Source organism: Nonomuraea sp. NPDC003707, from assembly GCF_053587055.1.
This window is the reverse complement of the sequence record NZ_JBSFNK010000023.1, coordinates 100,797-156,160: the sequence shown is the minus strand read 5'-3', so window position 1 is coordinate 156,160 and position 55,364 is coordinate 100,797. Positions and strand designations below refer to the sequence as shown.

General features: G+C 72.0%; 53 protein-coding genes (1 of these 53 only partly in view). 28 read left to right on the top strand and 25 right to left on the bottom strand.

What is annotated here, in order from left to right; translation table 11 throughout:
- Positions 1-677 carry the 5' portion of an alanine dehydrogenase gene (gene ald / locus ACWDRB_RS43295; protein WP_449904130.1) on the bottom strand. 439 nt of this gene lie to the left of the window's left edge, so 677 of the gene's 1,116 nt are visible here — the first part of the coding sequence; the start codon lies at positions 675-677; the stop codon falls past the left edge of the window.
- Positions 678-825: 148 nt separating this feature from the next.
- Here ald and ACWDRB_RS43290 point away from each other — a divergent pair, with 148 nt between their 5' ends.
- Positions 826-1,767 carry an excalibur calcium-binding domain-containing protein gene (locus ACWDRB_RS43290; RefSeq protein ID WP_449904127.1) on the top strand — a complete coding sequence of 314 codons (942 nt, stop codon included), beginning with the start codon at positions 826-828 and terminating at the stop codon, positions 1,765-1,767.
- Here ACWDRB_RS43290 and ACWDRB_RS43285 read toward each other — a convergent pair.
- From ACWDRB_RS43285 to ACWDRB_RS43275, 3 genes are all read right to left on the bottom strand, one after another.
- Positions 1,764-3,143, bottom strand: coding sequence for an NCS2 family permease (locus ACWDRB_RS43285; protein WP_449904124.1), 1,380 nt, complete (start codon positions 3,141-3,143; stop codon positions 1,764-1,766). The two genes, ACWDRB_RS43290 and ACWDRB_RS43285, sit on opposite strands and share 4 nt — an antisense overlap.
- A gap of 61 nt (positions 3,144-3,204) precedes the next feature.
- Positions 3,205-3,438: an EF-hand domain-containing protein gene (locus ACWDRB_RS43280; protein WP_357729518.1), complete on the bottom strand. Its 234-nt coding sequence runs from the start codon at positions 3,436-3,438 to the stop codon at positions 3,205-3,207.
- Positions 3,422-5,626: a molybdopterin cofactor-binding domain-containing protein gene (locus ACWDRB_RS43275; RefSeq protein ID WP_449904121.1), complete on the bottom strand. Its 2,205-nt coding sequence runs from the start codon at positions 5,624-5,626 to the stop codon at positions 3,422-3,424. The genes ACWDRB_RS43280 and ACWDRB_RS43275 overlap by 17 nt, the downstream gene beginning before the upstream one ends.
- A gap of 95 nt (positions 5,627-5,721) precedes the next feature.
- Between ACWDRB_RS43275 and ACWDRB_RS43270 the strand changes: the two genes are divergently transcribed.
- On the top strand, positions 5,722-7,215 hold the full coding sequence (locus ACWDRB_RS43270) for a PucR family transcriptional regulator (RefSeq protein WP_449904118.1): 1,494 nt from the start codon (positions 5,722-5,724) through the stop codon (positions 7,213-7,215).
- Here ACWDRB_RS43270 and ACWDRB_RS43265 read toward each other — a convergent pair.
- Positions 7,190-10,021: a BTAD domain-containing putative transcriptional regulator gene (locus ACWDRB_RS43265; protein ID WP_449904115.1), complete on the bottom strand. Its 2,832-nt coding sequence runs from the start codon at positions 10,019-10,021 to the stop codon at positions 7,190-7,192. The genes ACWDRB_RS43270 and ACWDRB_RS43265 overlap by 26 nt on opposite strands.
- Positions 10,022-10,516: 495 nt before the next feature.
- Between ACWDRB_RS43265 and ACWDRB_RS43260 the strand changes: the two genes are divergently transcribed.
- The 4 genes from ACWDRB_RS43260 to ACWDRB_RS43245 all read left to right on the top strand — a co-directional run bounded on the left by ACWDRB_RS43260 (position 10,517) and on the right by ACWDRB_RS43245 (position 15,036).
- Complete coding sequence (locus ACWDRB_RS43260; RefSeq protein ID WP_449904112.1) at positions 10,517-11,800, top strand: helix-turn-helix domain-containing protein; 1,284 nt, start codon at positions 10,517-10,519, stop codon at positions 11,798-11,800.
- A 44-nt stretch (positions 11,801-11,844) separates the two neighbouring features.
- Positions 11,845-12,444, top strand: a complete 600-nt coding sequence (locus ACWDRB_RS43255; protein ID WP_350728701.1) for a copper resistance CopC family protein — start codon at positions 11,845-11,847, stop codon at positions 12,442-12,444.
- On the top strand, positions 12,441-14,420 hold the full coding sequence (locus ACWDRB_RS43250; RefSeq protein WP_449904108.1) for a cytochrome c oxidase assembly protein: 1,980 nt from the start codon (positions 12,441-12,443) through the stop codon (positions 14,418-14,420). Before ACWDRB_RS43255 ends, ACWDRB_RS43250 begins: the two co-directional genes overlap by 4 nt.
- Before the next feature lie 226 nt (positions 14,421-14,646).
- Positions 14,647-15,036, top strand: coding sequence for a sensor histidine kinase (locus tag ACWDRB_RS43245; protein WP_449904105.1), 390 nt, complete (start codon positions 14,647-14,649; stop codon positions 15,034-15,036).
- A gap of 6 nt (positions 15,037-15,042) precedes the next feature.
- On the opposite strand, the gene map is transcribed toward ACWDRB_RS43245, so the two are convergent.
- The gene (gene map / locus ACWDRB_RS43240) at positions 15,043-15,891 is read right to left on the bottom strand and encodes a type I methionyl aminopeptidase (protein ID WP_350728707.1); all 849 of its coding nucleotides are present in this window, start codon (positions 15,889-15,891) and stop codon (positions 15,043-15,045) included.
- Positions 15,892-15,896: 5 nt separating this feature from the next.
- Here map and ACWDRB_RS43235 point away from each other — a divergent pair, with 5 nt between their 5' ends.
- Positions 15,897-16,100, top strand: a complete 204-nt coding sequence (locus ACWDRB_RS43235) for a hypothetical protein (protein ID WP_394498652.1) — start codon at positions 15,897-15,899, stop codon at positions 16,098-16,100.
- On the opposite strand, the gene ACWDRB_RS43230 is transcribed toward ACWDRB_RS43235, so the two are convergent.
- Together ACWDRB_RS43230 and ACWDRB_RS43225 are read right to left on the bottom strand one after the other, a co-directional pair.
- The gene (locus ACWDRB_RS43230) at positions 16,097-16,741 is read right to left on the bottom strand and encodes a cyclase family protein (RefSeq protein ID WP_449904100.1); all 645 of its coding nucleotides are present in this window, start codon (positions 16,739-16,741) and stop codon (positions 16,097-16,099) included. The genes ACWDRB_RS43235 and ACWDRB_RS43230 overlap by 4 nt on opposite strands.
- Positions 16,738-16,989 (bottom strand): CBU_0592 family membrane protein, encoded by a 252-nt coding sequence (locus ACWDRB_RS43225; protein WP_449904097.1) that lies wholly within the window; start codon positions 16,987-16,989, stop codon positions 16,738-16,740. Before ACWDRB_RS43225 ends, ACWDRB_RS43230 begins: the two co-directional genes overlap by 4 nt.
- 73 nt (positions 16,990-17,062) lie before the next feature.
- Here ACWDRB_RS43225 and ACWDRB_RS43220 point away from each other — a divergent pair, with 73 nt between their 5' ends.
- Positions 17,063-18,052, top strand: coding sequence for a LysR family transcriptional regulator (locus ACWDRB_RS43220; RefSeq protein WP_449904094.1), 990 nt, complete (start codon positions 17,063-17,065; stop codon positions 18,050-18,052).
- Here the strand turns inward: ACWDRB_RS43220 and ACWDRB_RS43215 are convergent.
- Positions 18,049-18,627 (bottom strand): hypothetical protein, encoded by a 579-nt coding sequence (locus ACWDRB_RS43215; protein WP_397371393.1) that lies wholly within the window; start codon positions 18,625-18,627, stop codon positions 18,049-18,051. The two genes, ACWDRB_RS43220 and ACWDRB_RS43215, sit on opposite strands and share 4 nt — an antisense overlap.
- Before the next feature lie 173 nt (positions 18,628-18,800).
- Here ACWDRB_RS43215 and ACWDRB_RS43210 point away from each other — a divergent pair, with 173 nt between their 5' ends.
- On the top strand, positions 18,801-19,943 hold the full coding sequence (locus ACWDRB_RS43210; RefSeq protein WP_397371392.1) for a lipase family protein: 1,143 nt from the start codon (positions 18,801-18,803) through the stop codon (positions 19,941-19,943).
- 84 nt (positions 19,944-20,027) lie between these two features.
- The gene (gene npdG, locus ACWDRB_RS43205; RefSeq protein WP_185072761.1) at positions 20,028-20,681 is read left to right on the top strand and encodes an NADPH-dependent F420 reductase; all 654 of its coding nucleotides are present in this window, start codon (positions 20,028-20,030) and stop codon (positions 20,679-20,681) included.
- 46 nt (positions 20,682-20,727) lie between these two features.
- Here npdG and ACWDRB_RS43200 read toward each other — a convergent pair whose 3' ends face one another.
- From ACWDRB_RS43200 to ACWDRB_RS43175, 6 genes are read right to left on the bottom strand one after another with little or no spacing between them, the layout of a single operon-like run.
- Positions 20,728-21,333 carry a response regulator transcription factor gene (locus tag ACWDRB_RS43200; protein ID WP_350728719.1) on the bottom strand — a complete coding sequence of 202 codons (606 nt, stop codon included), beginning with the start codon at positions 21,331-21,333 and terminating at the stop codon, positions 20,728-20,730.
- Entirely contained in the window at positions 21,330-22,412 is a 1,083-nt protein-coding gene (locus ACWDRB_RS43195) for a sensor histidine kinase (protein ID WP_449904089.1), read from the bottom strand. The genes ACWDRB_RS43200 and ACWDRB_RS43195 overlap by 4 nt, the downstream gene beginning before the upstream one ends.
- 13 nt (positions 22,413-22,425) lie before the next feature.
- Entirely contained in the window at positions 22,426-23,139 is a 714-nt protein-coding gene (locus ACWDRB_RS43190; protein ID WP_449904086.1) for an ABC transporter permease, read from the bottom strand.
- Positions 23,136-24,014, bottom strand: coding sequence for an ABC transporter ATP-binding protein (locus ACWDRB_RS43185; protein WP_449904083.1), 879 nt, complete (start codon positions 24,012-24,014; stop codon positions 23,136-23,138). The genes ACWDRB_RS43190 and ACWDRB_RS43185 overlap by 4 nt, the downstream gene beginning before the upstream one ends.
- Positions 24,015-24,059: 45 nt before the next feature.
- Positions 24,060-24,746, bottom strand: coding sequence for an alpha/beta hydrolase (locus tag ACWDRB_RS43180; RefSeq protein ID WP_449904080.1), 687 nt, complete (start codon positions 24,744-24,746; stop codon positions 24,060-24,062).
- A 12-nt stretch (positions 24,747-24,758) separates the two neighbouring features.
- Positions 24,759-26,183, bottom strand: a complete 1,425-nt coding sequence (locus ACWDRB_RS43175; protein WP_449904077.1) for an aminotransferase-like domain-containing protein — start codon at positions 26,181-26,183, stop codon at positions 24,759-24,761.
- 59 nt (positions 26,184-26,242) lie between these two features.
- Here ACWDRB_RS43175 and ACWDRB_RS43170 point away from each other — a divergent pair, with 59 nt between their 5' ends.
- Both ACWDRB_RS43170 and ACWDRB_RS43165 read left to right on the top strand, forming a co-directional pair.
- Positions 26,243-27,430, top strand: a complete 1,188-nt coding sequence (locus ACWDRB_RS43170) for a trans-sulfuration enzyme family protein (protein WP_449904074.1) — start codon at positions 26,243-26,245, stop codon at positions 27,428-27,430.
- 8 nt (positions 27,431-27,438) lie between these two features.
- Positions 27,439-28,494 carry a pyridoxal-phosphate dependent enzyme gene (locus tag ACWDRB_RS43165; protein ID WP_449904071.1) on the top strand — a complete coding sequence of 352 codons (1,056 nt, stop codon included), beginning with the start codon at positions 27,439-27,441 and terminating at the stop codon, positions 28,492-28,494.
- 268 nt (positions 28,495-28,762) lie between these two features.
- Here ACWDRB_RS43165 and panB read toward each other — a convergent pair whose 3' ends face one another.
- A complete protein-coding gene (gene panB / locus ACWDRB_RS43160; RefSeq protein WP_449904068.1) occupies positions 28,763-29,593 on the bottom strand; it encodes a 3-methyl-2-oxobutanoate hydroxymethyltransferase in 831 nt (276 codons plus the stop codon).
- 144 nt (positions 29,594-29,737) lie between these two features.
- On the opposite strand from panB, the gene ACWDRB_RS43155 reads away from it, so the two are divergent.
- Both ACWDRB_RS43155 and ACWDRB_RS43150 read left to right on the top strand, forming a co-directional pair.
- Positions 29,738-30,988, top strand: coding sequence for an MFS transporter (locus tag ACWDRB_RS43155; RefSeq protein ID WP_449904065.1), 1,251 nt, complete (start codon positions 29,738-29,740; stop codon positions 30,986-30,988).
- Between the two features lie 558 nt (positions 30,989-31,546).
- Complete coding sequence (locus tag ACWDRB_RS43150) at positions 31,547-33,112, top strand: MFS transporter (RefSeq protein ID WP_449904062.1); 1,566 nt, start codon at positions 31,547-31,549, stop codon at positions 33,110-33,112.
- A gap of 45 nt (positions 33,113-33,157) precedes the next feature.
- On the opposite strand, the gene ACWDRB_RS43145 is transcribed toward ACWDRB_RS43150, so the two are convergent.
- Positions 33,158-34,348: an RNA-guided endonuclease InsQ/TnpB family protein gene (locus tag ACWDRB_RS43145; RefSeq protein ID WP_449904059.1), complete on the bottom strand. Its 1,191-nt coding sequence runs from the start codon at positions 34,346-34,348 to the stop codon at positions 33,158-33,160.
- Between the two features lie 115 nt (positions 34,349-34,463).
- Between ACWDRB_RS43145 and ACWDRB_RS43140 the strand changes: the two genes are divergently transcribed.
- The 11 genes from ACWDRB_RS43140 to ACWDRB_RS43090 all read left to right on the top strand — a co-directional run bounded on the left by ACWDRB_RS43140 (position 34,464) and on the right by ACWDRB_RS43090 (position 45,137).
- Positions 34,464-35,066 (top strand): TetR/AcrR family transcriptional regulator, encoded by a 603-nt coding sequence (locus tag ACWDRB_RS43140; RefSeq protein ID WP_355206266.1) that lies wholly within the window; start codon positions 34,464-34,466, stop codon positions 35,064-35,066.
- 537 nt (positions 35,067-35,603) lie between these two features.
- Positions 35,604-37,403, top strand: coding sequence for a right-handed parallel beta-helix repeat-containing protein (locus ACWDRB_RS43135; protein ID WP_449904056.1), 1,800 nt, complete (start codon positions 35,604-35,606; stop codon positions 37,401-37,403).
- Positions 37,400-37,789, top strand: a complete 390-nt coding sequence (locus ACWDRB_RS43130; RefSeq protein WP_449904053.1) for a hypothetical protein — start codon at positions 37,400-37,402, stop codon at positions 37,787-37,789. Before ACWDRB_RS43135 ends, ACWDRB_RS43130 begins: the two co-directional genes overlap by 4 nt.
- Positions 37,786-39,003: a hypothetical protein gene (locus ACWDRB_RS43125; RefSeq protein WP_449904050.1), complete on the top strand. Its 1,218-nt coding sequence runs from the start codon at positions 37,786-37,788 to the stop codon at positions 39,001-39,003. Before ACWDRB_RS43130 ends, ACWDRB_RS43125 begins: the two co-directional genes overlap by 4 nt.
- Before the next feature lie 95 nt (positions 39,004-39,098).
- On the top strand, positions 39,099-39,998 hold the full coding sequence (locus tag ACWDRB_RS43120; protein WP_449904048.1) for an ABC transporter ATP-binding protein: 900 nt from the start codon (positions 39,099-39,101) through the stop codon (positions 39,996-39,998).
- Positions 39,995-40,753, top strand: coding sequence for an ABC transporter permease subunit (locus ACWDRB_RS43115; protein WP_449904045.1), 759 nt, complete (start codon positions 39,995-39,997; stop codon positions 40,751-40,753). The genes ACWDRB_RS43120 and ACWDRB_RS43115 overlap by 4 nt, the downstream gene beginning before the upstream one ends.
- An 88-nt stretch (positions 40,754-40,841) precedes the next feature.
- Positions 40,842-42,020 carry a sensor histidine kinase gene (locus ACWDRB_RS43110; RefSeq protein ID WP_449904043.1) on the top strand — a complete coding sequence of 393 codons (1,179 nt, stop codon included), beginning with the start codon at positions 40,842-40,844 and terminating at the stop codon, positions 42,018-42,020.
- Positions 42,017-42,700, top strand: coding sequence for a response regulator (locus ACWDRB_RS43105; protein ID WP_449904040.1), 684 nt, complete (start codon positions 42,017-42,019; stop codon positions 42,698-42,700). Before ACWDRB_RS43110 ends, ACWDRB_RS43105 begins: the two co-directional genes overlap by 4 nt.
- A 41-nt stretch (positions 42,701-42,741) precedes the next feature.
- On the top strand, positions 42,742-43,059 hold the full coding sequence (locus tag ACWDRB_RS43100) for a hypothetical protein (RefSeq protein WP_449904037.1): 318 nt from the start codon (positions 42,742-42,744) through the stop codon (positions 43,057-43,059).
- A 161-nt stretch (positions 43,060-43,220) separates the two neighbouring features.
- Positions 43,221-44,273 (top strand): sigma-70 family RNA polymerase sigma factor, encoded by a 1,053-nt coding sequence (locus ACWDRB_RS43095; RefSeq protein ID WP_449904034.1) that lies wholly within the window; start codon positions 43,221-43,223, stop codon positions 44,271-44,273.
- A 63-nt stretch (positions 44,274-44,336) separates the two neighbouring features.
- Positions 44,337-45,137, top strand: a complete 801-nt coding sequence (locus ACWDRB_RS43090) for a YybH family protein (RefSeq protein ID WP_449904031.1) — start codon at positions 44,337-44,339, stop codon at positions 45,135-45,137.
- Here ACWDRB_RS43090 and ACWDRB_RS43085 read toward each other — a convergent pair.
- Positions 45,134-45,496, bottom strand: a complete 363-nt coding sequence (locus ACWDRB_RS43085; protein WP_449904028.1) for a MerR family transcriptional regulator — start codon at positions 45,494-45,496, stop codon at positions 45,134-45,136. The genes ACWDRB_RS43090 and ACWDRB_RS43085 overlap by 4 nt on opposite strands.
- 65 nt (positions 45,497-45,561) lie before the next feature.
- Here ACWDRB_RS43085 and ACWDRB_RS43080 point away from each other — a divergent pair, with 65 nt between their 5' ends.
- A complete protein-coding gene (locus ACWDRB_RS43080) occupies positions 45,562-46,203 on the top strand; it encodes an SDR family NAD(P)-dependent oxidoreductase (protein WP_449904025.1) in 642 nt (213 codons plus the stop codon).
- Between the two features lie 81 nt (positions 46,204-46,284).
- Here the strand turns inward: ACWDRB_RS43080 and ACWDRB_RS43075 are convergent, their stop codons facing one another.
- The 7 genes from ACWDRB_RS43075 to ACWDRB_RS43045 all read right to left on the bottom strand — a co-directional run bounded on the left by ACWDRB_RS43075 (position 46,285) and on the right by ACWDRB_RS43045 (position 51,476).
- Positions 46,285-46,995 carry a GNAT family N-acetyltransferase gene (locus tag ACWDRB_RS43075; RefSeq protein ID WP_449904022.1) on the bottom strand — a complete coding sequence of 237 codons (711 nt, stop codon included), beginning with the start codon at positions 46,993-46,995 and terminating at the stop codon, positions 46,285-46,287.
- A gap of 67 nt (positions 46,996-47,062) precedes the next feature.
- Positions 47,063-48,133, bottom strand: coding sequence for a hypothetical protein (locus ACWDRB_RS43070; protein ID WP_449904019.1), 1,071 nt, complete (start codon positions 48,131-48,133; stop codon positions 47,063-47,065).
- Positions 48,134-48,211: 78 nt separating this feature from the next.
- Positions 48,212-48,712, bottom strand: coding sequence for an SRPBCC family protein (locus tag ACWDRB_RS43065; RefSeq protein WP_449904017.1), 501 nt, complete (start codon positions 48,710-48,712; stop codon positions 48,212-48,214).
- A complete protein-coding gene (locus ACWDRB_RS43060) occupies positions 48,709-49,074 on the bottom strand; it encodes a metalloregulator ArsR/SmtB family transcription factor (RefSeq protein WP_449904014.1) in 366 nt (121 codons plus the stop codon). Before ACWDRB_RS43060 ends, ACWDRB_RS43065 begins: the two co-directional genes overlap by 4 nt.
- Positions 49,075-49,095: 21 nt before the next feature.
- Positions 49,096-50,376 carry an acyltransferase family protein gene (locus ACWDRB_RS43055; protein ID WP_449904011.1) on the bottom strand — a complete coding sequence of 427 codons (1,281 nt, stop codon included), beginning with the start codon at positions 50,374-50,376 and terminating at the stop codon, positions 49,096-49,098.
- Entirely contained in the window at positions 50,369-51,076 is a 708-nt protein-coding gene (locus ACWDRB_RS43050) for an alpha/beta hydrolase (RefSeq protein ID WP_449904009.1), read from the bottom strand. Before ACWDRB_RS43050 ends, ACWDRB_RS43055 begins: the two co-directional genes overlap by 8 nt.
- Before the next feature lie 262 nt (positions 51,077-51,338).
- Positions 51,339-51,476, bottom strand: a complete 138-nt coding sequence (locus tag ACWDRB_RS43045; protein WP_449904006.1) for a hypothetical protein — start codon at positions 51,474-51,476, stop codon at positions 51,339-51,341.
- Positions 51,477-51,686: 210 nt separating this feature from the next.
- Here ACWDRB_RS43045 and ACWDRB_RS43040 point away from each other — a divergent pair, with 210 nt between their 5' ends.
- Positions 51,687-54,230, top strand: coding sequence for a histidine kinase (locus tag ACWDRB_RS43040; RefSeq protein WP_449904003.1), 2,544 nt, complete (start codon positions 51,687-51,689; stop codon positions 54,228-54,230).
- Complete coding sequence (locus ACWDRB_RS43035; protein ID WP_350728770.1) at positions 54,227-54,889, top strand: response regulator transcription factor; 663 nt, start codon at positions 54,227-54,229, stop codon at positions 54,887-54,889. The genes ACWDRB_RS43040 and ACWDRB_RS43035 overlap by 4 nt, the downstream gene beginning before the upstream one ends.
- The last annotated feature ends 475 nt before the right edge of the window (positions 54,890-55,364 follow it).

Genomic DNA, 55,364 nt, shown 5'->3' with positions numbered 1-55,364 from the left:
TCGATCTCCAGGGTGTTGGAGGCGACGGTCTGGCAGTGGCCCTGGTAGATCAGGTCGGCCTGGCGCAGCTTGTCGATGTTGTTGTCGAGCAGCAGCACCTCGGCCTGCATGCCGAGGGCGATGGCGGCGGCGTTCATGCCGGACACGCCGGCTCCGATGACCACGACCTGCGCCGCGCGCACGCCGGAGACGCCCCCTATCAGCACGCCCCTGCCGCCTCCCGAGCGCATCAGGTGGTACGCGCCCACCTGCGGCGCCAGCCTGCCCGCCACCTCGGACATGGGCGCGAGCAGCGGCAGCGCCCGGTCGGCCGTCTGGACGGTCTCGTAGGCGACGGCGGTGCTGGCGGAGTCGAGCAGGGCCTGCGTGCAGGGCCTGGACGCGGCCAGGTGCAGGTACGTGAACAGCACCTGCCCCTTGCGCAGCCGGTGGTACTCCTCCGGCACCGGCTCCTTCACCTTCATGACCATGTCGGCGGCCGCCCAGACCTCGTCGGCGTCCGGGACCATGACGGCCCCCGCCGCGGCGAAGTCGTCGTCGGGGATCGCGGAGCCGACGCCTGCCCCCTGTTCCACGAAGACCCGATGCCCGTGGCGCACGAACTCGTGCACTCCGGCCGGGGTAAGGGCCACCCGATATTCGCTGTTCTTGAGCTCTTGCGGAACACCGACTTTCATGGCCGAACTCTTCTCGCTCTTGTGCGCTTACGCCTCCATTCTTCCTCTCTCCCCCGAATAGGTGAGGATTATCGGGCTGATTACCCCGGTGCCGCCGTACCTCGATAGGCTCACCGGCAGTCCGAACGTCAGGATGGGATCGCCATAGATGGACAAGCCGGAAGAGCCGCCACCCGCGGACCCCGGGGAGCCGAAGGCCAGCAAGGCCACCACCATCTTGCTGATCGTCTCGCTCGTGCTCGTCGTGCTGGTCGCGGGAGTGGTTGGCTCGATCGCCGTCCTGATGACCAAAAATCCCGACACGCCGCTCCTGGGTGCCGCGCCGGCGCAGCAACTGGCCGTGCCCATCCACTTCGCCCCCGTACGGGAGGCCAAGGCCGCGCCGTGCCCCGGCGCGGAGGCCGTGCTCGACCAGGAGCAGAAGAACTGCTACTTCCTGGAGGACGGCGTCACCGTCGACGCCGTGCAGCGGATCGAGCCGGTGCGCGAGAAGGACGGCCAATACTCCGTGCGCATCGCGATCGCCCCGCGGTTCAGGGAGCGCCTGGTGCAGCTCATCGACGAGCTGGTGCCCGACCAGCGGCAGGTGGCCATCGTGCTGGCCCCCGCGCAGCCTGACGCGCCCAAGGTCGTGCTGGCGGCGCCCGTCGTCACCCAGTACATGGACGGCGACAGCATGAGCATCTCGGGCTTCGAGAAGGAGGAGGCCGACGCGCTGGTGACCCGCCTGCTGGGCACCACGCCGGGCGCCTCCACGCAGCCCACGGACCCCGCCTCGCAGCCGCAGCAGCCCGGCGGCACCCCGCCGCAGAACAACCAGACCCCTCCCGGCCAGCAGAACAACCCTCCGGGCCAGCAGAACACCACCCCCGGCACCGCCACCACCCCGGGCACCAACCCCGCCGCCACGGGCCCCGCCACGGGCCCCGCGTCGGGCCCGCGGCGCACCCCCGACAAGCGCTACGCCGGCTGCAAGGAGGCCGTGGCCGCCGGGGACGGCCCCTACTACAAGGGCACCCACGAGGAATACTCCTGGTACGTGGACGTCGACGGCAACGGCGTGGCCTGCAACAGCGGCGACATGCGCTAACCGAACAGCTCCTCCAGCCCGTCGATCGCGAAGTAGGCCACGAAGATCAGCGAGACGATCCAGAGCAGCCACGGGATCTCGGAGAAGCGCCCTCTGGCGGCCTTGACGAGGGTGTAGGCGATCACGCCGGCGCCCACCCCGTTCGTGATCGAATAGGTGAACGGCATGAACGCGATCGTCAGGAACGCCGGGATGGCCACGTCCAGCTCGTCCCAGGGCACGTTCCTGCTCTGCGTCATCATCAGCGCCCCGACCAGCACCAGCGCGGGCGCGGCAGCGGCGGCGGGCACCACCGAGGCCAGCGGCGTGAACAGCAGCGTCAGCCCCAGCAGCGCCCCGGTCGCCACGCTGGCCAGACCGGTCCGCGCGCCCTCGCCGACACCCGCGGCGGACTCGACGAAGACGGTGTTCGCCGAGGAGCTCACCGAGCCGCCGATCATGCCCGCCACGCCGTCCACGGTCAGGATGCGGCCCAGCCGGGGCACCTGGCCCCGCTCGTCCACCATCCCGGCCTCGTCGCTCACGCCGATGATCGTGCCCATCGCGTCGAAGAACCCCGACAGCACCAGCGTGAACAGCACCACGGCCGCCGTCAGCGCCCCCGCCCTGCCGAACCCGCCGAACAGGTCGAACGCGCCCACCAGCCCGAAGTCCGGCGCCGCGACCAGGCGCTCCGGCACGTGCGGCGTGACCACGCCCCACGACCGGGGCGAGACCTTGGCGACCGAGTTGACCAGGATGGCCAGGGCCGCCGTCACGACGATGCTGATCAGGATCGCGGCCGGGGTCCTGCGGACGAACAGGACGATCATCAGGAGCAGGCCGAAGCAGAACACGACGACCGGCCAGCCGACGAGGTGGCCCGTGGCGCCGAGCTGCACGGGCGTGCCGGTGCCCCGCGTCACGAACCCGGAGTCCACCAGCCCGATCAGGGCGATGAACAGCCCGATGCCCACGCTGATGGCGTGTTTGAGCGCGAGCGGGATGGCGTTCATGATCAGCGTGCGCAGGCCCGTCACGGCCAGCACGATGATGACGAAGCCCTCCAGCACCACCAGGCCCATGGCCTGGGCCCACGTCATGTGCGGCGCGGCCTGGTAGGCGACCACCGCGTTGAGGCCGAGCCCGGCGGCCAGGCCGAAGGGCGCGTTGCCGACGAAGGCCATCAGCAGCGTGGAGACGGCCGCGGCGAGCGCGGTGGAGGTGGTGAGCTGGGCGATGGAGAGCCGGGCGCCCGTGACGTCCGTGGCGCCGGCCAGGATGATCGGGTTGAGCAGGATGATGTAGGCCATGGCCACGAACGTGGTGACCCCGCCACGCACCTCGCGGCCGACGGTCGTCCCCCGCCCGGTGAGCTCGAAGAAACGGTCGAGCACCCGCCATCCCCCTTCGCATGATCAAGGGGGATGGCGCATAGCTACCCGGCGGGTGAGGAGATCACGCCTTCTCGTGGCGCCCGTGACCCACGAGCCCCATGAACTCCTCCAGCCCGATCGTCCCGTCGCCGTCGTTGTCGGCCGACTTGATGAACGCCTCGATCTCGCTCTCGGACGCGCCCTGCCCGCCCAGCGCCTCGTTGGCCCGGCGGATCTCGTCGGCCGTCAGCAGGCCGTCGCCGTCAGTGTCGAAGCGCCGGAACTCCGCCTCGGCCGCTTCACGAGCGCTTGCCATCGGATACCCCCATTGTCGATCCGTCATCAAACAACGCGATATCTTCTGGCCTAATCGGAACCCGAGTCAACCGCAGCCCGGTCGCGGCCCGCACGGCGGCGGCGACGGCGGGGGTGGAGGAGAGCGTCGGGGGCTCGCCCGCGCCGCGCAACCCGTACGGCGCCGCCGGATCCGCATTTTCCAGGATCTTCATCTGCATCGGCGGCATGTCGAGGATCGTGGGGATGAGGTAGTCCGTGAACGACGGGTTCAGCACCCGGCCGTCGCGGACCTGGATCTCCTCCATCAGCGCCAGCCCGAGCCCTTGCGCGGACCCGCCCTGGATCTGGCCCTCGAGGGCCTGCGGGTTCAGGATGCGGCCCACGTCCTGGACGGCGGCCAGCTCGACCACCTTGACCAGGCCCAGCTCCACGTCCACGTCCACGACGGCCCGGTGCACGCACAGGGCGAGCTGGGTGTGGGAGTCGCCCTGCCCGGTGATCGGGTCCATCGGGTACGTGGGGCGGTGCCGGTACTCGCGCGTCTCCTCGATCGGCCCGAACTTCTCCAGCGCCTCCTCCGGCGGCAGCCCGTTGAAGCGCTTGTGCACCGCCTCGCAGGCGGCCCGCACCGCTCCGCCCGTGACGTACGACTGGCGCGAGGCCGACGACGAGCCGGCCGAGCCGACGGAGGTGTCGGCGGTGGCCACGGTCACGTTCGCGATGCCCAGCTCGGTGCGGGCGATCTGGGCCTGGATCGTCACCAGTCCCTGGCCCACCTCGGCGGCGGCCGTGTGCACGGTGACGTGCGGCTCGCCGCCCACCAGTTCGGCGCGGACCCTGGCCGTGGAGTAGTCGTCGAAGCCCTCGGAGAAGCAGATGTTCTTGATGCCGACGCCGTAGCCGATGCCGCGGCGCACCGACTCGCCGTGCGTGGTCTGGGACACGCCCCCGGGCATCGACCGCAGGTCATCAAGGGGTTCCGACGGTAGCGGCATCGCCTCCAGGTCCCGCAGCATCTCCGCGAGCGGGGCCGGAGAGTCGATCACCTGGCCGGTGATGAGGTGGGAGCCCTGGGAGACGGCGTTGCGCACGCGGATCTCCACGGGTGACAGGCCGCACGCCTCGGCCAGCCGGTCCATCTGCGACTCGTACGCGTAGCACGCCTGGACCGCGCCGAAGCCGCGCATCGCGCCGCACGGCGGGTTGTTGGTGTAGACGCCGGTGGCGTCTATCTGCACGTTCTCCACCTCGTACGGCCCCACGCCCAGCGACGCGGCGTTGCCGACCACGGCGGGGGAGGAGGAGCAGTACGCGCCGCCGTCCAGCAGGATGTCGGCCTTGACGTAGACCAGCTTGCCGTCGCGGGTCGCGCCGTGCTCGTAGCGCATCCGGGCCGGGTGGCGGTGCACGTGGCCGAAGAACGACTCCTCCCGGCCGTACACGATCTTCACGGGCCGGTTCAGCCGCAGCGCCAGCATGCACGCGTGCACCTGCATCGACAGGTCCTCGCGGGCGCCGAACGCGCCGCCGACGCCGGACAGCGTCAGGCGCACCTTGTCCGGGGGCAGGCCGAGGCAGGGGGCGAGCTGGTCGCGGTCCACGTGCAGCCACTGGGTGGCGATGTAGAGGTCGACGCCGCCGTCCTCGGCCGGGACCGCCAGGCCGGACTCGGGGCCGAGGAAGGCCTGGTCCTGCATGCCGACCTCGTACTCGCCCGTGACCACGACCTCGGCCTCGAACGTGTCTCCCCGCCGCACCGGCTGGTGCCGCACGAAACGCCGGGACCGGCGGGGGTCGGTCACGGCCTCGCGCACCTCGTACTCGACCACGATGGCCGCCGCCGCCCTGCGCGCGGTCTCGGGGTGGTCGGCGGCGACCACCGCCACCGGCTCGCCCTGGAAGCGGACCTGGTCGATGGCCAGCACGGGCTGGTCCTTGTGGTCGAGCCCGTAGAACTTCTCGCCCGGCACGTCCTCGTGCGTCAGCACGGTCAGCACGCCCGGGATCTTCAGCGCGGGCCCCACGTCGATCGACCGGATCCAGGCCGACGGGTGCGGGCTGCGCAGCGTCGCGCCCCACACCATGCCGTCCAGCCACAGGTCGGAGGCGTAGGCGAACTCGCCGGTCACCTTCAGCGTCGCGTCGGGCCGCCGCGCGCTCTCACCGACCCCCGCGCCGTGCAGGGTCGTGTACGCGGTCTCCGTCATCTTCCGAGTAGAGCACCGCCGCCGCGCCGGATCCTATGCGCGTCGCGTGAAATCCCGGTCAGCGGTTGGCCTCGGCGCCTTGTATATTCCTCCAAGTGCGCATCTCTGACCTGCTGGCCATCGACGAACTGCGCCTGACCCTGCTCGCCGGCGACCCCTCGCGCGAGTTCGGCACCGTGCACATCACCGACCTGCCCGAGCCGGGGCGCTACCTGAGCGGCGGCGAGCTGGTGCTGTCGGGGCTGATGTGGTGGCACGAGCCGGGAAACTCGGCCAGGTTCGTGGCGGCGCTGGTGGAGGCGGGGGTCGCCGCGCTGGGCGCCGGGCAGGCGTGGCTGGGCCACGTCCCGGCCGACCTGGTGGCCGCGTGCGAGGCCGCCGGTCTGCCGCTGGTCGAGGTGCCGACGGAGGTGTCGTTCCGGACGCTGACGGAGCTGGTCGTGCCGCGGCTGGCCGGCGACGTGCGCGACGCGCTCGGCCGCCACCGCAGGCTGGTCGCGGCCATCGCCGAGGGTGCCGACCTGCGCGAGCTGTTCGCGCTGACCGCCGCCGAGCTGGGCGTCACCGGCGCCGTGCTGTCCGCGTCGGGCGAGGTGATCGTGGGCGCGGCCAGGGATCCCGTACGGCTGGCGAGGGCGTACCTGACGGCGCCGCGGCTGCCCGCGCGCGTCGGCGACCACACGATCTTCGCGGTCGGGCGCGGCCACCGGGCCGCGGGCTGGGCGCTGGCCTGCGACGGCGACCTGATGGGCCGCGCCGACCTGGGCTACGAGCTGGCGTCCTGCGTCGGCCTCGAACGCAACCGCATGGAGGAGGGCCGCCGGGTCGAGCGCCGTCTGACCGAGCAGCTCATCGTGGCCGCGCTGGCCGAGTCCGACGCGGCCGAGCTCAACGCCAGGCTGCGGACCTGCGGGATCGACGCGGCGGCGCCATACGCCGTGGTCAACGCCACCGCACCCAGGCAGGGCGCCACCCGCGGGCCCGACCCCGCCACGCTCGGCGGGCAGGTCGTGGAGGAGCTGCTCGGCCGCGAGGTCGTGGCGGCGGCGGGCGCGGACGGCGCGATCGCCGTGGTGCCGCTGCGCGAGCGCACCACGGCCGAGCTGGCCGACCGGCTGCGCGCCGGGGCGCAGGTGCTCGCCGCCCTGCCCGACACCCGCCTGTGCGTCGGCGTGAGCGGCGCGCTGACCGGCGCCGGCGCCGTCAAGGGCGGCGTGGAGGAGGCCGGGCACGCCAGGCGCTTGGCCGAGGCCCGCGCCGGGGGAGTGGTCACCAGCGACGAGATCTACACGCACGCCCTGCTGCTGGCCACGGTGCCGGGAGACGTGCGCCGCTCGTTCACGGCGCGGCTGCTGTCGCCGCTGCTCGACTACGACCGGCGGCACCAGTCCGAGCTGGTGCGCACGCTCGGCATCTTCCTCGACTGCGCCGGCTCGTGGAACGCCTGCGCGGAGCGGCTCCACGTGCACGTGAACACGGTCCGTTACCGGATCCGCAGGATCGAGGAGCTGACCGGGAGGAATCTGGCGACCATGGCCGACCGGGTCGACTTCTTCCTGGCGCTCAGGGACACGGGCCCGCCCCGCTAGCCCCCCGCGCCTCGTCCACGGCCGCCTTCTCCTCCCTCAGCCGCCGCTCCCAGCGGGCGTGGCCGAGCCCGCCCCCGCCGGCCAGGGCCTCGTCGACGTAGGACAGGGCCCGGCCGGGATCCTTGAGCATCCGGTACGCCCGCGACAGCCCGATCAGGCAACGCACCTTCCCGATCCGGTAACCGCTCGCCTCGAAGAGCTCGCGGGTCCTGAGAAGGTGCGGCAGGGCCTGCTCCGGGTCGTCCAGGCCGAGGTAGGTCTCGCCGAGCGCGAGCCGGCTGTTCGCCTCATGGGTGGCGTCGCCCGCCTCCTCGGACTCGGCCAGCGCCTCGTGCAGCGCCTCACGCGCCATTTCCGGACGTCCCATGCCGAGGTGGGAGTGCCCGATCATCAGCAGCGCGTACCGGATCCCCACCTTCGCGCCGATGCTCTTGGCCAGGGCGAGCTGGCGCTCCGCCCAGGGCAGCATCTCCTCGTAGCGTTCGCCCGAGTTGTAGGCGTTGGCCACGTTGCCCAGCGCGCGCATCTCGCCGAAGGCGTCGCCGATCCGCCGGGCGAGCTCCAGCGAGGACAGCTGGTGGGCGACGGCCTCGTCCGTGTGTCCCGTCATGCGCAGGGCGTTGGCGATGTGGCCGTGCGCGACCAGGGCGCCGGCCTCGTCACCGAGGCGCTCGCTCACCCGCAACGCCAGCGTGTTCAGCTCCTTCATCTCCGCCATGTGGTAGGCCCGCTCCTGGGGCCAGATGAGGCCGAACGTGAGATTGACGCCGAGCCGGGCGATCGCGTCGTCGGGGGAGTTCATGGCCTGCACGGCCGCGGCCGACAGGACGGCCTCCTCCTCGCGCAGCCACGCCTTCGCCTCCTGCGCGGTGCGGACCTCGTGCGGGACCGCGTCGAGCGGGGCCGCCGGCTGCGTCCGGTGCGGGTCGCTGACATGGCTGGCCAGGCGCGTGGAGGCGGCGTAGTACGACAGCGCGCGGATCAGCGGCCCGCGCCGGTCGGCGGGACGCAGCTCGCCGGCGAAGAGGCGGACGAGGTCGTGCAGCTGGTAGCGGCCGGGGGCGGCGCGATCGAGCAGGTGGGCGTCCACCAGCCGCTCCAGGGCCGCTTCCGCCTCGCCGGACGTGACGTCGGCCAGCGCCCCCGCGACCTCCGCGGTCATCTCGGGCACGTGCAGGAGCCCCAGCAGCGACAGCATGCGCGCGGCCAGCCGGTTCACGGGGCGCGAGCCGCGTTCGAGCGCGGTGTGGCTGGCGGCCAGGCTGGAGCGGACCGCCAGGTCGCCGGTCGCGAGCTCGTGCAGCCGGGTGCGCTCGTCGCTCAGCCGGGAGGCCAGCGCGGAGACGCTCCAGTCGGGGCGACCGGCCAGGCGCGCCCCGGCGATGCGCAAGGCCAGCGGGAGACCGTCACACAGGCGCACGAGCCTGGCCGTCTCGCCCGCGTCGGCCGAGATCCGGCTCGCGCCGGCCAGGTTGGCCAGCATCGTGGCCGACTCCGCCGGCGACATCCTGGCGAGCTCCAGCTGGACGGCGTCCTCGCCCCAGCTCATGGTCTCCCGGCTGGTCACGAGCAGCGTGTTGCCGAGCGAGGCCGACAGCAGCGGCCGGATCTGCGCGAGGTCGGCGGCGTCGTCCAGCACGACCAGCACCCGCCGGTCGTGCAGGCGGCTGCGCCACGCGGCCGCCGCCTCGTCCAGGTCGGCCGGCACGAAGGTGGGCGGCACGCCGAGCGCGCGCAGGAACCGCCCGAGCAGGTCGAGCGGGGTGAGCGCGGGCAGCTCGGGCGTGGCGCCCCGGCAGTTGACGTAGAGCTGGCCATCGGGGAATTGGTCCATGGCCAGGTGGGCGACGTGGGCGGCGAGCGCCGACTTGCCGACGCCCGGCGGCCCGGTGATGATCAGCAAAGGGCTCGGCGAGGTCGCGAGCCGCTCCTTCAGCCGCGCGATCTCCGCAAACCTGCCCACGAACTCCGCCAGCGGCCTGGGTAACTGGTGCGGCGTCTCGTGAGGTGCCGGCGCGCTCGGGGCGGGTGCCGCATCGGCCCGCAGCACCATCTCGTGGCACCGGCGCAACCCCTCGCCGGGCGACAGGCCGAGCTCCTCGGCGAGCAGGACCCGGCCTTCCTCATAGACCGTCAGGGCCTCGGCCGGGCTGCCCGAGCGGAACAGGGCCGTCATGAGCAGCTCGCGGACCCGCTCGCGCAGCGGGTTGCGGCGGGTGAGATGGCGCAGCTCCTCGACGATGTCCCGGTGGCGGCCCAGGCGCAGCAGGCTCTCCGCGCGCAGCTCCAGGGCGGCGAGCCGGAGCTGCTCCAGGCGGTCGCGCTCCGTCTCCGCGAACGGGCCGGACAGCCCGCTCAGCGCGGTGCCGCGCCACATCGCCAGGGCCTCGTCGAGCAGGCGCACGGCCTGGGGGTCGTCACCGGCGCGCCGGACCCGCCTGGCCTCCTCGACCCTCTCGGCGAACAGCAGCGCGTCCACCTGGGCGGGCTCCACCCGTAAGACGTAGCCGGCCGGGGTCCCCGCCAGCACCCGCGACGGCTCACGCCGCCCGCGACCGGGCTCGAAGGCCCGGCGCAGCCCGGCGATGTAGGTGTAGACGCTCTGCTCGGCATTGCGCGGGGCGTCCTCGCCCCAGATGCCGGCGATCATGTGGCTCATGGGAATGGGCCGGGCCACGGCGGCGGCCAGGATCGCGAGGGTGGTCTGCTGCCTGGCGGGCCCGAGATCGACATGCTCTGCGGCCGTTCCGCGATGGAGCTCCGCGGTCACCGCCCCCAGCAGGCGAATGAAGATCCCCTCGCCCACACGACCTCCTTGACTCGCCCTCGAACCGCGTCAACAGGGCAGCGTAATCAAGATCGTCGTTCCGTGAAGGCTTGCGGGACCGCTGTAGATCGAATGTAGACGTGGCCGATAAATTGCATAACAATCCGTGCCCGCCGGGCAGCAGGCCACATGACCTGACTGACCGGCGACTCAGGCAAGGTCGCCCGGACGGCAGATGGCGGGGCCAAGAGGCCCCTCACCGGCCGGGCCACGGTACGACGGGGCACGGAGTGCGGTGCGTGCCCGGTATGCCGCCTTGCCTCGCCTGACGATTGCTGCTCAGCAGCAGTACACGTCCGATTGTCCAGAGGACAGGGAAGACGTTGCGGCACTTGTGGCCGTAGCATTACCTCCAACGGTTACCGCGGCAGTGATCACGGCAACCAGGACGGACAGGACAATGCGCATGCGCACGGGGGTTCTCCCTAGCCTATGTGAGTTGCTTGGACTTCATCTTCTCAGGGAGCGGCTGCTGTGACCACATCTGACCTAGTCGGTCTCCGCATCAAGACGGTTCGGCGGCAACGCGGCTTGTCGCAGGCCCAGCTGGCGCACCCCGAACTGTCCGACAGCTACGTCTCGTTGATCGAGAGCGGAAAGCGTACCCCCACCCCTGCGGTCTTGGAGCTGCTGGCCCAGAAGCTGGACTGCTCGCTGTCCTACCTGATCAACGGCGTCACCGCCGAACAGATGGAGGACATCGAGCTCGCCCTCGGCTACGCGCGGCTGGCGCTCGAGAACGGCGAAGTCGCCGAGGCCCGGACGCGCTTCGAGGAACTGCTGGGCAACAGCAACCTGACAGGTCTTACCTCACTTCGTCAAGAAGCCGAATTCGGTCTGGCCCTCGCCACCGAGGCCGGGGGCGATCTCGACCGGGCGATCTCGATCATGCTCAAGCTCCGTGAGGAGGAGCTCCCCGCCGAGCAGAACATCGAGGTGGCCATCGCGCTGTGCCGCGCCTACCGGGAGCGCGAGCGGCTGAGCGAGGCCGTCGAGGTGGGCGAGCAGATCCTCAGCGGCAAGTCCCGGCAGGGCTGGACCGACCTGCTGGTCGAGCTGGGCGCCACGCTGCTGGCGGCCTATCTGGAGCGCGGCGACATGCTGCGCGCCAGGCAGTTCGCGGCCGAGCTGCTCAACGCGGCCGACGCGCTGGGCACGCCGCGCTCCATCGTCGCGGCCAACTGGAACGCCTCCATCGTCGCCCGCGCCACCGGGCACAACAGCGAGGCGGTGGCCTTCGCCGAGCGGGCCCTGGCCGTGCAGGTGGAGCACGGGCAGCCGCGCAACACCGCGAGGATGCGGCTGCAGTTCGCGCGGACGCGGCTCAGGACCGGCGCGCAGGACCCCGCGGCCGTCCGCGACGCGCTGCGCACGGTGGTCGCGGAGTTCGAGCAGACCTCGACCAGCACGATCGACCAGGCCATGCTCTACATGGAGCTGGCCAGCGCCGAATACATGACCGGAGACCTCGACCAGGCCGCCGAGCACGCCGTGATCAGCAGAAACCTGCTCCCCGAGTTCGGCCACGTGCTGGGCGCGGAGGCCAACCTGCTGCTCGGCCGGGTCTGCGGCGCGGTCGGCCGGGCCGACGAGGGGCGCCGGCACGCCGCCGCCGTCAAGGGCTGGCTCACGCCGCTGCCCGACTCCCGCCGCTCGGCCCGCACCTGGTACGCCGCCGCCGAGACCATGGAGTTGCTGGGCGAGACGGACGAGGCGGTGGAGGCGTACCAGCGGGCGCTGGCCTGCGCGGGGCTATAGCGAGGTCCGGGCCGGCCGGTGGCGTCGGTAGCCTTGGGGGTGCCATGAAGAGATCCCCGCTTGCGGCCCTCGCCGCGACTGCCGCCGCCCTGCTCGTGCTCGTGTTCGGCATGGCGGCTCCCGCGCTGGCGCACGACGCGCTCAAGAGCAGCTCCCCGGCCAAGGACGCCGAGGTCAAGAGCCTCGACGAGGTGCGGCTGGAGTTCACCGCGGGCGTGCGCCTGCCGTTCGTCATCGTACGCGGCCCCGGCGGCGCCGAGCTGCAGAGCGGCAAGCCCGAGGCCGACGGCAAGGTGGTGACCCAGGCGGTCAAGGAGCCGCTGCCCGACGGGAAATACACGATCGCCTACCGCGTCGTGTCGTCCGACGGGCATCCGATCGAGGGCGAGATCCCGTTCAAGGTGAAGGGGGCGCAGACACCGTCCCCCAGCGCCTCCAGTAGCGCGGCGCCCGCCACTTCGGCACCGGCCACCTCAGCGCCGGCCACCCAGAACGAGGCGCCGCCCGCGCAGACCTCGCCCGCCACTGATCAGGCCTCGGCCGGTCAGCCGGTGGGCTTCCCCGTCTGGCTCGTCATCGTGATCGGCGCGCTCGTCGGCATCGGCATCGGTTTCCTGCTCAGCGCGCGGAAGAAGAAGCCATGAGCAAGGCGGCGCGGCTCGCGCTCGGCGGGGCGGCCGCCGCGGTCGTCGCCCTGGTCATCGGCATGATCGCCGGCGGCAGGGCGTTCCCCAGGATCATTCCGGGCCTGCCCGACTCCGGCGCGGTCGTCCGATGGGGGCTGCCGCTGTCCAAGCTGCTCATGGACGTGGCGGGCGTGGCCACCGTGGGCCTGCTGCTCATGGCCGCCGCGCTGCTGCCCAACGACAAGGGCGTGCTCGGCAGGACCGCCGGCCAATACGTCAAGGCCGGCTCGTGGGCGGCCCTCGCCTGGGCCGGCTCGGCCTTCGTGGCCATCGTGTTCAGCACCGCCGAGTCCATCGGCAGGACCGTTCCCCAGATCCTCGACCGCACCTTCCTCACCAGCTACGCCACCCAGACCACGCAGGGCGTGGCGCTCACGCTCGTGGTGCTGTTCGGGGTGGCGATCGCGCTGTTCTCCCGCGGCGCCATCACCGCGGGGGCCGCGGCGGGCCTGCTGGTCTTCGCGCTGGTGACGCTGCTGCCCGCGCCGCTCACCGGCCACACCTCCTCCTCGCCCAACCACGACCTCGCCACGTCGGCGGTCTCGCTCCACCTGCTCGCCCTCGCCCTGTGGGTGGGCGGGCTCGCCGTGCTGGCCATTCACGCGGTCCGCAAGCAGCCGCAGCTCGAGGTGGCCGCGCGCCGGTTCTCCGACATGGCCGTGTGGTGCTACGCCGGGGTGGGGCTGTCCGGCGTGTTCAGCCTGATCGCGCGGCTGGGCGCGGTGTCCGACCTGTGGACCACCCAGTACGGCCTGCTCGCCGTGGTCAAGATCGTGGCGTTCGTGCTGCTCGGCTACGTCGGCTACTGGCACCGCCAGCGCACGCTGGCCGACCTCGACAAGGGCAGGCCGCGCGCGTTCACCCGGCTGGCCGGCGGCGAGATGCTGCTCATGCTGGCCACCATCGGGGTGGCCGTGGCGCTGTCGCGCACGCCGCCGCCCGACTTCAGCGTCCCCGCCGACCGGGCCTTCGAGCTGCTCGGCTTCCCCCTTCCGGCCGAGATCACGCTCGGCAACGTGTTCACCATGTGGTGGTTCGACCTGTTCTTCGCCACGGTCGCCGCCGTGCTGGCCGGGCTCTACGGGTTCGGCGTGTGGCGGCTGCGCAAGCGCGGCGACAAGTGGTCGTGGGGGCGCACGGCCTCCTGGTACGTCGGGGTCGCGCTGCTGGTGTTCGCCACGCAGAGCGGGCTGGCCCGCTACGCCAAGGTCATGTTCGACGTCCACATGATCGAGCACATGACGCTCTCCATGGTCGTGCCGATCTTCCTCGTCATGGGCGGGCCCGTCACGCTGGCCCTGCGCGCGCTCAAGCCCGCCACCCGGCGGGGCGACAGGGGGCCGCGGGAGTGGATCACGACGATCCTGCACAGCCGCTTCACCAAGGTCGTCACGCATCCCGCCATCGCCACGGCCATCTTCATCGCCTCGACGTACGCGCTGTACTTCACGCCGCTCTTCGAGTCGGCCATGGAGGAGCACCTCGGGCACATCTGGATGACCCTCCACTTTTTGCTCAGCGGGTGCCTGTTCTTCTGGGTGATCGTCGGGGTCGACCCCGCGCCCAACCGGCTCCCGCACGTCGGGCGGCTGCTCATGCTCTTCATCACCATGCCGTTCCACGCGTTCTTCGGGGTCGCGTTGATGATGATGGGCACGGTGATCGCCTCCGGCTGGTACGAGCAGCTGGGCCGCACCTGGGGCGCCACGCTGCTGCAGACGCAGCAGGACGGCGGGGCCATCGCCTGGGGCTTCGGCGAGATCCCGACGCTCATCGTGCTGCTGGCCATCGCCATCCAGTGGTATCAGGACGACGAACGGCAGGCGCGGCGCACCGACCGCAAGGCCGACCGCTCAGGCGGCTCAGGGGATTCGGAACTCGATTCCTACAATGCCTACCTCGCCCGTCTCAACCGCGCGGACAAAGGTGAGTGACAAGGTTTCCGGCGAGTAGCCGTTCGGCCATGGCCTTCTATCTTCCCACTACAAGTCTCTGTACCGCCAGGTAGCCTGTCTCCCAGGGGAGACGGGCATAACCCCATGACCAGCGTGCGTAGGCCTTGAGGGGGGACGCGCACCGCCAGGTGAGGGCGCCGGAGTGGGGACCGGCGTGAGCCCGGTGTGCCTAGGAAGGCGAAAGCCATTGTCGGAAGAGACACGGATGCGCGGGGGGCAGAGCCTGGCCGAGGCTCTTGAGAGCTGTCTGGCCGAATGGTCCGAGCGCACGGGGATCGCCGTCGAGACCTGGGCGCTGCCGGCCACCGACGTGTCTTCGCGGGTCTCCAGGGCCGTCATGGCCACGATCGACGAGGCCCTGTCCAACGTCGAGCTGCACAGCCGGGCCCGGACCGTGTCCATCGCCGTGACGGTCTCCAAGAGCGGGCTGCGCATGACGGTCAGCGACAACGGCCAGGGCTTTCACCCCGCGGGGGCGGGGAGCGGGATCGCCAGGATGCGGGCCGCCTTCACCGAGCTCGGCGGAAGCCTGTCGGTCAACAGCGTGCTCGGCGAGGGCACGACCGTGACCGGAGTGGTGCCCCGACGCGGCTGACGGGGGTCAGGAGAGCGTGAGGATCTCGCTGCCCGTGTCGGTGACCACGATCGTGTGCTCGAACTGGGCCGTGCGCTTGCGGTCCTTGGTCACGGCCGTCCACTTGTCCGGCCAGATGTCGTACTCGATGGTGCCCAGCGTCAGCATGGGCTCGATCGTGAACGTCATCCCCGGCACCAGCTCCACCCGCAGCGACGGGTCGTCGTAGTGGGGCACCATGAGCCCGGAGTGGAAGCTCGTGCCGATCCCGTGGCCGGTGAAGTCGCGGACGACACCGTAGCCGAAGCGCTTGGCGTACGCCTCGATGACCCGGCCCACCACGTTGAGCTGCCGCCCCGGCGCGACCGCCCTGATGGCGCGCATCATGGCCTCGCGCGTGCGCTCCACCAGCAGCCGCGACTCCTCGTCGACCTCGCCCACCAGGTAGGTGGCGTCGGTGTCGCCGTGGACGCCGCCGATGTAGGCGGTGATGTCGACGTTGACGATGTCGCCGTCCTGGAGCACGGTGTCGTCGGGGATGCCGTGGCAGATGACCTCGTTGATCGACGTGCACAGCGACTTGGGGTAGCCCTTGTAGCCGAGCGTGCTCGGGTAGGCGCCGTGGTCGACGAGGAACTCGTGGCCGACCCGGTCGAGCTCGTCGGTCGTGACACCCGGCCGGATGTGCTTGGCGACCTCGTCGAGCGCCTGGGCGGCGATCCGGCCGGCCACCCGCATGCGCTCGATGATCTCAGGGCTCTTCACGTCGGATTCGCCGGTCTTGGGGCGCTTCTTGCCGACGTACTCCGGCCGCTCGATGTGGGCGGGGACCTTTCGCATGGGCGAAACTCGCCCGGGCTGGAGCAGTGTCGTCATGAAACATGAGTCTACGGGGCAGAATTGACCCCGTGAGCGAAGGCCAATGGTGGTTCTGTCTCAAGCACATGCGGGTCGAGCCCGAGCAGGGCTGCCCCAACAAGGACCGGATGGGTCCCTACACCTCCGAGCAGGAGGCGGCCGGGGCGCTGCAGCGCGCCGCCGACCGCAACAAGGCCTGGGACGAGGCGGAGAATGACGACGACTAGGGCACGACCGCGTACGCCCTGACCGGGAAGGTTCCCATGCCCGCGACCATCGGGGGCGCGGCGTGGAAGCGGAAGCCGTTCTGAGGTAGCGCGGCCAGTCCCGTCAGATGCTCCACCAGCGGGATGCCCGCCTTCAGCAGGATCGTGTGGGCGGGGCGCTCGCCGTGCGGCGGGGTGTCGTCGATGTTGAGCGAGTCGATGCCCACCAGCGCCGCCCCCTGGTCGGCCAGCCACTGCGCCGATTCGGGCGCGAGGTAGGGGTGGCCGTGCAGGTAGGCGTCGGTGCCGAAGTGGCGGTCCCAGCCGGTGTGGATCAGCACGGCCCGTCCCCGTACGTCCAGGTCCTCGGCGATCACCACCTCGCGGCCCGCGCCGGCCCGCACCACGAGGCCGGGCAGGTCGGCCAGCTTGCTCACCGGCACCTGCGACAGGTCGGGCCCGTCGGGATAGCGGTGGTACGGGGTGTCGAGGTAGGTGCCGGTGTTGGCGGCGAGCGCGATCGTGGCGATGTGGAACTCCGTGCCCGGCGCGTAGACCTTGCGCGAGTCCTCCCGGCTCAGGTGCACCCCCAGCGTCGGGCCGGGAATGCCGGGATAAGTGACCATTCCGTCAACGATGCGGTGGCTGAGTTCGACGATCATGCGGACACTCCAACACGTGCGAGCTTGATCAGGGCGAGGACGCCGATGCCCGCCCAGATCAGGTTGAGGCCGGCCGACGGCCAGGCGGAGCTGTAGGCGCTGTTGGCCATGAGCCCGAGCGAGCCGGCGAGGTTCATGAGCTGGTACGCCGCGCCGTCGCCCGGCAACCGGGACTGCGTGACCAGGATGTACCCGGCCAGCAGCAGGGCGGCGCCGATCCAGCCGACGGCGGCGAAGAGGAGGTCCATGGCCGTCATTGTCGGGACTGACAGTCGTAAAGTACAAATAAAGAATGCTAAAGGTGCGCGTAAGCTGACCTGCATGGACATCGATCCACGGCGGCTGCGGATCCTGCACGAGGTCGCCCGCCGCGGCGGCGTCATGCGGGCCGCCGAAGCGCTCTTTCTGACCCCCTCCGCCGTCTCCCAGCAGCTCGCCCAGCTCGAACGCGAGGTCGGGCTGGCCCTCATCGACCGCTCCCAGCGCAGCGTCTCCCTCACCCCGGCCGGGCGCGTGCTCGCCGGTTACGCCGAGCGGGTGGAGGAGGAGCTGCTGGAGGCCAGGCGCGAGCTCACCCGGTTCACCGAGCGCCTGGCCGGGCCGGTGCGCATCGCCGCCTTCCCCACGGTCATCACGCACGTGCTGGTGCCCGCCATGCGGGACCTGGCCGCGCGCCACCCCAAGATCACCCCGGTCATCCACGAGGTCTTCGGCCCGCCCGCGCTGCAGGAGCTGCGCATGGGCGCGGTGGACGTGCTCATCACCGAGCAGGACATGGGCCTGCCCGGGCTGTCGCAGCCGTCGCTGAGCGCGCGGCTGCTCTACGTGGACGAATACCGCATCGTGCTGCCGCCCGACCAGCCGGACCCGGGGTCGGTCCCCGAGCTGCTGCGGCTGCCCTGGGTGGCCAGCGAGCCGAACCAGGCGTGCGGGCAGGCGCTGGAGCGGCTGGCGGGGCTGCACGGGTTCGAGCCGCGCAAGGTGCACGTCATCACGGAGTTCGGGCCCACGCTGTCGCTGGTGGCGGCCGGGCACGGGGTGGCGATCGTGCCCGCGCTGGCCCTGCTGGACGTGCCGGAGGGCGAGGTACGGGTGAGCGAGGTGCGTGACGTGGGCGCGCGCCGGCTGGACGCGGTCACGCGGGTGAGCCGTACCCGGTCGGGGGAGCCCGACCCCGTGCAGGCCGTGGTGATCGGCGCGATCGAGGAGGCCACGGCGGCGCTGGAGACGTCCCTGAGCGGACGCCTGCACAGTGCCCCCAGTGCCGCCAGCGCCCCCAGCGCCTCCGAGCCGGAGCGGTCGCGTCCCTAGTCGGCCTGTTGGGGGCCGCTGACCTTGTCCAGCAGGCGGGCCAGGCGCTCGCGCAGGCCGGGGCGGCGTTCGGGCTCTCCGGCCGCCGTGCTCACCAGGTGCTGCGCCCCGTCGAAGGTCACCAGCCCGTCCCGCGGCACCTCGATGCAGTCGTGCGCCAGCCCGGCCAGCTCCCGGTCGCCGCCCTCGATGGCAAGGATGGTCGCCCCCGTGCGCCGGGCGTCGTCCACGCGTTCGAGCAGCGGCACCGGCGCTTCCCGCTCGGCCAGCACGAACAGCGTCTCGCCCCGGGCCGCGCGCTCCAGGCGTTCGATGCCGACGCGCAAGTGGGCGGGCGCGTCGGCGGGTGGCGCCCAGCGCACCAGCGTGGGCGTGAGCTGCGCCATTCCGGAGAACCTGGCCTCGTCGGCGAGGTGCGCGGTCAGGTGCCAGGGCTCCTCATCGGGGGTGCCCACCAGCAGCAGGCCGCCGGGCGAGCGGGTGGCCCGCAGGGCGACGCCCAGCTCGCGGGCGCGTTCGAGCCAGCCGGTCTCGGCCAGGAGCTCACGCAGCAGTGCCACCGATCCTGAGTCCATTTCCCCATGGTGCCTGACGCCGCACGCGCGGGGTGGCTGATTCGGGAGTGATGTGTTGACACGAGGTGCGTTTCCCCGTCATTTCGGGCCTTGACAGGAGGTTACTCCCGGGTAACGATCGGCTCGCGGCGCCGCCGTCCCAAGTATGTGGTCCTCACGGAGAGGGGCGGTACATGTCCTTACGTGTCCGCGTCAGCATGTCCATGGTCCTGTTATTGATCATGTCCCTCATCACGACCCCGGCCCGCGCGGCGACGCCGGGAGACGTGGTCTCCGCCCAGCCCACCACCGTCTACCTCCTGCCGGGCAAGCTCCTGGAGGTTCCGGTCAACGCTTGGCACCTGCTCTACAACTCCACGTCCGCCACCGGCTCGATCAACACCGTGTCGGGGACGCTGCTCGTGCCCAAGAGCGGCTACCCGCTCGGCGCGCGCCCCATCGTCGGGTACGCCGTCGGCACCCACGGGCTCGGCGACCAGTGCGCCCCCTCGCTCAGCATGAGCCAGGGCCGGGAGGCGGAGCTCGCGCTGGTGAGCCTGTTCCTGCTCAAGGGGTACGCGGTGGCCATGACGGACTACGAGGGGCTCGGCACGCCCGGGCCGCACACGTACATGGCCGGGATCTCGCAGGGGCACGCCGTGCTCGACTCGATCAGGGCGGCCACCCGCGTGTCCGGGGCCGGGCTGTCGAACCGGGCGCCCGTCGCCGTCATGGGCTACTCCCAGGGCGGGGCGTCGGCCGGGTGGGCGGCGCAGCTGCAGCCCTCGTACGCGCCCGAGCTGCGGCTGAAGGGCGTCGCGGCCGGAGGCGTGCCCGCCGACCTGCACGCGGTCGCGGACCACTTGGACGGCGGGTCCGACTTCGGGCTGGCGGCGGCGGCCGGGGTCGGGCTGGACGCGGCCTACCCCGAGCTGAACCTTCAGGCGGACCTCAACGACCGCGGGCGTGCCCTGCTCGCCGACGCGGCCGACGACTGCGTGGGCGACCTCGGCAAGCTGTCCGGGCTGAGCTTCTCCGACCTGAGCCCGATCGACCTGCTCAACCAGCCGAAGTGGCTGGCCCGGCTCGGTGAGAACCGCCTGGGTGCCACGGCTCCGCGGGTGCCGATGTTCCTGTATCACGCGCGGGGGGACCAGATCATCCCGCTGTCCGTGGGCTCGACGCTGCGGTCCGAGTACTGCCGGGCCGGGGTGAACGTCCGGTGGACCGCGCTGCCCGCGCCGGACCACGTCACGGGAGCCGTCGAAGGAGGGCCGCTGGCCATCGAGTGGCTGGCCCTGCGGATCCTCGGGCTGCCCGCGATCGGCAACTGCTAGCCCGTACGCCGGCCGGGCCCGCACGACCGGGCCCGGCCCACCCGGTGGCGGGTACCGGGCGGCCGAGCTGGCATGATCGGGCGTATGACAGATGTGAGCGGGCTTTCCATCGGCATCCTCGGCGGTACCGGTGACCAGGGGAAAGGGCTGGCGCGGCGGTTCGCGCTGGCGGGGCACCGCGTGCTGATCGGGTCGCGTAGCGAGCAGCGCGCCCAGGACGCGGCCGGTGACATCGGGGCGGGTGCGAGCGGGGGCGCGAACGCCGCCGTCGCCGCCGAGGCCGACATCGTGATCGTGGCGGTGCCGTACGAGGGGCACAAGGCGCTGCTGGAGTCCCTGCGGGCCGAGCTGGCCGGGAAGATCGTCGTCGACTGCGTGAACCCGCTCGGGTTCGACAAGCAGGGCGCCTACGCGCTGCCGGTGGAGGAGGGCAGCGCGGCGCAGCAGGCGGCGGCGGTGCTGACCGAGAGCCGGGTGGTGGCCGCCTTCCACCACGTGTCGGCGGTCCTGCTGATGGACCCGGCCGTGGAGAAGGTGGACCTCGACGTGCTGGTGCTCGGCGACGACCGCGAGGCCACCGACACGGTGCAGGCGCTGGCCGAGGTCATCCCGGGCGTGCGCGGCGTGTACGGGGGGCGGCTGCGCAACTCCCACCAGATCGAGGCGCTCACCGCCAACATCATCTCCGTCAACCGCCGCTACAAGGCCCACGCTGGGCTGCGCATCACCGACATCTGACCCGCCCGTCGCAGGGACCTCAGCCCTGGTCGGTGGGACGGGTGTGTCACAGCCAGCCCGCGTCCTCCGCGATGCGGATGGCGTCGATCTTGTTGCGGGCTCCCGTCTTCGTGATCGCCCCCGTCAGGTAGTTGCGCACGGTGCCGGGGGAGAGGTGGAGGCGGGAGGCGATCTCCTCGGCCGAGGCGCCCCGGGCGGCCTCCCTGAGCACGGTGGACTCGCGCGGCGTGAGCGGGCTCTCGCCGTACTGCATGGCCGAGGACACCAGCTCGGAGTCCAGCACGCGCAGCCCGGCGGCGGTGCGCCTGATCGCGTCCGCCAGCCGGTCGCCCGGGGCGTCCTTGACCAGGAACGCCTCGATGCCCACCGCCAGAGCCCGGCGTACGTGGCCCGGCTGCCCCATGGCCGTGAGCACCAGGACGCGGCACGACGGGAGGCGCTCCAGCAGCGTGGCGGCGGCGGTGATGCCGTCCACCACCGGCAGGTCGATGTCCACGACCGCGACGTCGGGCCGCACCCGCAGGGCTTCGGGCACGATCTCGTCGCCCCGGGTCACCTCCGCGACCACCTCGATGTCCTGCTCCAGGCGGAGGAGGGCGGTGAGGGCGGCGCGGATCATGTGCATGTCCTCGGCCAGCAGCACCTTGATCACGCCGCGACCTCCATCGCCAGGAGGAAGCCACCGGCGCCGGTCCGGGCCGCGGTGCACGAGCCGCCCGCCTGGGCCGCGCGTTCCGCCAGCCCCGTGAGGCCCCCTCCGTCGGGGCCGGGCTCGGCGAGGACGCCGTCGTTGGCCACCTCCAGCCGGAGCGTGCCGCCGTTCAAGGACGTGGTGATCGTGCAGGTCGTGGCGCGGCTGTGGCGCAGGACGTTGGTGACGGCCTCGCGTACGGCCCACGCCAGCGCCTCCTCCGAGCGGCCCGGCAGCGTCACGTCCGCCAGGTGCGCCTGCACGCCGACCCCCGACGACTCCAGCAGCGCCACCGCCCGGTTCACCTCGCCGGCCAGCGACAGGGCCCGGTAACCCCTGGCGACGTGGCGTACGTCCTGGGCCGCCTCCCTGGCCACCTGCACCAGCTCGCCCACCTCCGTCCGGGCGGCGGCCGGGTCGCGCTCCATGAGCCGGGAGGCCAGGTCTCCCTTGAGCGCGATCGCGGTCAGGCTGCGCCCGAGGCCGTCGTGCAGGTCGCGGGAGATGCGCAGGCGCTCCTTGAGCACCGCCGCGTCCGCCAGCTCGGCCCTGGCCTCCTCCAGGTCGGCCGCCACGCGCGTGAACCGTACCAGCGCGTAGGTCATGGCGCCCGTGGTCGGCACGGTGACCACGTAGAAGAGGACGACGATGTAGGGGACCCCGCCCCACCACAGCGCCGTGCCCTCGTACAGCATCATCAGCACCACCAGCGCGCCGCCCCAGCCCAGCGGCAGGAACACCAGCAGCGTTCCGGCCAGCATCGGAGCCGTCACCCCCGACATGCCGCCGGGCAGCAGGTCGGGCAGGTACGTGACGACCGCCTGGAGCACGATCGTGAGCGGGTAGGCGGGCGGGCGCTCGCCGCGCAGGCCGGCCCGCATGTTCAGGTAGTGCGTGCAGATCACGGCGATCGTGGCGACCGCGGCCGCGGCGCCGTAGCCGGGGCCGTGCAGGAAGTAGGTGAGCGCGAGCAGCGAGTAGGCGGCCGAGACGGCGGTGATGAGGCCGGTCGCGAGCCGTCTGGCCGAGGAGGAGACCACGGGGTGATTATCCTTACGATCGGCGCGGTTCCCAGCGGAACCACAGCCGGAGCGCGACGAGCCCGACGACCGTCCAGGCGGCCAGGACCAGGGCGGGCACGGCCAGGTCGCCGGTCTTGACGGCGTTCACGACGGCGCTGGCGGGCAGCAGGTCCAGGGCCGGCCGCAGCCACGAGGGGAGCGGGATCGGGCCCATCGCGCCCGCGGAGACCCCCGCCACCAGGAAGACGGGCATGGTGAACGCGGCGGCCAGCTCGGCGCGGGGGATGGCGGCCGTGTACGCGGCGCCGAGCAGCGACAGCACCGCCGACCCCGCCACCGTGATCGCGGCGAACCCCAGCGGGTCCTCCGGGAACGGGACGCCGGCCACGACCCGCACGGCCACCGTGCTCAGCGCGATCATGGCAATGGTCTGCGTGGCCGTGCTGGCGATCTGGCCGAGCAGGATCTGCCCGTCCGTCAGCCGGCTCGCCCGCAGGCGCTTGAGCACGAGCTGGTCGCGGCGGGTGGCCAGGGCGACGGCGACGTTCATGAACGCGGTGATCGCCAGCAGCACCGAGATCGTGCTCTGGAAGATCGCGGCGGCGGCCGAGGGACCGACCACGTTCCTCATGAGCAGCGGCATCCCCACGGCCAGCCCGACAGGGGTCACCACGGAGGCGAACAGCATGGACCTGTCCCGCCAGAACAGGCGCGTGCCGAGGCGGTAGGTGGCGGTCAGGCTCATCGGGCGCTCTCCAGGAAGAGGTCTTCGAGGGTGGCGGCGCGGACCTCCAGGCCCGACAGGCGCAGGCCGCGCCCGGCCGCCCAGGTCAGCAGCGTCTGCGCGGCCAGGTCGGGGTCGTCGGCGCGGCAGACGGCCGTCTCGCCGTCCAGGGTGACGGGCAGCGGCAGCTCGGCCGGGTCGACGTCCGCGGGCAGCCGGAACGCCACCCGCCCCGACCGGGCGGCGAGGGTCTCGGCCATGTCCCCGGACGCGACGATCTCGCCCGCGTCCAGGATGGCCATGGCCGAGGCCAGGCGCTGCGCCTCCTCCAGGTAGTGCGTGGTCAGCAGGATCGTGGTGCCCTGCCTGGCCAGGTCGCGGACGACGGTCCAGGTGTTCCTGCGGGCCTCGGGGTCCATGCCGGTGGTCGGCTCGTCGAGGAACAGCACGTCGGGGCGGCCCAGCAGGGCCAGGGCCAGGTCGAGCCGGCGCTTCTCGCCGCCGGACAGCTGGCGCACCTTGGTGCCCCGCCTGTCCGCCAGCCCGGCCAGCTCCAGCGCCTCGTCGCGGGGACGGGGCGCGGCGGTGAAGTCGCGCCAGGTGTCGACGGTCTGGGCCACCGTCAGGTCAGGGAAGAACCCGGCCTCCTGCAGCATGATCCCGGTGCGCTGCCTGACGGCCGCGCGGTCGGTGTACGGGTCGAGGCCGAGCACGCGCACGGTCCCGCCGTCAGCCCGCTGGAAGCCCGCCAGCACCTCGACCGTGGTGGTCTTGCCCGCGCCGTTCCTGCCGAGGAGCGCGAAGATCTGCCCCTGCGCCACCTCGAACGAGATGCCCTTCACCGCCTCGAACCCCTGGTGGCTCTTCCTGAGCCCGGTCACTTCGATCGCTGTCATGCGTACGAGTGTTTCCGGGGCGATCGCGGGGCGACAGTGAAGAATTCACGACTTGCGCGAGAGCTTGAGCAGCGCGTCCGTGACGCCCTCGGGGTCGACGAGCTGGTGCAGGTGCTGGCCGGGCACGCGGACCACGGGCCAGCCCCGCCGCCCCGCCTCCTCGGCGACCTCCTCGTACGGCGGGCCGAACCACAGGCACGAGCACCTGACCTCGTCCCACCCGGCGGGCACGGGGATGGGCTGGGTGTAGTAGTCGAGCGGCAGCCGCGGCTGCTCCGCCGCCACCTTGATGCGCACGGCGGGGTCGGGCAGCATGGCCACCACGTCCTCCTCGTCCCACCAGTCGGTCCAGCGCGGCAGCACGCCGTCGGGCCCGGCCAGGTCGTGCAGGAACGGCAGGAAGCTCTCCTCCGCGACCTTGATCAGCCCTTCGCGCGGCGGGATGTGCGCGTCGGCGAAGACACACGCCACCACCCGCTCGCCAAGCCCCTCCTTGATCAGCGGCAGGAAGAAGCCGGCGTTGCTGTGCGCGGCCAGCACGACCGGCGTGTCAGGGGTGACCGCGCGCACCGCCTCGACCACCCGTGGCCAGTACGGCGCGCCGCCCGTCGCCACGCCGGTCAGGTCGGGCACCACGGCCGCGTGTCCGCGGCGTTCCAGCGACTCGGCCACGGCAGCCCAGGTCGAGGGCCCGACGGAAGGGCTGTGCACGAGTACGAAGGTCGTCTGCATAGGCCCACCCTGTCAGACCACGAGGGTGTGCCGGGACACCGGGCGATCGGTGCCGTCGAAGAACGCCCAGGCCACGGCCAGGTTGTTCACCGCTCGCGAAAGCTCGTCCTCGGGGAACAGGAAGTGCAGGCGCATGCGGTCGGCGTGCCCGCCCAGCGGGTCGAACGATCTCCCCGGCGGCACCGCGACCCCGTGCCTGAGCGCCACCTGGGCGAAGGAGTCCACGTCGCCTTGCGGGATCCGTACCCAGATGGTCTGGCCGCCGAGCGCGGGCTCGAACTCCCACGACGGCAGCCGTTCGCGCAGCTCCGCGCACAGGTGGTCGTGGCGCCGGCGCAACGTGCGCACGCGCGCCGCCCGTACCTCCTCCAGGCGGCGCAGCAGCGCGACGGCGGCCAGCTGGCTGAAGACCTCGCCCCCGAGGTCGAGCACGGCCCGCAGCCTGGCCAGCCGCGACACCAGCGGAGCCGCCGCGCGGATCCACCCGACCCGCAGCCCGCCCCAGACGAGCTTGCTCAGCGAGCCGACGGTGATGAGGTGCTCCCCCCGCTCGAACGACGCCAGCGGCGGCGGCGTCTCGCCCGTGAAGCAGAGCTCGGCGCACACCTCGTCGTCGATCAGCGGCACGTCGTGCTCGGCGGCCAGCGCGGCCAGCCGCCGGCGGGCCGGGGTGTCCATGACCGCGCCGTCCGGGTTGCGGCTGGTGGGGACGAAGTAGGCCAGCGCGGGGCGTTCGCGCAGGTCCTCCGCCGTCCCGGGCCGGACGACGGCGGCGGCGTGCCGGAACACCTCCAGCGCCCCCGGGTACGTCGGCGCCTCGGTCAGCACGGTGTCGCCGGGGGCCACCAGCAGCCCGGTGAGCAGGGTGAGCGCCTGTTGGGCGCCCGTCGTCACCATGATCTCCTCGGCCGTCGTCGGCACGCCGCGGCCGGTGTAGTAGGCGGCCAGCGCGGCACGCAGGGCCGGGTTGCCCGCGGGCTGGTAGCCCAGGTCGCGGGTGCCGGCCAGCCGCGCGCCCGCCTCCTCGTACGCTTCGAACATCGCGGCCGGCATGTCGTCCGGCGCGGCGCACGTCAGGAGCTGCACGCCGTCCGGCGGGTGCAGGATGTGGAGCAGGAGCGGATTGGTCGGCACGCCGTCGGCGGCGCGAGTCGCGGGCAGCTCGAGCGCGGCCACCCGGGTGCCGCTGCCCTGGCGGCGCACCACGCGTCCCTCCTGCTGCAGCAGGTCGTACGCGGCGACCACGGTGCCCCGGCCCACCGCGAGCCGCTTGGCCAGCACCCGGTCCGGCGGGAGCGCCCGGTCCGGCGGCAGCACGCCGTCGTCGATGAGCGCCCGCAGCCGGGCCGCGAGCAGCAGGTAGAGCGGGCCGCGGCCCGACGCCCAGCGGCCCAGGAGATCGACGAGGTCGCCGTCGGCGAGATTGGCCCCATTCATGGACCAATTCTGCCGGATTGGCTCTGATGCCGGACCGTTTCGCGGGCGATCCTTGACGCATGACCGATTCTCATCCCTCTGAGCTCCGCCCCGAGACGCGCACCGTTCACGTGCCGCAGCCCGTCATCGAGGGCAGCCGGCCGATCACCGTGCCGATCTACCAGACCTCCGGATTCGTCTTCGACGACCCCGCCGTGATGGCCGACGCGATGGGGCGGGCCGACGGGCCGTTCGTGTACGGGCGCTACACCAACCCCACCGTCCGCTCCCTGGAGGAGGCCGTCTCCGGGCTGGAGGGCGGGGTGGGGGCCGTCGCCACGGGCTCGGGCATGGGCGCGATCAACACCGTCCTGCTCGGCCTGCTCAAGCCCGGCGACCACCTCATCGCGCAGAAGTCCCTGTACGGCGGGACCGCCGCCATGATCAACGACCTGGTGGGCAGGTTCGGGATCACGGTGACGTACGTGCCCGAGAACGACCCCGCCGCCCTGCGCGCCGCCGTCCGCCCGGAGACCCGGCTCGTCTACCTGGAGACGATCAGCAACCCGATGACGCTGGTCGCCGACCTGCCGGGGATGTGCGCGGCGGCCCGCGAGCTGGGGATCGTGTCCGTGGTGGACAACACGTTCGCCACGGCCCTGCTCTGCCGGCCCATCGAGCACGGGGCGGACATCGTCGTACACTCCACCACCAAGTACCTGTCCGGGCACACCGACGTGGTGGGAGGGCTCGCCGTCTTCGCCTCCACCGAGCTCTACGAGAAGGTCTGGCACTTCGCGATCGAACTGGGCGCCTCCGCCGACCCCTTCGCCGCCTGGCTGTCGCTGCGGGGGCTGCAGACCCTCGCCCTGCGCATGGAACGCCACTGCTCCAACGCCCGCCTCCTCGCCACCCGCCTGGCCTCCCACCCCGCCATCACCGCGGTGCACTGGCCGGGCCTGGCCACGCATCCCTCCCACGAGCTGGCCGGGAAGCTGCTGTCCGACTTCGGCGGGGTGCTCTCGTTCGACCTCGCCGGCGGGCGGGCGGCGGGGGAGAGGTTCATGAGCTCCGTACGCCTCATGCTCCTCGCCCCGTCGCTGGGCGGCGTGGAGACGCTCGTCATGCATCCGGCGACGACGTCCCACCGCTCGCTCAGCGCCGGGGAGCTGGCCAGGCACGGGATCGGCGAGGGCACCGTACGCATCGCCGTGGGCATCGAGCACCCCGAGGACCTGTGGGCCGACGTGGCGCAGGCGCTGGCATAGTGGCCTGTGTGGATTACTCGGATGTACTGGCGGCGGCCAGTCGTATCGACGGGCTCGTGCTGCGTACGCCGGTGCTGGAGGTCTCGCCCGGCGTCTTCTTCAAGCTGGAGCTGCTGCAGCATTCGGGGTCGTTCAAGGTCCGCGGGGCCTTCAACCGGATGCTGTCGGCGGGCGAGCTGCCGCCCAGCGGGGTGATCGCCGCCAGCGGCGGCAACCACGGGCTGGCCGTCGCCTATGCGGCGCGGGTCCTGGGGGTGCGGGCGGAGATCTTCGTGCCCGAGGTGACGAGCCCGGTGAAGGTCGCCGGGCTCGAGGCGCTGGGGGCCCACATCACGCAGACCGGGGCCATCTACTCGGAGGCCGCCGAGGCCGCCGCCAAGCGGGCCGCGGAGACGGGGGCGTTGGCGGTGCACGCGTACGACCAGGCTGAGGTGGTGGCGGGGCAGGGGACCACGGGGCTGGAGATCGTCGAGCAGACGGGTGGCGTGGACACGGTGGTGGTCGCCGTCGGCGGGGGCGGCTTCGCCGCCGGCATCACCATCGGCACCTCCGGCCCGAGCCCTTCGCCGGGCCACCCGCCCGCAACCCCACCCACCCCGACACCCGGCTCCGCTCCGGTGCCTGGCTCCGGTGTGACGCCCGGCTCTCCTGCATCGCCCGGCTCCGCTCCGGCGCCCGGCTCTGCTGTGACGGCCGGCTCCGGGCCGCGGATCATCGCGGTCGAGCCCGAGCGGATCCCCACCCTCCACGAGGCGCTGCGCGCGGGACACCCGGTGCCCGTCGAGGTGAGCGGGGTGGCCGCCGACGCGCTGGGCGCCACCAAGATCGGCACCATCGCGTTCGAGGTCCTGTCCTCACCTCGGGTGGAGAGCGTGCTGGTGACCGACGAGGCGATCGTGGAGGCCCGGCGTACCCTCTGGGCCCGTCACCGGGTGGCGGCCGAGCCCGCGGGCGCGACGGCGTACGCCGCGCTGCTGTCGGGCGCGTACACGCCGGCTCCGGGGGAGCGGGTGGCCGTGGTGCTGTGCGGCTCCAACACCGACCCCGGCACCCTCACCCCCTGACCACCTCCCCCACCTCATGCCCAGCGTCGGACGCGGCGCCGCCCTGTGCCCAGCGGACGGGCGCGGCGTCGCCTCACGCCGCGCCCGAGCCCTTCGACGCCGGGCCTGAGCCTCGTCGCCTGACGCGTGTGCCCCGCAGCGCGGAGCTGGACCCACGGCCCAGAATCCGCGCGCTCGGAACAGCAGCCCAGTAGCGGTGGCAACCTCAGTGGTCATCCCGTCGCAGGCGGCCGTACCGCCGAGTAGGGGGCGTGTCGTCGGGCCGCCGTCAGTTGTACGTGTGCTCAGCAGCCGGGAAGGCGCCCGCAGTCACGTCGGCGGCGAAGGCGCGGACGGCGCGATCCATCTCGGCGGCCAGGTCCGCGTAGCGCTTGACGAACCGGGCGGGACGCGGGGTGAGCCCCATCAGGTCCTGCCACACCAGAACCTGCGCGTCCGTCCCCGCGCCCGCGCCGATGCCGATGGTGGGGATCGTCAGCGACGCCGTCACCCGCTCCGCCAGATCCGCCGGCACGCATTCGAGCACCACCGAGAACGCCCCCGCCCGTTCCAGGTCCTTGGCGTCCGCCATGAGCTCGTCGCCCGATTGGCCGCGCCCCTGAACGCGGTAGCCGCCCAGGACGTTGACCGACTGCGGGGTCAGCCCGAGGTGGGCCATGACCGGGACACCGGCCGACACCAGCGCCTCCACCTGCGGGACGACCCGGCGGCCGCCCTCCAGCTTGACGGCATGCGCCCCGGCCTCCTTCATGAAGCGCGCGGCCGACTCCAGCGCCTGCTGAGGTGAGGACTGGTACGACCCGAACGGCAGATCCGCGACCACCAGCGCCCGGGACGAGCCGCGCACCACGGCCGCCGTCAGGGGCAGGAGGTCGTCGACCGTGACGGGCAGCGTGGAGTCGTACCCGTAGACGACCATGGCCGCCGAGTCGCCCACCAGCAGAACGGGGATGCCCGCGTCGTCGAAGACCCTGGCCGTCATCGCGTCGTAGGCGGTGACCATGGGCCACCGCTCTCCGCGCTCCTTGGCGGCGGTGAGGTCGCGAACGGTGACCCGGCGCCCGGAGACGCCCCCGTACAGTGTGGTTGAAGAGGACATGTGTGAACCCTCCAGAAACGTCTCGAGGCGCCCCAGTGGCGTCCCCGGACTCTTCCGATGATGGCACGCGCTGTCACGTGCCGAAAAACCTGTGGCGAAACTGTCGGTGCCTCTTGCGAGAATCAGCGCGGAGGTTGAAACGACATGGCTCTCGCCCCTTACCGACGACTGGTCAAGATTCCGGGCGTTCCCGCGTTGCTGCTGATGGGGCTGCTGGCGCGGGTTCCGTCCACGGCCATGGGGATGACGCTCACCCTGCACGTGGCCATGGCGCTCGACCTGGGCTACGGCAAGGCGGGGCTGGTCACCATGGCCAACACCATCGGCATGGCGATCGGCTCGCCGTTGTCGGGGAGGTTCGTCGACAAGCACGGGTTACGTCCTGTGGTCATGGTCACGACCGTGGCGCAGGCGGTGTTCTGGGCGTGTGCGTGGGCGCTGCCGTTCCCTGCCCTGATCGGGACGGCGGCGGTGGCGGGGCTGCTGGCGTTGCCGGTGTTCAGCGTGACCAGGCAGTGTCTGGCCGCCATGGTGCCGGTCTCCCAGCGGCGCAGCGCGTTCGCGCTCGACTCCATGCTGGTCGAGCTGGCGTACATGGCCGGTCCCGCTCTCGCGGTGGCCGGGCTGACGACGCTGGACAGCAGGGTGACGATGACGATCATCGGAGTCGCCACGGCGGCGGCGGGCCTGGGCATGTTCATGCTCAATCCGCCCACCCGATCGCCCGACGAGCTCGAGGCGCAGTCGATCAAGGTGTCCAGGCGGCAGTGGCTGACGCCCGGGTTCGTGGCGTTGCTCGGGACGGCGGCGGCGGCCACGTTCGTGCTCACGGCCACGGAGCTGTCCCTGATCGCGACCATGAACAACGCCGGCCAGACCCAGTGGGTCGGCCTCGCCGTCGCCATCTGGTGCGTTTACTCCCTGATCGGCGGCTTCGTGTACGGCGGGCTGTCACGTGGCTTCTCACCCTTGGTGCTCATCGCCTCCATGGGCCTGCTCACGATCCCGGTCAGCCTGGTGAGCAGCTGGCAATGGCTGGTCGTGATGCTCCTCCCGGCAGGCCTCCTCTGCGCGCCGGCACTGTCGGCCACGGTCGACGTGCTCTCCCGGTGGGTGCCCGCCGCGGCGCGAGGCGAGGCGATGGGCTTCCACGGCACGGCCCTGCTGATCGGCGGAGCGAGCTCGGCCCCCATCGCGGGCGCCGTGATCGACGCAAGCGGGCCGACGTGGGCGTTCGTGCTCGCGGGCCTGGTGGGAGTGGCCATGGTGCTCGCCGCCGCCCCCTTCTGGCCCCGCCGCCCCGCCGACCCCCTCTCAACCTCCACCCAGACCCCGTCGGCCTCGCCCCCTTCGACCCTCACCGAGCCCACTCCAGCACCAGCCGAGGCTCCTTAAGCCGGTGGCCAGCAGCGCCCCGGCGATCGGCGGCTCCTAAAGCCGACGGCCGGTGGTCCTCCGACCGGGGCGTGGCGGCGCGGGGGACGGGTGATCGTCGGCGGCTCGCGCGGCGGCCTGAGAACACGATGGCCAGTTGCTTCACGCGCCCGCTGGCACCGAGTCGGCTCGCCATCGCGTCGGACGGCAGCCGTCCGGGGCCGCGCGGTGGTGTGGGGGATGGGTGCGTGGTGATGCGGCCGTAGCGCTCCGGCGGTCACAGTCAGCGCCCGGCGGGAGCACTACGGCCGTGGGCGCTGGCTGTGACCGCGGCCGAGGTCTTGGGCGCGCTTCCTTGCTGGCGGCAAGAGCGAGGACGACCGGAGATGGCCGGAGAGAGCGGGAGACGGCTGGGCGAAGATGATCCCGAAGCGGCGGCCGACCGCGGTCAGCACCTCGGCTCGCGAGCGTTGGCGAGAGTTAACCCAGGGTTTACGAAACGGGACCGTTGCGTATCGGAATAGCTTGCGATACGGTGTCGTTGCGAAACTCGTACGTATCGAAATTGGGGGGCTCTTCGTGAGAGACGTAGTAGTGGACCCGAACGCGGGCCATCCACGCCGATGGGGGATCCTCGGCGTGCTGGTGTTCAGCCTGCTGGCCGTCGTGCTGGACAACACCATCCTCAACGTGGCGATGAAGACCATCGCCGACAAGACGGTCGGCTTGGGGGCGACGCAGAGCGAGCTGGAGTGGGCGATCAACTCCTACACGCTGGTGTTCGCCGGGTTGCTGTTCACGTTCGGGGTGATCGGCGACCGAACAGGGCGCAAGCGGATGTTGTTCATCGGCATGGCGCTGTTCGGCCTGGCCTCGCTCGCCAGCGCCTACTCGCAGGATCCGATGCAGTTGATCCTGGCGAGGGCGGCGATGGGCATCGGCGGGGCGGCGATCATGCCGGCCACCCTGGCGATCATCTCCAATGTCTTCCCGCCCGGTGAGCGGGGCAAGGCGATCGGCGTGTGGGCCGGTGGTGTGGGTCTCGCGGTGGCGATCGGGCCGATCACGGGTGGCCTGCTGATCCAGCACTTCTGGTGGGGCTCGGTCTTCCTGATCAACGTGCCGATCGTGATCATCGCCATGATCCTCATCGCGACCCTCGTACCGGAGTCGCGTGACCCGAAGCCGTCCAGGCTGGACCCGGTCGGTGTGCTGCTGTCGATCATCGGGTTGGTGGCCGTGGTGTACGGCATCATCCGCGGCGGCGGCCTCGGCACCGTCTTCAGCGCGGAGGTCCTGGTGCCGACGCTGTTCGGGCTGGTGGTGCTGGGTGCGTTCGTGTGGTGGGAGCGGCGCATCGACCACCCCATCTTCGACGTCCGCAACTTCGGCAACGTCCGCTTCAGCTCGGCCATCGGCATGATGGGCATCGTCTTCTTCGCGATGATGGGCGGGATGTTCTTCCTGACCTTCTACCTGCAGACCGTGCTGGGCTTCTCGCCGGTGCAGGCGGGGGCGCTGATGATCCCGTTCGCCGCCGCGCAGCTCATCTTCGCGCCGCTCAGCCAGCGGGTGAACGAGCGGTTCGGCGCCAAGCTGTCGGCCACCGTGAGCATGATCGTGGTGACGGCGGCCCTGGCCAGCTACGCGCTCATGGGCCAGGACACCCCGATCGTGCTGATCGAGGTCATCTTCTTCGTCCAGGGCGCCGCGATGGCGAACATCATGCCGCCCGCGACCACCGCCATCATGGAGTCGCTGCCCAGGGAGAAGGCCGGCGTCGGCTCGGCCATGAGCAACACCGTCCGCCAGGTCGCCGGCGCGCTCGGCGTGGCCGTGCTCGGCTCGGTGCTGTCGTCCAACTACCGCGGCGAGATCACGCCCGCGCTGGCCGGCCTGCCCGCCGACGTCCAGCACACCGCGGGCGAGTCGATCGTGCAGACGATGGGCGTCGCCCAGGCGCTCGGCGAGAGGGGCCAGGCGCTGATCAAGCCCGCGTTCGTCGCGTTCGTCGACGGCATGCACGTGACGGCGCTGGTGTCGGCGGTGATCGCGCTGGTCGGCGTCGCAGTGGTGGCGAAGTGGATGCCGGGCAAGACGCGCCCAGTCTCGCAGGCGGAACAGAAAGAACCGGCTGTAGTTTGACATCCTCCCCCGTCTGGAACGGTAGGCGGGGGATTCCAACCCATCTCACGCGGAGAGGAGGACAGGTTGAGGTTCGCGGTGCACCGGCCCGGCAACCCGTGGCCCTTTCCGCGCGGTCACGGCATGCCCTGCCGCCAGCTTGATATTCCTGGCCGCGTTCACGTCGGCGTTACCGGCGTATCCGCAGGATCGGCAGCGGAAGACGGCTTGGCTCTCGCGCGCCTTCGCGTCCACGATCCCGCACGCCGAGCACCGCTGGCTCGTGTACGCGGGGTTGACCCTCACCACCCGGCTCCGCGCCTTCTGCTCCAGCCGCTCGACCAGCTGTCCCCAGCCCGCCGCGAGGATCGACCGGTTCAGCCCGGCTTTCTGGGCAACGTTCCTGCCAGGCATGCGCAGGGTGCCTTTGGCCGACCGGGTCATGTTGCGGATTTTCAGGTCCTCGACGGCGATCACATCGAAGCGGCGTGCCAGATCGGTGCTGGTCTTCTCCACCCAGTCCTTGCGCCGATCCCTCTCACGCGCCTTCAACGTGGCAATCGCTCGTTTGACTCGGGTACGCCGGGCCGAGCCGCGCCTGGCGCGGGCGAGCTTGCGCAGCAGCCGTCGAAGCCGCACCTTGTCCGCGTCTCGCAGACCGGGCGCGGTGAGCAACTGGCCGGTGGACAGCGCCGCAGACACGGCCACGCCGCGGTCCACGCCGACTGCTTCACCGGTGCCCGGTGCGGGGATCGGCACGGGGATCGCGGCGAAAGCGACATGCCAGCGTCCGGCGGCGTCGCGGGTGATCCGGTAGGACTTCACGCCTTCCGGTATGGAGCGGGACCAGCGAAAACGTACCCATCCCACCTTGGGCACCTTGACCTCACCGAGGTTTCGGGACAAGCGCCGCACATCACTCGCCCGCACGGCGACGATCCGGAACCCTTCGCCACGGCCACGCCTGCGCCAGGTCGGTCTACGGTGGGTGCCGGCGAAGAATCGCGCCACCGCCTGGGCGAAGTCTTTCAGCGCCTGCTGCTGGACGATGACCGAGCCCGCTCGCAGCCAGGCGAACTCCACGCGGGCCTGGGTCAGCTGGCGGCACTGCTCGGCGAAACCGGGTGCGCTCTTGCGACCCGGCCGCCAGTGGGTGTGCTGCTCGACGGCCAGGTTCCACACGAATCGAGCGTGCCCGCAATGGTCCAGCAACGCCACTTCCTGGGAAGGCGTGGGCTGCAGGCGATAGCGGGACATGCCGAGCAACCTACCGGGCGGCACCGACGAAAGCGGGAGATCGACGTGCCCAGTCGTTCCGCGTCTCCTCCCCTTCTCACAAGAACGACGCATGTAGATATACGGTGAGGCAGCGATGACGATCCAGGAATCAGGGACTGCCCGTCCGGCGGGGCGTCCGCGTAGCGAGAAGGCCGAGAAGGCGATCATCGAGGCCACCCTCGATCTGATCGGCGAGGGCATGGGCGTCTCCGATCTGTCCATCGAGGCCATCGCGTCGAGGGCGGGTGTCGGCAAGACGACGATCTATCGGCGCTGGTCCAACAAGGAGGACCTGGTCGTCGACGCCCTCGCCACGCTCAAGGCCCCGGTGCCGTCGCTCACCGGTACGTCGGTGCGTGACGACCTGATCTCCCTGCTCGACGCGATGCGCAGCGAGTCGGGTGTGGCCCGCAACCGCTGCGTGATGAAGATCGCCATGAGCGAGGCCGATCGGTATCCGCAGTTGATGGACCGGTTCATGAAGCGGGCCATCGAGCCTCGGAGGCAGGCGATGCGCGCGGTGATCGAGCGCGGCATCGCCAACGGCGAGCTCCGCGCCGACCTGGACGTCTCGATGGGCATGGCCGTTCTCACCGGCACCATGCTCTGGTTCACCAAGTGGGGTCCGGCCGGTGACCTCGACGTGGATCTCGCCGAACGCGTCGTGGACGTGGCGCTGGCGGGAATGGCCCCCTGACGGCAGACGGCGGCCACCTGCGCATGTCCCGGGCCTGTGCCGTGTCCTTCGGATGATGGCGTGAGTGCCGTTTTCGGAGGTACGGGACCTCGGGGATGATGACTCCCGGCGGGGGCGTGTTAGCGCCGCCCCCGCCGGGCTTTGCCTCAGGTGGGTTTGTGGCAACGGGGGTCCGTAGGTGTGATCGTTTTGGCCTAGGCAGAACGTGAGCATTGTTCTAATCTCGCGGCCATGCCCCCCATGCGAAAAATCGCGACAATCGTCGTGCTCACGTCAGGTCTGCTGTTATCCGGCGGCACCGCTTTCGCCCATGAGGAGCGTCCGGTGACGCTGCCTGATGGTACGGGGACGGTGCCGGTGCTGCGGTCCGGGGAGCCGGATCTGCTGGTGTGCAAGACGGATAAAGCCGACTTTGAGCGTCGAATCGCGAAATTTCCGGGGGAGCTCAAAGCCCGCAACCTAGACCTTTTCGCGAAATGTCAGCAAAAAGGGGTTAGGCACCTCCAAGAAGCCGTCGACCAGGTCGACCGCCCCGGAATGACGATCGCCATTCTCCCCGGACTCTACCGCGAGGAACCCAGCCAGCCCGCCCCCACCGGCGCCTGCGCCCAGCTCCCCGCCCGATGGTCAACGTGGGGCTACCAGATCCTCTCCTTCGAACAGCAGCGTCAGTGCCCCCACAACCAGAACCTCGTCGCCATCCTCGGCAAGAAGGACCTGCAGATCGAGGGCACCGGAGCCGATCCGCTCGACGTCGTGATCGACGCGGAGTACCGCAAGCTCAACGCCGTCCGCGCCGACCGTACCAATGGCATCTACTTCCGGAACTTCACCGCCCAGCGCACCACGTTCAACTCCCTGTACGTGCTCGAAACCGACGGTTTCGTCATCGACCGCGTCCTCACCCGCTGGAACGACGAGTACGGCTTCCTCACCTTCGCCAGCGACCACGGGCTCTACACCGACTGTGAGGCGTACGGGAACGGCGACGGCGGCCTCTACCCGGGCAGCGCCTCCAACCTCAACGACGGCCGCGGCCACGACGTCCCCAGGTACGCCATCGAGATCCGCCGCTGCAAGAGCCACGACAACGCGCTCGGCTACTCGGGCACCGCCGGCGACTCGATGTGGGTGCACGACAACGAGTTCTACGACAACATGGTCGGCGCCACGATGGACAGCCTCTGGCCCTCGCACCCCGGACTGCCGCAGAACCACGCCAAGTTCGAGAACAACAAGATCTACGACAACAATCGCGACTACTACCGCTACACCCGCGACGGCACCTGCGCCAAACCCCCGGCCGAACGCGGCTACGAGCGGGGGGTGGTGTGCTCGCAGGTGGGCGTGCCCCCGGGGACGGGCATCCTGGTCGCGGGCGGCAACTACAACGTCTTCAGGAACAACCGCGTCTGGGGCCATCGGCGGGCGGCCTTCCACCTGTTCGGGGTGCCCGCGTTCATCAGGGGCGAGAACGACCTGGCCAAGCAGGCCGACACCTCCGACTACAACCGCTACGAGGGCAACGTGTTCGGCGTGAGCCCGACGGGCGAGCGGCGGCCCAACGGGCTGGACGTGTGGTGGGACGGTCAGGGCACCGGCAACTGCTGGCAGGGGGACACGGGCGCGTCGTCGCCCGCCGTCCTGCCGGTCTGCGCCGCCACGGCGCCCGCGCTGTCGGGCGGCGCGACCCGCCTGCTGGCCGAGCCCGTGAAGCTGATCAAGCTGTACCTGTGCGCGGACTTCAGCGCCTCGCAGGCCCGCCTGCCGGCCGGGTGCGACTGGTTCGGCGCCTCGGGGCTCGGCAAGGTGGAGGCGCAGCTCGCCCTCGGCGGGTCGGCGGTGCTCGGGCTGCTGCTGGGGCTGTTCTGGTGGCGTTCGCGGCGGGGCGCGCGCCGGCACGGCGGCGACGGCCGGTCGGGGAACGGCGTGGCGCCCGCGGTGACGGCGATCGTCCGGCGCCGGCACCGGCTGGTCGTGGCCGGGAGCGTCGCCGGGGCCGCCGGGCTCGTGCTCGACGTGCTGGCGGCGGCCGTGGACAGCACGTCGCAGGCCGGGGCCGCGCTGCTGCTCATGGGGGCGTGGTGGCTCTGCCTGGGTGCGGCCCTGCGGGGCAGGCGGCCGGCGTTCGGCCTGCTCACGATCGTGGTGGGACTGCTGGCCTGCGCCGACGCCTTCGACCGGCTGGTGTACCTGATCCCTGTCGTCCCGCTGGGGCCGGGGTGGATCCGGGGGCTGCTGACCGGGCTCTGGGTGCTCTGCGCGGTCGTGGTGCTGGCGCCGCGGCGCAGGGGCACCGCGCGGGAGACGCCCGCCGAGGCCGAGGTGAGCGCGTGAGCGGGTTCGTCCGCATGGCCGGGTGCGTGCTGGCGGGCTGGCTCGTCACGGCGTGCGGGCCGCTGTCGGAGACCCACCACAATCCGGGCAACAGCCACGAGGTGGCCACGGTGGCGCCGAGCGGGCAGGCGGACGCCGTGATCACCGTCGCCCGCGGCCAGGTGAGCCCGCCGCCGGGCTGGCTGGAGGTGGCCAAGGGCCGGCAGGTCAGCATCACGGTGACCAGCGACGTCGCCGACGAGCTGCACGTTCACGGCTACGACATCGAGGCCGAGCTGCGGCCGGGGGTGCCCGCGACCGTGCGCTTCACGGCCGGCCTGACTGGGGTGTTCGAGGTGGAGACCCACAGGAGCAAGCTGGTCCTCACGCAACTGGCGGTCCGGTGACGGCGGGGGTCCTCGCGCACGGGATCGGTACGCGCGGCGACCTGCCGATCCCGCTCTTCTACGCCTACGCGGGCGCTTTCGCGGCGCTCGTCGTCTCGTTCCTGGCGCTCGGGCTGCTCTGGGCCGACTCCCGTTTCCGCGGCGACCGGGCGGGCCTGGTGATCCCATTGCGCTTGCCGGACCGCCCGGCGCGCGTGCTGACCCTTGTCCTCGCCGCCTACACGATCGGCCGGCTCGTGGCGGGTCCCGCGGACGGGAACGCAGGGCCGTACCTGGTGTATGTGCTCTTCTGGGTGGGTCTGGTCCCGGCGTCGCTGCTGTTCGGCCCGGTGTGGCGGGCGCTGAGCCCGTTCCGGCTGCTGCCCGACCGGCCCCGGCGCCCGCTCCCACGCGGGCTCGGCTACTGGCCCGCCGCCGCGGGGCTGCTCGCGTTCACCTGGACGGAGCTGGTCGCCCCCGAGCCTGCGGCCCCGCTCACGCTGCTGACCTTCTGCGCCCTGTACGCGTCCACCCAGCTCGCGGGCACCCTGGTCTACGGCCACGCCTGGCTGGAACGCGGTGACCCGTTCGAGGTGTACTCGACCCTCATCGGCCACCTGTCACCCCTCGGCAGAAAGGCGAACGGCGACCGCGTCCTGCGCAGCCCCTTCGACGGCCTCGACGCCATCCAGCCCGCCCCCGGCCTGGTCGCCACCGTCTGCGTCCTGCTCGGCGGCACCGCGTACGACGGCTTCTCCGGCACCCCAGCCTGGGTGAACGCCCTCCAGTCAGGCCCGCTCGGCCGCACCGGGCTGGGCACGCTCGGCCTGCTGGCCACCGTCGCGGGGGTGGCCCTCCTGTACGCCGCCTGCCTCGGCGCGGCCGGACTGATCGGCGGCACCAGAGGGCTGACCGCCCGCTTCGCCCACTCGCTGGTGCCGATCGCCACCGGTTATCTCATCGCCCACTACTTCTCCCTCCTGGTCATCGAGGGCCGGCACGGCCTCCTCCTGGCGCTCGGCGTGGCCGCCCAGCCCGACCCGAACGCCGTCGAACCCGCCACGATCGCCGTCGTCCAGGTGCTGGCCATCGTGATCGGCCACGTGGTGGGGGTGGTGGCCGCCCACGACCGCTCCGTCCGCCTCCTGCCGCCCGGCCGCGCGGTCGCGGGCCAGATCCCGCTGTTCGTCCTCATGGTCTGCTACACGATCGGCGGCCTGACGCTGCTGCTGTGAGCGGAACGGGCCCGACTTCCGGCGGAGATCCGGGGCCTCGGGGTTCAGCCTCTGGTCGGTCGTCCGCCGAAGGGCCCTCTTCTAGCGTCGAAGGCATGATCGAGGTACGGGAGCTCACCAAGCGGTACGGCGGCGTCACCGCCGTACGCGATCTGTCCTTCACGGTACGGCCCGGCCAGGTGACCGGGTTCCTCGGCCCCAACGGCGCGGGCAAGTCCACCACCATGCGCGTCATCCTGGGGCTGCACCGGCCCAGCGCCGGGGCCGCGACCGTCAACGGCCGGCCCTACGCCGAACACCCCGACCCGCTCCGGCAGGTCGGGGCGCTGATGGAGGTCACGCCGGCGCACGGGGGCCGCACGGCGTACCAGCACCTGCTGGCGCCGGCCCGCACGCACGGGATCGCGCCCGCCCGGGTGGTCGAGGTGCTCGAGCTGGCGGGGCTGTCCTCGGTGGCGGGGCGGCGGGTGGGCGAGTTCTCGCTGGGCATGCGGCGGCGGCTCGGGGTCGCGGCGGCGCTGCTCGGGGACCCGTCGGTGGTGATCATGGACGAGCCGGTGAACGGGCTCGACCCCGACGGGGTGCTGTGGGTGCGCACCCTGCTGCGGTCGCTGGCCGACGAGGGGCGCACCGTGCTGGTGTCCAGCCACCTGATGAGCGAGATGGCGCTGACGGCGCGGCAGCTCGTGATCATCGGCCGGGGGCGGCTGCTGGCGGAGACCTCCGTGGCCGAACTGATCGCGCGGGCCGGGACGGACGCGGTGCTGGTCCGCTGCCCGCGCGCCGCGGAGCTGCGGGATCTGCTGGTACGGCACGGAGCCTCGGTGACCACCAGTGCCGAGGCGGGCGTGCTCGAGGTGGGCGGGCTGGCCGGGGAGGCGATCAGCGCGCTGGCCGCCCGCGAGGGGCTGGCGCTGCACGAGCTGACGCCGCGGCAGGCGTCGCTGGAAGAGGCGTACATGGAGCTGACGCGGAGCGAGAGGGGGATCCGATGAGCGGGCTGACGTTCGGGAGGGTCGTGCGCGCGGAGTGGACCAAGCTGTTCGCGCTGCGCTCCACCTGGGTGGTGATGGGGGTCGTGCCACAGCTGCTGGTCGGGCTGGCGGCGCTGATCGGCTGGAACGCCTCGGGGGCCGCCGAGGCTCCGGGCGGGGTGACGCAGGCGGTCGGGGGCGGGTTCCTGGTGTTCGCGGTCGTGTTCGGCGTGTTCGGGGCGCTGGTCATGACGGGCGAGTACGGGTCCGGGCTGATCGGGGCCACGTTGGCGGCCGTGCCGCGGCGGCTGCCGGTGCTGTGGGCCAAGGCCGCGGTCCTGGTCGTGACGACCGGGCCGCTCATGGTCGTGACCTCCCTGCTTGCCTTCCTGGCCAACCAGGCGTTCGCCGCCCATCCGATCACGCTGGGGGATCCCGGGGTCGTGCGGGCGATCCTGGGGGTGTCCGCCGCGACGGTCGCGGTGGCGCTGCTGGGCCTCGCGATCGGCACGATGCTGCGGCACACCGCGGCCGCGGTGCCCGTCTACGTCGGGGTGCTGGTGCTGCTGCCGCCGGTGCTCCTCGCGGCGCTGCCCGGGGCGGTGCGGGAGACCGTGCTGCCGTACCTGCCGACGCTGGCGCTGCAGGCCATGTACCACGTGGGGGACGACGGCGTGCCCGTGCTCGGCCCGGCGGCCGGGACGGCGGTGTCCCTGGCCTGGGTCGCGGTGGCCCTGGCGGGCGCGGCCGTGCTGCTGCGCCGGCGCGATGCCTGAGCCGGAGGTGGAGGCGATGGTCGGGCCGGGGGCGGGGGTGGGCCGCCGGGTGGTGCGTGGCGCGCCGGGCGGCCCTAGCCTGGGGAGCGTGCGCCGACTTCGCGCCCTCGCCCAGCGCTACCCGAGGGTGGTGGACGCCTGCCTGGCCGGGCTCGTCGCGGCGGTGAGCGTGCCGGTGACGATGGGCGGCGGCGGCGCCCCCGGCGTGTTCGAGCCGGGCACCGGCGTCACGGGGGCCGGCTGGGTGTGGTTCGCCGCCGTGCACGTGCCGCTGGTGTGGCGGCGCAAAGCCCCCGTGCTGGTGTTCTGGGCGGTCATGGCGCTCGTGGCGGGCTGCGTGCTGGTCGGCCGCTTCACCGGCGTCTTCCTGGTCTTCGTGCCGCTCGTCGCCGTGTACGCGGTGGCCCGGCACCGCCCGGCCCGCCACCTGTGGCCCGCGGCCGGGGCGGCCGTGCTGGCCATGGGGCTCGGCCGGCTGCGTGACGACCCGGGCTGGCCGGTCATGATCGGGGTGGCCTCGCTCACGGTGGCCACGGCGCTGGCCGGGGTCGTCCTGCGGCTGCGGCGGGCGTACGTGGCGGATCGGGCCCGTCACCTGGAGCGGGAGCGCGACCAGCAGGCCCGGCTGGCGGTGGCCGCCGAACGGGCCAGGATCGCCCGAGAGGTGCACGACATCGTGGCCCACAACCTGGCCGTCATGGTCGCGCTGGCCGACGGCGCCACGTACACGGGGCCCGAACGCGCCGCGGACGCGATGGGGAAGGTCGCCGCGACGGGACGGGAGGCGCTGTCGGAGATGCGGCGGCTGGTCGGGCTGCTGCGCGAGGAGCGGGCGCCGCAGCCGGGCTTCGACGACCTCGACCGCCTCCTGGAACAGGTGCGCGCGGCCGGCCTGCGGCTGGTGGTCACCCACGAGGGCATGCCCGGCGCGTGGGGCCCGGGGGCGGGCCTGGCCGTCTACCGGATCGTCCAGGAGGCCCTGACCAACACGCTCAAGCACGCGGGTCCGGGCGCCCGCGTACGGGTCCGGCTCTCCTACACCCCGGAGGCCGCCGACCTGGAGATCCTCGACGACGGCGCGGGCCGCGCCGTGGCCCCCGACGACCGGACGGATGCGGAAATGGCACCCCAAGGGGGACACGGGCTGATGGGGATGGCCGAGCGTGCCGCCCCGTACGGCGGGCAGGTGGAGGCCGGGCCGGTGCCCGGCGCGGGATGGCGGGTGCGCGCTCGGCTCCGCTTCGACGACGGCGTGGTGGCGTCGTGACGGCCGGGGTCCTGCTGGTGGACGACCAGCCGCTGCAGCGCCTCGGCTACCGCATGGTGATCGACGCCCAGCCCGACCTGGAGGTGGTGGGGGAGGCGGGCGACGGCGCGCAGGCGGTCTCGATGACCCGGGCGCTGCGGCCGGACGTGGTGCTGATGGACGTGCGCATGCCGGTGCTCGACGGCATCGAGGCGACCAGGCGCATCGTCGGCTCGGGGTCCGCGTCGCGGGTGCTGGTCCTGACCACGTTCGACCTCGACGAGTACGTCTACGCCGCCCTGCGGGCCGGGGCCAGCGGCTTCCTCCTCAAGGACGTGCCCCCGGCGGACCTGCTCACGGGCGTACGCGCGGTCGCCGCCGGGGAGGCCATGGTGTCGCCCGCCGTCACCCGCCGCCTCATCGACGCCTTCGCCGCCCACCTGCCGGACCCGGACACCGGCCGCACGGCGGCCGACGAACTGCTGCACCGGCTCACCGAGCGCGAGCGGGACGTGCTGATGGAGGTGGCGCGGGGCCGCTCCAACGTGGAGATCGCCCAGGCTCTGACGGTCTCGGAGGCGACGGTCAAGAGCCATGTCGGCCGCATTCTCGCCAAACTCGATCTGCGTGATCGCGTGCAGATCGTGGTGCTGGCATACGAGACGGGAATCGTCCGGCGCGGCGACGGCGGAGTGCCCTGATCGGAGCGCGTGTCTACGCCGTGACCGCGAGGAGCACGGCGGTGACGTTGTCGTGCCCTCCCGCGTCCAACGCCCGCCCGCCCGCCCGCCCGACCAGCGCCCGCGCGGGTCGCGGCGTCGGCGAGCGCGGTTTCCGGCAGCGCGCCCGCCCGCAGTCGCGCCGCCAGGGTGGCCGCGCCCGTGTCGGCCGCGATGCGGGCGGCGCGCTCGGAGCGGGGCGACATGGATACGCCATCGCACACCACACCGATCGTCCACGCGCCGTCCCCGGCCAGCGCCATCGCGTCGGCGTTGACGCCGCGCCGCAGCCCGCGGTCGCTGACCCCCGCCCCGCCGCCGGTCGTGATCTCCAGATGTGAGCGGAAGGCCGGTTGGGCCTGGCCGCAGTCCCAGCAGTGGCCGTCCGGGGTCACGGTGCCGCCGCCACAGAGGGCGCAGTGTGTCGTCATCTCCCCTCAATCGTGGCAGAGCGCGGCGATCCGGGCGCGGTAGCTTGGGCGCACCGGGAGGGGGACAGGCGATGGCGGGTGAGGCGACGGCGGCGGGTGAGACGACGACGGGCGAGGCGACGACGGGCGAGGCGACGACGGGCGAGGCGACGACGGCGGCGGAGCTGCTGGCCGCGGCGCGGGGTGGGGACGACCTGGCGTTCGGGCGGCTGGTCGGGCCGCTGCGGGACGAGCTGCGGGCCCACTGCTACCGGATGCTGGGGTCCGTCCACGATGCCGAGGACGCCGTGCAGGACACGCTGGACCGCGCGTGGCGGAACCTGGCGCGGTTCGAGGACCGCGGGTCGATCAGACCGTGGCTGTACAGGATCGCGACGAACAGGGCGCTGACGCTCATCGAGAGCCGGGGCCGCCGCGAGCTGCCCGCCGACCTCGACCCGGCCGGTGGCGAGGTGGCGTGGCTGGAGCCGTACCCGGACAGTCTGATGGCCTGGACGGCGGGACTCGGACCCGAGGCGCGGGCGGTGGCCAGGGAGAGCGTGGAGCTGGCGTTCGTGGCGGCGCTGCAGCACCTGTCGGCCGTGCAGCGGGCCGTGCTGCTGCTGCGCGACGTCCTCGGGTACGCCGCCCGCGAGGTCGCCGACCTGCTGGACACCACGGTCGCGGCGGTCAACAGCGCTCTCCAGCGGGCCAGGAAGAACCTCCCCGAGCTGCTTCCCCCGAGCACCCAGCGGCAGACCCTCGGCGAGCTGGGCGAGGCGGGGAGCCGGGAGCTGGCCCGCAGGTACGCGGCCGCCTGGGAGGCCGGGGACGTGGACGCCATCGTGGCCATGCTGGCTGAGGACGCGAAGTACTCGATGCCGCCGCTGGCGGCCTGGTTCGAGGGGCGCGACGGCATCCGCGGGTTCCTGCTCGGCGGGCCGCTCAAGGAGCGCTGGCGGATGCTGCCCGCGCGGGCCAACGGGCAGCTGGCGTTCGGCACGTACATGTGGGACCAGAAGCGGGCGGCCTACCTCCCGGCCGGGCTGGACCTGCTGGTGGTGCGGGGCGGTCAGGTGGCGGAGGTGGTGTCGTTCCTGGAGGCCGATTTCGCCGGTTTCGGCCTTCCCGAGGAAGTGCGATGAGTTTCGGGATCCGCCCGGGTTGTACGTCCGGAACGAAGGTATCGACCCGGAAGGACCCCACCCATGTCCACGAACGAAGACCAGATCCGCGACCTCGTCCTGCGCTGGGCCGAGGCGGTGCACCGCGGCGACCTGGAGACGGTCCTCGCGGACCACGCGGCGGACATCGTGATGTTCGACGTGCCGGAGGACGTTCGCGGCATCGAGGCGTACGAGAAGGCCTGGCCGCCGTTCTTCGAGTGGCAGGCGCGGGGGGCGGCGTTCGAGATCGAGTCGCTGGACGTCGTCGCCGGTGACGGCGTCGCCTTCGCGTACGCGCTGCTGCGGTGCGGCATGCCCGCCGACGACCGGCGGCTGCGGCTGACGCTCGGCCTGCGCGAGGAGGGCGGCCGGTGGGTCGTCGCGCACGAGCACCACTCGTTCCCGATCGCCGACGACGGGGTGGCCGTGCGGGAGGTGCGCGGGGTGCACGAGCGGTGGTACGCGGGCACCGCGGCCAAGGACCTGGACGGCATGATGGCCGCCATCGCCGACGACGTCGTGTCGTACGAGCACGACGTGCCGCTCGAGTACGTGGGCGTCGAAGCGGTGCGGGAGGTCTGCGCGCGCGGCCTCGACGAGGGCCCCGACGTCCGCTTCGACATGCCTGAGCTGAGGGTCATGGCCCGGGAGGACCTCGCGGTCGCGTGGGGGCTGAACCGGGTGCGCGTCGGCGGGGGCGGTGAGACGTGGTCGCGGGGGACGCGGGTGTTCGAGCGGCGCGACGGCTCCTGGGTGATGATCCACCAGCACGTCTCCTACCCGTACGACCCGGCCACGGGCGAGGCGCGAACCGACCTGCGCCCCGGGCCTGCCCGGCGCTAGGCGGGCGGCAGGACGGTGGCGAGCATGGTGTCGAGGGCGCGCTGGGACGTCTGCAGCCGCTCGATCGTCCCGGCGATGCGCTCGCGCTCTTTCCGCAGGTTGTTCACCATGCCCGGGCATGGCGTCGGCACCATCCCGTCACCGTCGTCGTGGACGCAGGGGAGCAGGAGGGCGATGACGGTCGTCGGGAGCCCGGCGGCGAGCATCGTACGGATGTGGCGCACCGACGCAACGTCCGGCTCGCCGTACTCGCGGTAGCCGTTGGGCAGCCGCACCGGCCGCAGCAGCCCCTGCTCCTCGTAGTAGCGCAGCAGCCGCCTGCTCACCCCGGTGCGGCGGGCCAGCTCTCCGATCTTCATATGCTCCTTGACCTTCACATCGATGTGACGCCTTAGCTTCCGATCACAACAACGGAAAGGAGCCGATGATGCCTGGAGTTGTGATCATCGGAGCGGGGCCGGGGATCGGCCGGTCCGTCGCCCGCCGGTTCGCGCGGGAGGGGCTGCCGGTCGTGCTCGTCTCGCGTACCGGCACGACGCTCGACCTGGACGGGGTGCTCGCGTACAAGGCCGACAGCGCCGACGAGGACCAGCTCAGGGCGGCCCTCGACGCGGCCGCCGCCGAGCTGGGCACGCCGGACGCCGTGGTCTACAACGCCGCGATCATCCGGCCGGACGCGCCGGGCGAGGCGAGCGTGCGGGCCCAGCTGGACGCCTGGGCCGTGAACGTGGTGGGGGCGCTCGTCGCGGCCGCGCACGTGGCGCCCGCGATGGCCCGGCGCGGCAGCGGGTCGTTCCTCATCACCGGGGGGATGCCCGAGCCCAAGGCCCGGTACGTCAGCCTCTCGCTCGGCAAGGCGGGCGTGCGGACGCTGGTTGCGCTGCTCGATCAGGAGTACGGGCCCTCGGGGGTGCACGTGGCCAGCGTCACCGTGGCCGGACCGGTCGCGCCCGGCACGGCCTTCGACCCCGACGACATCGCCGAACACTACTGGCGCCTGCACACCCAGCCTCGGGAACGGTGGGAACGGGAAGTCCTCCACGACGGCACGGCATCACGTCCGTGAGGCTGTCGAGCCGCAGGAGCCAGCGGCATCAGGCTGCCGAGCTGCGGGATGTGAGTTTCCAGAGCAGGCGGCGGTACGGCATCACGTCGGTGAGGCTGTCGAGTCGCGAGGCGTGAGTTTCCAGAGCCGGCCGATCGCGTCGAGCCCGAGCCGTCCGGCCACCCGCTGGGAGGAGTGGTTGTCGGCACTGGTGCTGTAGAACAGGCGGATGCCCGGCAGCAGGCCGGCCCACGCGGCAGTGGTCGCCGCCGCGTACCCGCGGCCCCGGAAGGCGGGCGAGGTCCAGGTGCCCGCCTCGGCCCCCTCGGGGGTCAGCCGGGCGCTGTGGCAGATCGCGGCCACCTGTCCGTCCTCGACAATCATCGCCCAGGGCGCGCCCGCGCCGCCGGCGAGGAGCTCGTCCCACTCCGCGGGCTCCCAATTTGCTGGGCGCAGCGGTCTCAGGCGTGCGGCGTGGGACGGGTCGTCCGACCTGATGACCTCGGCGGGCGCCTCGAACCTGAGCGGCGGACGCACCAGATAGCACGGCCCTCCGGACACCGCCCGCCCGCCGCCCAGCAGGGCGTCACACCGCGCCAGGATGTCAGGCGGGTGGCCGGGGGACGACGGGACGCCTTGGGAGACGAGGTCGAGAAGCTGCGTGGCGACCGGGTCGGGCACGTCGGCGCGGACCGCGGCGGTCATGCCGTCGGCCGCCACGCCGATCACCAGCTCCTCAGGCCCCGGCAGACGGCCTCGGTCGTCGAGATGCCAGATGACGCCGAGCTCGACGCGGAGCAGATCGACGCTCATGACTCCTCCGGCCCTGGCAGGCAGCCTCGGCCGTCGAGGCACCAGACGACAGCGAGCAGGTCGACGGTCATGATTCCACCAGTGTGAACGCGGCGCTGGCCGCCACCCTGCCGTTGACGATCACGTCGAGCTCCCGGGTGCCCGGAGGCTCGTCGCGGGTGGTGACCGGGCGGAAGGAATGGCTCTTGCGCACGGTGAACGTCGTGCCCGGACCCTCCGCCTCCCGCCGGCCAAGGTGGAACACCCGGCGCGAGCCCGCCCGCCGGATCGCGTACTTGAGCAGCACAGGACCCGGCGTGCCCGACGTGACCGTGACGGCGAAGGCCAGCCTGCCGCCGACGGCCACCGTGTCGGAATCGAGGGCCAGCAGGTCGACCGCGCCGCTGCCCGGGGTGGCGCCCACCAGCGCCAGCGCCTCGGGATGGCCGGAGCGCAGCAGCCCGCGTACGGCGTGCCGCAGCACCTTCTCCACGTGCGACCCGCCGTCGGAACGCCATCGGGCCAGCAGCTCCAGCGCCACCTCCGGATGGTCCTTGGCCAGGTCGTTGACGTGGTTGGCGACCGAGCGGCGGACGTATTCGCTCGGGTCGTCGCGCAACCGGTCGAGCAGGGGCAGGGTCGGCCCCGGCGCCATCAGCCAGCGCACCCGGGCGCCCCACGGCAGCCGCGGGCGCGACCCCTCGGAGGCCAGACGGCGCAGATGCTCGTCGGGGGACTCCGCCCAGCCGTACATGATCTTGAGCGCGTCGTCGTGGTAACGCTCCAGGTAGGGCCGTACGGCGAACTCGCCCGTCGCGTACGGCGTGAGCACGGCCAGCGTGCCCATCCCCGCCTCCAGGTGGTCGAGCCCCTGGACGGCCGTGTGATCGGTGGCCGGCCAGCCGCTCCACATGTCCAGCGCGACCCGCGAGGCGCACTCGCGCACGACCTCGGCGGCCTGCGGGTAGGGCAGCGGCAGCGCGTCGTGCAGGGCCGCGGCGACATGCCGTACACGGTCCTTGAGCTCGAAGCCCTCCAGCCCTGTCAGGGCGCGCGCGGTGAAAGCGGCCCGTGGGAACGGCGCCCAGGCGGCGGCCAGCCCGTCGGCCAGCACGGATATGGACTCGGCGTTGATCATGTCCTTGAGCGGTTGAGGCACGCGCCCACTGTGCCAGCCGCCACCGACAATCCGTCAGCCCTGCCGGGAGGCATTCCCCCAGCCCTGTCGGGACAGTCCTCAGCCCTGTCGGGACAGCCCGAGGAAGTAGGGCCGCATCGAGGGATAGTAGTCGTCGAAGTCCGGCGTGGGGGAGCCGTCGCGGGAGGCCACGAGCATGTCGAGGTAGTACTCCCAGCCGGGGCCGACCTCGCCGATCGCGTCCTCGGTGTCGAGATGGTGGACGAACCGCAGCTCCGTCGTGCCGTCGCGCTCCTCCAGCAGCAGCTCGACCCGCCAGGCCCCGAACTCGTCCAGCGCGGACAGGGCCAGCCGCCTCGGCGGTTCGCATGCCTCGATGCGCATCTCGGACCAGGGGGCCTGCTCCTCGTACACCAGCCGCACCTTGATCGTCTGGCCGGGCGCGCCGTGACCCTCCCACGGGCCGAACCAGCGGGCGGTGCGGTCGGGTTCGGTGATGCTGGCCCACACGTCCTCGGCGGGCGCGCGGAACGTCCGGCTGAGAACGAGGTCGCTCCCCTCGCTCGTCCCGAACAACCGGCCGGTGGGGATACGGTTCATGCTGATTCTTCCTCTCTGCTGCTCTTGCTCTCGGTGGTCGGGCGGCGCTCGCGGCGGGTCCGGTAGACCTCGGTCTCCAGCGCGTCCAGGCGGTGCTCCCACCCCGAGGGTCGGCCGAACTGGGCGAGCCAGGTGATGAGCTCGTCGAACTGCTCGGGTTCGAGCGCGTAGAAGCGCTGCCTGCCGATCAGCTCCGCGCGAACCAGCCCGCTCTCCCTGAGCACCCGCAGATGCCTGCTCACGGCGGGCCGGCTGATGGCGAACCGCTCGGCGACCTCCCCGGCGGACAGTCGCCCGTCCCTGAGCATCTCCAAAATCTGCCGCCGCACCGGGTCCGCGATCGCCCCTGCCACCTCGTCCACGGTTAAAGCGTAACCTACTGGTTACGCGTTCGCCAAGCTCGTCTTTCTGGACGGCGCCCGCTCGCGAGCGTGGAACGCGACCCAGCACACCGCCAGCGCCAGCCCGAACACCGGCACCCAGCCCAGCCGGGCCAGCACCCACTCGGGCCCGTCGGGCACCGTGTGCAGGCCGGGGAGGGCTTCGCCCGCGAGCAGCCCGAGCGCTGTGACCAGGATCATCGCGCTCTGGTGCCACAGGAAGATCGTCATCGCGGACAGGTTCACCAGCGCCACCGCCGCCCACACGGCCGGCCGCCGCAGCACCCGGCGCAGCGGGCCGAGCAGGAGCAGGGCCGCCCCGCACTGGGCCAGGCCGAAGGAGACGGCCGCGAGCGTGGGCGGGTCGAGGTTGGAGACGGCGGCGCCGGGCACCCCGACCATGGACGCCGGATACCCCGCCCCGACCACCAGCCCCACCGCTCCCACCGCCCCGCCGACCAACAACACCCACCCGGCGGTACGACTCCGCAGCGCCCCGCGTGCCCAGGCCGCACCCAGGCAGTACGGCACCAGCCACCCGGCCACGACGTTCACGGAACCGAGCGACTCGCTCAGTCCGTGGGACTCCAGCCACCCGGCCAGGACCTTTATGGATCCGAGCGAGTCGCTCAGCCCGAGGGACGCCGGCCAGCCAGCGAGCACGCTGACGGCGCCGACCCACGAGGACCCGCCCACGCCGTACCGGACCAGATCGATCACCGCGACGGTCACCAGCGGCCACATCGGGTGTAACCGGGCCACCAGGGGAGTCGCCGCCGTCAGCACCGCGAACACCACCAGGAACCACATCGGCGACAGCACCAGCTTGACCAGCCTGGCCACGGTCACGGTGTCGGCTCCTGCGGCCAGCATCCCGGCCACCGTCACGCTCCATACCGCCAGCACGACGCCGACCGGCCGGAACAGCCGCGCCAGCCGGGCGCCCAGCCACTGCCGGTACGTCCCGGCCGCCGCGCCCAGGCTCCTCGCCGCCGCGTACCCGCCCACGAGGAAGAACACCGCCAGCGTCTGGAACAGCCAGGTCGCGGGGGCCAGCTGCGGCATGTACCGCAGCGGGCTGGCCACCCGTATCGCGCCGCTGTCGAGCACCAGCGCCGTCACCAGCCAGTGCCCGAGCACGACACCACCGATGGCCCCTGCCCGGAGAGCGTCGATGGCGCGGTCACGATCGGGCGGGGTGGCACGCTCGACCCGCCGCACGAGGTCACGCAACGGCGCGAGGGCCCGGTACCGCCAGGGTCGCGCGCGAGCGGGGTCACGCATGACGGCCCACCTCGCGGACGGCCTGCCCGGTGACGATCCTGGCGATGTTCTCCAACGCCGGCGAACCGGACCTGAGATAGTCGCTGTGCCCACCGCCGCCCGCCGCGAAGACATGGGCACCGAACTTCGGGGACACCGGATCGGTGCCGAACCCGGCAGTGAGGAAGGGCAGACGGAGCCGTACGTTCGGGATGCGCGCGACCCAGTCCCCGCCGCCCCGGCCGGCCCAGACGGTGGCCCTCGTCCGCAGGGCGGCGACGTCGGGCGCGATCACGCCGGGGCTCCCGTACAGGACGATGTTGCCGACATCCAGCCCGGGCGCGGCCCGCGCGCACACCACGGAACCATACGAGTGACACAGCAGCGAGATCGCGGCGGCAGGCTTGGCGGCGGCGAGCTCCCGTACGAACGCCCGCAGCCCGGGGACGGCCCCATCGGCCCAGCCGGCCGACATCGCGGCCAGACTGACGGTGCTCGGGGTCCGGTATCCGAGCCATGCGATGACGGCGGCCCGCTCCCCGAGCGCCTCCCGCAGCCGCATGGCTCCGCCGCGAAGGAGTCCGTACTTGTCGAGATTGGTGTCGGAGCCGGGGACCAGCACGGCGATCCTGCCGGCAGTCGCCAGATCGCCGAACACCTCGACGGCCCGGCCGCCATCACGCCCGTCGAAGGCCAGGAACCGGCGGGACGCATCCGCCATGTCCCGCAACATCGCAGCCCGCCACAGATGCCCATACCGGACCGCCATCCGCTCAGCCGCCCGGATGTCCTCCCTGCTCGCGGCATAGCGCCGCGCAAGGGCAGCGGGAGCGGCGCTCCGGAGCGGCTCGAGATGATCGGGTGCGGGCGCCGCCACGGCCCCCGGCCACGCCGCCCCCGAAACCGGCACGCCCATGGCGACGGTGACAAACGCGCCAACCAGAAAACGCCACCGACTCCGTCCCCGAAGCGCTCCCCCCTCCCTAGCCCTCAGCCACCTCCTCCCACACCCCCACGCAATCCGGGCGTACCACGCCGCCAGCTTCGCGTTGAACGGTGTTTGCCTGTCCGACCAGCCCGCCGGCCTCGAGCACCACCACGTCCGCCTGGCTGACCACCATGGCGGCCTTGCTTGTGTCGCCCGGCCGGCTCGGGTCGCGGTCCCGCTACATGGGACTTCTTCATGGACTTCGATCACCCAGGCGACGCTGCCGCACCCGACATCCCCGCCACATCGAACCCACGACCGCATTCCAACGACCCAGGGTGGACCCAAGATGTACGACCGTGGTCCGATGCCCCGCCCAACATCACGCAGCTACCATCGGCCCATGCAGGTCACCCCACCCCTCCCGCTCCTGAGGCGGGTGCCGTCCGGCCTCTGGACGGCACTGGCCTGGTGTGCGGGCCTGGCGCTCACGTTCCTGATGCGCGTCAGGCTGCCAGGTGAGGCGGAGCCCGCCTACAGTCCAGGTGCGTTGCTCTACCGCTGGGACGGCCTGTCGTTCCTGATCGTGGCCACCGCGCTGGTCGTGGCGGGCAGCATCCTGCTGGACCGCCGCCCACTCCCGGCCCTGACCCTGCTGCTGGCCGCCTCCGCCGTGGCGTGCATGCCCCTGGGCGTAGCAGAGATCCCTGCGGCCCAGTTCCTGGCAGTCGACGCCGCCCTTTACTTCATCGCGGCCACCGCCCCACGCCGTACGAGCATCGCCGCCATCACCATGGCGCTCATCACGCTGGCGGGCTATCTAGGGACGCGGCTGCTCTTCGGCTGGGTCGTCGGGACCTCGGCGGAGCTCGCCGTGGCCATGACGGCCGTCATCGCCTGGCTGGTCGGCCGCTCGGTGCACCAGGCCCATGACCACGCCGAGAGCCTGCGCATCCAGGCCACCACCCAAGCCATCACCAGCGAACGCCTCCGGATCGCCCGCGAGCTCCACGACATGGTCGCGCACAGCATCGGCATCATCGCCCTGCAGGCGGGTGCCGCCCGGCGAGTGATCGACACTCAGCCCGTACGCGCCCGCGAAGCGCTGGGCGAGATCGAGACGGTCGGCCGCGAGACACTGTCCGGCCTACGCCGGATGCTGGGCGCCCTCCGCCACCCCGAGCCACCCCACCCACGAGAAACGACACCCACCACTCACCCCAATTCAGCCCAGCCATCGCAGAGCGAGTCGTCCGCCCGCTCCGCACCGGTCGACCAGCAACCCGGCACGCTGCCCATTCCAGCCCAGCCACCGCAGAGCGAGCCGTTCGGCCACTCCATGCCGGTCGACCAGCAACCGGGCGCGCTGCCCGATCGGCTCGCACCGACCGAGCAGCGACCGGACGCGTCGTCCAGCCGATCCGCGCCGGTCGAAGCAGGGCCCACCCAGCGCACGCCGGTTGAGCCGGGGTCGGGTGCTCCGTTCAGTGGGCCTGCGGTGATTGAGGAGGGGTTCGGTCGGTGCGCGCCTGCTGAGCTGGGGTCGGGTGCTCCATTCGGTGTATCCGCGTTGGTTGAGGAGGGGTTCGGCCCTTATGCGCCGGTGGAACTGAGGTCGGGTGTGCCCCTCGACCGGCCTGCAGTGGCCGGGCCGGTTGAGAAGGGGGCAGGTCGGTGTGCGCCGATTGAATCGGGGCCGGATGGGTCTTTCGGCGGGTTTGCGTCGGCTGAGGAGGGCCCGGATGTGGCGCTCGGCCCGCCTGCGCAGGTCGAGCAGGGGCAGGATGCATTGGCCGGGTGGAGCCAGCAGGGGTTGCTCAGCCCGCGGGGGTCGTTCAGCCCGCAGGGGTCGCTCAGTCAGCACGGGTCGCTCAGCCAGCACGCGTCGGTCGAGCTGCCACAGCGGACGCGGTCCGATTACCCCGAATCGGGCCAGGTGCCGCCGACTGTGCCTCCCGGTCAACCCGAATCTGGCCCCGCACCTTCGACAGCCCCGCTCGGCTCCGGCCTGGCCCCGCTTGACTCGGGCCTGGCGCCGCTCGACTTGGGCCCTGCCCGGTTTGACCCGGGCCTCGCCCCGACTGGGCTGGCCGACCTGGAGCGGCTTGCCGCGACGACGACGGCCGCCGGTGTTCAGGTCCAGGTGCGCTGGCGGGGTGTACGGCGTTCGCTCCCTCCGGAGATCGACATGTCCGCCTACCGCATCGTCCAGGAGGCGGTCACCAACGTCACCCGCCATGCCGAGCACCCCTCGTGCCAGGTGACCATCGACTTCGGTGATGAGGAACTGGCCATCGAGGTCATCGACCCCGCACCCAGCCCTCACCCCAGCCTTGCCCCGGACCCTAGTCTGGCTCTTTCCTCGGGCACCATCCGGGCTCTTCCTGCGGACCCCATCCCGGTCCTTCCCTCGGGTCCCAGTCTGGTTCTTTCCTCGGACCGTAGTCCGGCTCTTTCCTCGGACTCCAGTTCGGATCTTTCCGCGGGCTCGAGTTCAGGTCTTTCTTCGGGCCGCAGTCTGGCCTTTGCCTCGGACTCTGGTGCGGGCGTTTCCTTGGGCCGTGGTCCGGGTCCTTCCTTGGACCCCGGTTCGGGTTCTTCCCCGGACCCCAGCCGGGGCGTTGCCGCAGCTCCCGCTCACGATCTCAACTCCGCCGTCGACCCCGCTTCCCCCTTCGGTCCCAGTTCCGACGCCAGCCTCAGTCCGGGCCCCGGTCCTGGTCTCGGTGCTGTCACTGCCCACAGCTCCGGCTCTGGTGCTGGGCGTGGTTTTGGGTTTGGGGGTGGCCGGGGGCCAGGTCGGGGGCGTAAGGCGGGGGTTGGGTATGGTCTGGTCGGGATGCGTGAACGAGTGGCTCTGCTGCATGGCGTCTTCTCTGCCGGGCCACGTCAGGAAGGCGGGTTTCGGGTGGTGGCACGCTTGCCCGCACCGGCGCGGGTGCGATGAACGTCCGTGTCCTGCTGGCCGACGACCAGCCGCTCATTCGGACCGCCCTGCAGATGGTCATCACCGACGCGCCGGATCTCGAGCTCGTCGGCGAGGCGGGAACGGGTACGGAGGCGGTTCGCCAGACCGAGGAACTGCGGCCCGATGTCGTGGTGATGGACATCCGCATGCCTGGCATGGACGGCATCGAGGCCACCCGCTTGATCACGGCCGGCCCCACCGATGCCCGCGTCATCGTCCTGACGACGTTCGACGAGGACGATTACGTGTACGGGGCGTTGCGGTCCGGGGCGTCCGGGTTTCTCGTCAAGGACATGGCGCTTGATGACATTCTTGCGGCGATTCGCGTGGTCGCTGCGGGAGATGCCCTGATCGCGCCTAGTGTCACCCGTCGGCTGATCGAGGAGTTCGCTGCTCGCCCTCAGCCCGGTCCGCGCCATCGGTCCCTCGACGGCATCACCGATCGGGAACGCGAGGTGCTGACCCTCATCGCTCGTGGGCTGTCCAACACGGAGATCGCCACCGACCTGGTTCTGAGCGTTGCCACGATCAAGGCGTACGTGACGAGGCTGCTGACCAAGCTGCACGCCCGTGATCGCGTTCAGCTCGTCATCATCGCCTACGAGGCGGGCCTGGTGTCAGCGTCCCGCGACGGATAGGTCGCTTTGCGACGCGGAGCCCTTCGCGGGTGACGTAGTTTCCGGCAGGTGTCTGGCGAGAGGCTTTCCCTCGCGTGGGGGAGGTCTGTCGGCGGGGATCGGTTGGATCTGCCGGGAGAGGTCTGCTGGAGGGGGTCGTCGGAGGGCTGTCGGCCGAGAGGGTCGCTGGAGGTGGTCGGGCGAGGGGCTGCCGGAGCGATGAGCAGGGGCATCGGACCGACAAGGCCGGACCGGATACTTGCGGGCGAGAGGGACTCCGGGCGGGAGGAACCCCGCCCCCGCATCCCCGGACCCCGGACGCCGGAGGACGGACTACGGACCACGGGTCCCGGACCACGGGCTGCGGACCACGGGCCCCGGGTCCCGGACGACGGGCCGCGGAGCACGGAGCACGGAGCACGGAGCACGGAGCACGGAGCACGGAGCACGGAGCACGGAGCACGGAGCACGGAGCACGGAGCACGGAGCACGGAGC

What these genes read in the sequence shown, in the direction of transcription:
- ACWDRB_RS43290 (WP_449904127.1), top strand. Translation starts at nt 826, where the DNA reads ATGGACAAGCCGGAAGAGCCGCCACCCGCGGACCCCGGGGAGCCGAAG.
- ACWDRB_RS43280 (WP_357729518.1), bottom strand. Translation starts at nt 3,438, where the DNA reads ATGGCAAGCGCTCGTGAAGCGGCCGAGGCGGAGTTCCGGCGCTTCGAC.
- ACWDRB_RS43275 (WP_449904121.1), bottom strand. Translation starts at nt 5,626, where the DNA reads ATGACGGAGACCGCGTACACGACCCTGCACGGCGCGGGGGTCGGTGAG.
- ACWDRB_RS43255 (WP_350728701.1), top strand. Translation starts at nt 11,845, where the DNA reads ATGAAGAGATCCCCGCTTGCGGCCCTCGCCGCGACTGCCGCCGCCCTG.
- ACWDRB_RS43250 (WP_449904108.1), top strand. Translation starts at nt 12,441, where the DNA reads ATGAGCAAGGCGGCGCGGCTCGCGCTCGGCGGGGCGGCCGCCGCGGTC.
- ACWDRB_RS43245 (WP_449904105.1), top strand. Translation starts at nt 14,647, where the DNA reads ATGCGCGGGGGGCAGAGCCTGGCCGAGGCTCTTGAGAGCTGTCTGGCC.
- map (WP_350728707.1), bottom strand. Translation starts at nt 15,891, where the DNA reads ATGACGACACTGCTCCAGCCCGGGCGAGTTTCGCCCATGCGAAAGGTC.
- ACWDRB_RS43235 (WP_394498652.1), top strand. Translation starts at nt 15,897, where the DNA reads ATGAGTCTACGGGGCAGAATTGACCCCGTGAGCGAAGGCCAATGGTGG.
- ACWDRB_RS43230 (WP_449904100.1), bottom strand. Translation starts at nt 16,741, where the DNA reads ATGATCGTCGAACTCAGCCACCGCATCGTTGACGGAATGGTCACTTAT.
- ACWDRB_RS43225 (WP_449904097.1), bottom strand. Translation starts at nt 16,989, where the DNA reads ATGGACCTCCTCTTCGCCGCCGTCGGCTGGATCGGCGCCGCCCTGCTG.
- ACWDRB_RS43220 (WP_449904094.1), top strand. Translation starts at nt 17,063, where the DNA reads ATGGACATCGATCCACGGCGGCTGCGGATCCTGCACGAGGTCGCCCGC.
- ACWDRB_RS43215 (WP_397371393.1), bottom strand. Translation starts at nt 18,627, where the DNA reads ATGGACTCAGGATCGGTGGCACTGCTGCGTGAGCTCCTGGCCGAGACC.
- ACWDRB_RS43210 (WP_397371392.1), top strand. Translation starts at nt 18,801, where the DNA reads ATGTCCTTACGTGTCCGCGTCAGCATGTCCATGGTCCTGTTATTGATC.
- npdG (WP_185072761.1), top strand. Translation starts at nt 20,028, where the DNA reads ATGACAGATGTGAGCGGGCTTTCCATCGGCATCCTCGGCGGTACCGGT.
- ACWDRB_RS43190 (WP_449904086.1), bottom strand. Translation starts at nt 23,139, where the DNA reads ATGAGCCTGACCGCCACCTACCGCCTCGGCACGCGCCTGTTCTGGCGG.
- ACWDRB_RS43185 (WP_449904083.1), bottom strand. Translation starts at nt 24,014, where the DNA reads ATGACAGCGATCGAAGTGACCGGGCTCAGGAAGAGCCACCAGGGGTTC.
- ACWDRB_RS43180 (WP_449904080.1), bottom strand. Translation starts at nt 24,746, where the DNA reads ATGCAGACGACCTTCGTACTCGTGCACAGCCCTTCCGTCGGGCCCTCG.
- ACWDRB_RS43175 (WP_449904077.1), bottom strand. Translation starts at nt 26,183, where the DNA reads ATGAATGGGGCCAATCTCGCCGACGGCGACCTCGTCGATCTCCTGGGC.
- ACWDRB_RS43170 (WP_449904074.1), top strand. Translation starts at nt 26,243, where the DNA reads ATGACCGATTCTCATCCCTCTGAGCTCCGCCCCGAGACGCGCACCGTT.
- panB (WP_449904068.1), bottom strand. Translation starts at nt 29,593, where the DNA reads ATGTCCTCTTCAACCACACTGTACGGGGGCGTCTCCGGGCGCCGGGTC.
- ACWDRB_RS43155 (WP_449904065.1), top strand. Translation starts at nt 29,738, where the DNA reads ATGGCTCTCGCCCCTTACCGACGACTGGTCAAGATTCCGGGCGTTCCC.
- ACWDRB_RS43145 (WP_449904059.1), bottom strand. Translation starts at nt 34,348, where the DNA reads ATGTCCCGCTATCGCCTGCAGCCCACGCCTTCCCAGGAAGTGGCGTTG.
- ACWDRB_RS43140 (WP_355206266.1), top strand. Translation starts at nt 34,464, where the DNA reads ATGACGATCCAGGAATCAGGGACTGCCCGTCCGGCGGGGCGTCCGCGT.
- ACWDRB_RS43135 (WP_449904056.1), top strand. Translation starts at nt 35,604, where the DNA reads ATGACGATCGCCATTCTCCCCGGACTCTACCGCGAGGAACCCAGCCAG.
- ACWDRB_RS43120 (WP_449904048.1), top strand. Translation starts at nt 39,099, where the DNA reads ATGATCGAGGTACGGGAGCTCACCAAGCGGTACGGCGGCGTCACCGCC.
- ACWDRB_RS43115 (WP_449904045.1), top strand. Translation starts at nt 39,995, where the DNA reads ATGAGCGGGCTGACGTTCGGGAGGGTCGTGCGCGCGGAGTGGACCAAG.
- ACWDRB_RS43095 (WP_449904034.1), top strand. Translation starts at nt 43,221, where the DNA reads ATGGCGGGTGAGGCGACGGCGGCGGGTGAGACGACGACGGGCGAGGCG.
- ACWDRB_RS43090 (WP_449904031.1), top strand. Translation starts at nt 44,337, where the DNA reads ATGTCCACGAACGAAGACCAGATCCGCGACCTCGTCCTGCGCTGGGCC.
- ACWDRB_RS43085 (WP_449904028.1), bottom strand. Translation starts at nt 45,496, where the DNA reads ATGAAGATCGGAGAGCTGGCCCGCCGCACCGGGGTGAGCAGGCGGCTG.
- ACWDRB_RS43080 (WP_449904025.1), top strand. Translation starts at nt 45,562, where the DNA reads ATGATGCCTGGAGTTGTGATCATCGGAGCGGGGCCGGGGATCGGCCGG.
- ACWDRB_RS43075 (WP_449904022.1), bottom strand. Translation starts at nt 46,995, where the DNA reads ATGAGCGTCGATCTGCTCCGCGTCGAGCTCGGCGTCATCTGGCATCTC.
- ACWDRB_RS43065 (WP_449904017.1), bottom strand. Translation starts at nt 48,712, where the DNA reads ATGAACCGTATCCCCACCGGCCGGTTGTTCGGGACGAGCGAGGGGAGC.
- ACWDRB_RS43055 (WP_449904011.1), bottom strand. Translation starts at nt 50,376, where the DNA reads ATGCGTGACCCCGCTCGCGCGCGACCCTGGCGGTACCGGGCCCTCGCG.
- ACWDRB_RS43050 (WP_449904009.1), bottom strand. Translation starts at nt 51,076, where the DNA reads ATGGCGGATGCGTCCCGCCGGTTCCTGGCCTTCGACGGGCGTGATGGC.
- ACWDRB_RS43045 (WP_449904006.1), bottom strand. Translation starts at nt 51,476, where the DNA reads ATGGTGGTCAGCCAGGCGGACGTGGTGGTGCTCGAGGCCGGCGGGCTG.
- ACWDRB_RS43040 (WP_449904003.1), top strand. Translation starts at nt 51,687, where the DNA reads ATGCAGGTCACCCCACCCCTCCCGCTCCTGAGGCGGGTGCCGTCCGGC.
- ACWDRB_RS43035 (WP_350728770.1), top strand. Translation starts at nt 54,227, where the DNA reads ATGAACGTCCGTGTCCTGCTGGCCGACGACCAGCCGCTCATTCGGACC.